Raw genomic sequence first — 56,267 nt, forward strand, 5'->3', positions numbered from 1 at the left:
GAATACGTCAAATGCCCTTATGTTTAATTTGCCACCTGCAAAAACGGATATTCCTAAGAGTATCAAAAGTGGAGATGCTAAGACTGAAATAAAGAATGTGGATGTAGGGGCTAAGGGTACGGTAAGGCAGATAGACTATACTAGAGGTTTTGACGTGGCGCCTAAATATAGTTCTTATGAGCAAAGGGTAAAAACTACACCCGTTAATAAAGGTGAATGGAGTAGCGAACGAGCAGAATCGTTATTTATCTCTGATAAGACCGGAGAAATTAAAAAATATCTTGATGAGGCTGGTGTTGACTGATTTGAGTACAAAAACGGAATGCCAGACTTCTCTTCATTTTCCAAAGGTGAAATTAAATTAGAAAACATGACTAATGATAGAAAATCAAATTTTTCGATTGCTAATGAAGAATTGGCGAAAAAGTGGAGTACACCAGATCAAAAATGGACAACAGAAGATATAGCTGATTGGCGAGAAGATAATAAATATACTTGGCACGAACTTAATGACTTGGAAACAATACAATTGGTACCAAGTAAAATCAATAGTGTTTTTAAACATTTGGGTGGAGTTGGCGAATATAATATAAAAGTTAAGTTAGGAGAGTAATAAGAAATGACAATTATTAATGATGATTTATTTGGAAAACTTGAATATAAAAACGACTTTTGGAGAGGAAAAACAACTATTAGAATGTTCGATTTGGAAAAAGAAATAATATTAAGCGTTGATGCACAAGAAAGTGCTGATTTTTCAAATGTACAAAGAGAAGCATTTCTTAATTTTATTCAAGATATGAAAAATATAATAAATGAGGCAGAAAAGCAAGTATATGATTACTATATTGAGAACTATGAAGAGTACAGAGAGATGTTAGGGAATAATTCAGAAGCAGACAATTTTGCTCCAAAAATTGATTCTATTTCAGATTTAAAAAGATTAGTGAAGCCAACTGAATTAATTGTAAGAAGAGTAAGGAAGAATGGAAAAAGAAGACTGGGTTTGCTTTGCGATGTCTCTTGGGATATTGAAAATGGTTTAGGAATAAAAATTGAAGACGAAATTGTAGAAGAAGTAGGTTATCAAGATATTGTACTTTAAATCAGCAAATATAACTGATGCTAAGATTGACCTTGAATGGCTAACAGCTTATTCAAGGTTTTTTTGATGTCGTCAACAGTCCACTGGGCAGAACTCAATATCAACTAGATACCTTTTATAAAACTCATTCCCAATTGAATACTCCATATACCCTTATGTTTAATTTGTCATCTGCAAAAACGGATATCCCTACGAGTATCAAAAGTGGAGATGCGGATATTGGGGATAAGGGTACGGGTAATAAAACTAATGCGTGAAGGCGTGGATCACCAGTATTAATTATGAAACATGACAAGTTGTCGCTAATAGGAGTAGTAAGAAGTGGTGACGAGGAAGAAAGCCATACGGAGTGTTTAAAGACTGATTTCTTTAATCGTATTAATAAGGAATTTAAATTTGTGCCAGAGAATACGTGGTAGGTTAGTTATCTAAGTTGAATTAAACAATAAATAGTTAGTTAGATTTGAGCAAACTCATTTGTTGTTGATGAGTTCGCTTCTCCTTATAAATCTTATTAATAAATTTCATTTATGCTCTTCTTTTTCCAAACCCAATATTACTACTTTAAAACTAAAAAGTATGCGTAAGTCCAAAATGAGGAACTATTTTATTAATCAATTTGAATAGCAAAGTGAGATCCATGATTGTGGGAGAAAGTTAGCTGTTTTACCTGGTTCATATATTTTCTCCCTAACAATTTTTCTTTGTTTTTCTTATAATTTCAGAAGTTTTACTATTCATATGTTTTTTTAGATTTTCTTCTAATTTTATAATTTTCTAATTTTTTGATTAACATTTGTAAATTCACTTTCCATAGAATTAATCTTTTCCAAATGTTCAACCCTTTGTTTTTGGTATTTAATTTCTAGTTCTTTTTTTTGAATCTCTTTATTATCTAAATTTTGATTTTTCTTTCTGTTATTAAGTTCTGATACATAGAATAATACAAATGCAAAAGCAAAAGAGAGCATGGTTGCTTGGGGTCCATATTTATCAATCATCGGAATTATAGCTGGGTTAACATTTATATTCAATATGGACAATTTTGTTGTGCAATTATTCATCTTCCTTTTATGTATCATAACATTTTTAATTATTGATTTAAGAATTTTTGGTATTAAGTTTGGACATGAGGATATTACGCATTTCGAAAGAATTTTAATATGGCTAGTAATACTTATTATTGCTGTCTCTTTTTTATCATTTTTTTGGGAAAGTCTGTACAAATTGATGGTTTATTTTTTTGGATATTATCACTTCTCCCTTTACCTCCTCGCGTATAAATGGAATATTATAACTATTAATAGTTTGCTAGAGGGGGAGAAGCATGTTCACCTGTGGGGTATTATTGTATAATAAAGAAAATTGGGAAGTATTTATTTCTAAGAAGAGGCAAAGCCTATGAAATTATTGGATGTAGATTTATTTCAAGATGGGCTACACCGCAACCTAACTATGTTAGACAGGCTAAGCAGTGAAATGAAATCAATTCACCAGGCGGTGGAGGGTCTAGTCCAGATGGAGGATCAGTTAAAGGGAGCGGGAGGAAATGCGATACGCTCTTTTTACCAGGAATGTCATTTGCCGTTTCTTCATTTTTTTCAGTTGTTTTCTGAACAGTTTAAACAAGTGCTTAACCAGATGGAGGCAGCACTTTATTCATTGGAACCTGATTCCTCCGGTTACATACTCGAAACTTTCCTAGATGGGGAGCTAGAGCAGGGACTTACACTTATTGGCGAACTAACGGCTAGCTTGACGGATGAGGCAAATAGTAACATGGATCAAGTGAGCGATATTGTTGCCCTTCCCCATCTAGACGACAGTGGAGTGCAGGAGGGAGTCATTAGTTCTAAGAGAAAACGGGATGATATGTTAAACCAACTCTATGAATTTGATGCTACCCAGACGTATGCACTGAGTCCGATTGAACAAGGTTTACAGACGATGGACAAGTGGTTGACGGATATGGAAGGACTGTTCCAAGCTGGGGTGAAGGATATAAACTTTTTACCGAGTCAGTGGGATGTCCTTACGTTTAGAAGCGACATTAGAACAGAATTGTTTCCGAAGGTATACTTAAATCCAAATGACTTATGGGTAAAAGAACAGGAACAGTTGATCGGTACGATGATTACCGCAGCGACTTTCCAAACGTTGGAAGGAAAGAAACTGAAGACTATGGAAGAAAACGTAGCGGAAAATATAAAATATCATGCGTATGATAATGGTTTACTCATTAAAGAGTATGTGGTAAACGAAACTGTTTTCTACGAAGTTGTTTCTAAGGTTGAATATAAAGAAGAAGCCGTTACAGTCGACAAACCGAAAGAAAACAAATTCCTAGATTCTTTACAGTTGGGTTTGGATATAGCGGGATTTATACCAGTTGCAGGTGAAATTGCAGATGCGGCAAATGGTCTTATCTATTCAGCTAGAGGGGATGCATTAAATGAGACACTTTCTTTTTCAGCGATGATTCCGATTATAGGTTCAGTTAGTACGGGTGGGAAGCTTGCGGTAAAAGGAAGTAAGGCAATAGAGGAAGCTCAGGATGCGATACTTCTGAGATACGCTCAGGGTTAGTGGAAGTAATAAGATTAAATAAATCGAAATATCCGGATATGTTTAATAGATAACAGGGGGTAGACTCAATTGGAAATTCTATTTGAACTTACTGAATTAAAGAATAATCGATTGTTAAGAGATGAGAATGAAGTAGAAAAATTTGAGAAATCTATAGAAAATATTTTAGAGATGAAAGATGTTAGTCATATAGAAGTATTGTGTCAAGGGTTTGATGATTTAAATGAAAACGACGAAGTAATGTTTGGATTGATTCATGCGATTGAATCTTATGATAACATTGTTGATTCTGAAGCATCTCTAAAAGTATTAGCAAACTCTATTCCTAAAATGCTTCCTCATGCTAAAGAATGGTTAAAGATACTTCAAAAGAGGATCTTAAATCATGAGCCATCGTTGAATATTTATAAGGAAATTATACCTACCTTGAATAAAGATGTTCAAGCATATATTATTTCTCAATTAATTGTTATTAAAGAAAAGAACACAAGTAAATTTGAAAAAAGTGTAAATTTAATATTGGAATACTTAAAATAATATTACAACCTTGAATGGATACAACCTTTCAAGGTTTCTTTTTGCTCTTTTTACCAGGAATGTCATTTACCGTTTCTTCATTTTTTCCAGTTGTTTTCTGAACAGTTTAAACAAGTGCTTAACCAGATGGAGGCAGCACTTCATTCACTGGACCCTGATTCCTCCGGTTACATACTCGAAACATTCCTAGAAGGAGACAAGAACAGGGACTTATACTTATCGGTGATCTCACCGCTAGCTTGACGGATGAGGCAAACAGCATTATGGATCAGGTGAGCGATATTGTCGGCCTTCCCCACTTAGAATAGCGGAGTGCAGGAGGGAGTCATTAGTTCTAAAAGAAAACGTGATGATACTTTAACGCAACTTTATGAATTTGATGCTACCCAGACTTACGCACTGAGTGAGTGGCACTTAGTTTCAAGGGCTCCACAATTTAAGTATTGGAATATTGGTGCTGAAGAGATTAAAGATTTAAGAACAGCTATAACCGATGTCAAATTTGTCAATCCAAACGGTGTTCATGGAGGATTAGGCTCAACTAAAGCACATAATGAATTGTTAGCAATAATAGATACTTCTAGCGACTATAATACATTTGTTAGACGACTTAATAATTGGGCTAATTAAGATTAGAGGGTGGAGTTTCGTCTTTACCACAAGGTCTAAGATTAAAGTAGGAGGATACTATAATGGAAAAACAAGGATGGGTTTCAATTTGGTTAGGGAATATTAACGATGAGGACTCAATAGGAGAGTATGTTGATTTAACGTATGATGAGGAGGGCGAGTCTGTCCCTTCCCAATTCTTTATCGATTTTAATATTGATATGGATGAAACAGATGAGGATACTATAGAAAAAGCGGTCTATAAGAATAGTAGTAGTGATATTTCAGCATTATTAGATGGCTGTTCGTATGAAGAAATTGTCATCCCAAAAATCCAGAAAAGTATAAACCTAAAGAAATCATATAATGCAGTAATTTTAATATATAATTTTGAATATAAAAATGAAATTAGTTCAACAGGTACTTTTGACTTTATTGCTACTACAAATTATGAATAAGATAACTTTAAAAGGTTCTAATTAGTAAGTCTCCAGGCAAAGAGATTGATATACCTGAGATATAATGTAATTTATGTGAAACCTTGATTGGCAAAGTGCCTTTCAAGGTTTCTTTGTTGAAGAGATACCTAGTGACGAATGAACTATTTATTACTTACAGAATAGAGATAAACCTTGCAATCCCAATCTGATGTTTTAACAAATTTTTTAGTACGTACAACACCTTTAAATTGTATGCCCTATTTAATGAATTTCATTTTGTGTAAATAACTGTTCAACTAGAAAAGCAGAACAGAACAGATACTATCACACGTTTAAGCAGATGGTGAAATAAAGCGAGAATATCAGACATCTAGAGATTTTATCATTCAAAGCATAGTTCGAGATATTATTTTTAAGAAACAGGAAATCAAGAAGGTGGATAAAGAGTTAAAGGTAACTATTCAGACATTAGGTATGCAGCTTGAAACTATGCCAGGAATTGATACGGTTACTTCGTCCGCTTTAATTGCAGAAATCGGTGATATTCATCGGTTCGTAAACTCTGATAAACTTGCAAGATATGCAGTAATAGCCCCTATCAAAATGGGTTCGGGCGGTAAGGAAACGATGAAGAAAACGAAACAAGGTAATCGAAAGCTATATGACATCTTTTACTACCTAGCTGTCCAACAAGTTCAAGTATGTAAAGGGAGTAAAATTCCTCGTAATCCTGTCTTTTACGCTTACTATAATCAAAAGTTAAGTGAAGGGAAATCTAAGTCTCAAGCCCTTCTTTGCATTATCAGAAGATTAGTCAGAATAATCTATTGTATGATGAAAAATAAGACGGCTTATATCATGCCAGATCAACCTGAAACTATAGCTAGTTAATCATATGGATGGTGGTTGAATAGACTGCCATCCTTTTATTAAGTACTTTTTTGAAATTCCTAAGGGTACGGATAATGCTAAAAGGCCAGGGGGATATCTAAAGGGAGATGTTGATGAACATGGCTATTTAAGTCCTGGGGTTAATCGCGCAACAGGAAATAAAAATATTGCTTCAGATAATCGAATACAGTCTCACCATCCAATACAAAATGAATGGGCGAATAGATGGGCTAGAGAGGGAGGATTTGATTATAACGAAAAGAAAGCTTCCGCAATACTTCTCCCTTCAAGCTCGGGCCAATCCCATGCAATAATTTCTTCTATGCAGAGGAAACGGAGAAAAACTGAGGGCTTTAATTCAGATATACGTTATGAATTTAATGAGAGCTATAGGGAAATGATTGAGGCAGGAGTTGATCCAAAAACTGCCCGTAAAGCAATGGGAGATGCATATAAATATTTTGATAGTTTAGGAGGATTTGTCAAATGATTAAATTATCCAAGGTTTCAGACTTGGCAAAAAATACAGCAGCAAGTGATATTGAAATCCAAGAAGTAGAAAATCTATTGAAATTAGAATTACCAAATGTATACAAGGATTTATTAAGATATACAAATGGCTTTTCAATAGGTGGTGGGTTGGTTATTTATGGTACGGAAGATCTAGTGGAAAGAAATGAAACTTGGGAAGTAGATGAGTATGCAAGTGGGTTTGTTGCTATCGGTGACGATGGTGGAGGAAATGTTTTTCTAATGTTTCAAGATGCGGATGAAAAAGAGGTATTAGTTATTGATTCTGGGGATATGAATCCAAGCCATTCTAATTTAGTTACCTCGGATTTTAACAAATGGGTGAATAGTGGTTGTTTAAATGAAATAGATCAGAAAACAAGTATTGAGATCCCTGATACTTGTAATATTTTGTTAGTAAAACCTCCTAATGAAGGCTTAAAAGATTTAATAAAAATAAAGAACGTATTAGGAATTGAAATTTCAACAGCAGATTTGCTTAAGGGTTCAAAAAACCCTCCATTTATATTAGTAGAAAGATTTCCATATGGTAAGGCGAAAAAACTAATGGAAAAATTAGGTTCAACTAGTACGGTGCTGAGTATAGAACCTATTCGGCACTGACTGTCCTTTTTGGGGCCGAAATAAAACATAAAACACCCTATTATGCAGCCAATTGACGGTATTGAACCGGCGATTGGCTGTTTAGTTTCGTATGTATTATGGATCAAATGAGCAATATTGTTGCCCTGCCTCATTTAGACGATAGCGGAGTGCAGGAGGAAACGGTGATACAACAGGGTTTCTTATATGTACTATCCAAAGGATGGTCTCGACTGGTCTCGAACCAGCGACCCCCACCTTGTCAAATTTGTTCCCTTAAATAACCGGTTAAACTGAATTCAATATAGTTAAATAAGTCTGATTTAATAAGGTTTTCATGACTGTTAAAGTCATTCCAGTAAAATAAGTTCGGTACAAAAAAATAATTATGCGGACAAATTGCAGACAAAAGAGTAAACAGGTGGTCTGTATTACTCATTTAATGAAAACAGATTGATGAATCTACAATAGTGAAAGATATGGAACTAAAGGAAGCAAGAGCAGACTACCAAGCAAGGTGAGAAAAGGAGAAATTGAAAAAGGTCATCATAAGCAAGGTTTATCTTTTGGTGGTGAAAATGTAAATTCTAACATAAAGAAAACAGGAGAGTCATCTAATCGCCGTGAGCAAATTGATGATTTGGATTTGGATTTTTATCGTGAGTTGGGTTATGGTAAAAAGGATGCTAAGGTATTAAAAATACATGAGAATGAAGATAGTATTATTTTATTTAGTAATAATCCACAACATACAGAGTTACTACCTTTCAAAATTAAGTTTTGAAATTGCAACGAGAAAATGGAAGTAGATAATTCGTAGGGTGAAAGTAGGTGTATTTATGAATGGATCACAAAATCTTATGAACAGTATATGGTTTGGAGAAAAACCAACTCTTTCCCAATCTCAAATCAAAGAAAATTTATTGAAGGCCGTTACAGAAACGGAAGTTATACTTAACTTAATAGAATTATATAAAATAGGGGATTTTACTCAAACACCATTATTAATACAATTAATGAATCATACTAAAGATGAGGCAGTTTTGAACTTATGTATTAGAGTATTTTTAGTTATCGCAACGCATGATGACATAAGGGAATCAAATAATCTTCGCTTTCTTGGTGAGGGAACAGAAGAAACAATAAACACTTTTGCATCAGCAGCCACTACATCACTCTCTCTTCATATAATTCCATACTTATTAGCATTACTTGAAGAATGGGATGAAATTAGTGATACATCTCTTATTATTAAAGATTCTATTGGTTCTTTCCTTAACTTTGAAGAACAAATTGGGGAAGAGGCAACTGTAGATGAAATAGGGGATTTTTATTATAAATATTGTGAGAAGCATGAGACGGGAAATTATTACTTTCAAGAAAATTTAGCTTTTCCTGGAGACTTGGCAAAAAAGTTAGTACAGAGAGTTATGATTGCAGCAAATAATGAAGAACCATTAAGTATGGAGTTAATCCCATCTTTATTATCAATTTGGAGTGGTGAAAAGGCGCCTGGGGATTTTAGCACTATCATTAGTGCAAGCAATTATAAAGATTTTATTGAATATATAAATGGACTTTCCATGAAAAACTGGGAAAAGGGTAAAAAATATTTTTACGGATACAAGCTTTAAACAATAAAAGCCTGGTAAATGGTATTTAAAGTTATTGATATATATTTTATATTGCAGTAACATTCTAGAGATTTTTAGATAAGTTACATGACTAAGATATGATTTACCAATACGACATTTTAAATCTATGAAGTTTTTTTAAGAAAAAACTCCAAAATTTATGAAATTACACAGGCTCATTGGTTTAAAGATAGAAAAAGTACAGAATTACTTTATATAGCTAACTATAAAGCACTTGATTGCACTGCATTTTAGGTAACAAGTGTTTTTGTTTTACATAAGATATTTAAGTTATGAACGACATTATTGATACTTTACTGAAATTCATAGCCCATGAAGGTAGTACATCATGGAGTACGGGGAAGATTTAAAAATACGCCAACAAGATTTTAGAGATGGAAGAATAGGTAATGGGTTCAATTCAAAAATTAAATGTTTTTTTTACAATTGTATTCATAAAATAAAAGAAAACTTTGAGAATAGGGATGATGTGGATGAAACAACCTTAGATCTTATTTCAAACCTAGAAGAAGTTAAAACGATTTACTTCATAAATTCAGATAAATTCGGAGCACGTAAAAATGTGTCCCTGTGTTAGAAACATTCGGGTTTATTTAAACAAACATGAATACTTAAATATTCATGTTTGTTTCAAACACAGGGACAAAATTGAATTGGAGTATATAATTAAAGGAGTAGAAGGACTTGATAATGAATGAGATTTTTGTTAAATCACTTTATGAGTCTATAGTTAAAGAGAATCTGAAAATATACAAAAACTTGTATGAAACTACGAATGTGACTCCTAAAACGGATGAAGAGAGTTTAACTGATGAAAATAAAGATATATTAATGAGGATAATTGAACAAACCATGATTGATACTATTTCAAACATGCTAGGAGTAATTGATGGAAGTTCAACTTTAAAAGATTGTTCGTTTGAACCTAAATTACTGCTTGATTCTATTGATACTGAAGGAGAACTGCAAGATTCGTTTTTAGAATTCATAGAAGAAAGTGATAGTATCAGCTAATTGAATTTATTATTACAGAGTTTTTCATTTAGAGCACAATTAAGATAAATTTCTATTACCTTGATTGGCTAAATGCCTCTCAAGGTTTTTTTCTATGATTTATATTAAATCAGCTGATATTTGAATGAGACAATTAGAAAATAATTTGTTTGAGAATCGAGAAAACACGAAAATTTTTTGTGAAAAGCATTGTGCGCTACACTTTATAAAGCAGGAAATAGGCATGGTGGAAACCGAAAGAAAACAAATTCCTAGATTCTTTACAGTTTGTATTAGATATTGCAGGGCTTATACCTGGTGTTGGTAAAATAGCAACTGGCATAAATGGTGTTATCTATTCAACAAGAGGGGATGCATTAAATGCGACACTTTCTTTTTCGGCGAGGATTCCCTTTGCAGGCTGGGCGAGTACGGCTGGAAAATTCGTAAATAAAGGAAGCGATTTATATTCATTAAGAAATGTTTTGAGTACGGAGAAGGTGGAGTCCATCTATTCGCCAATGTATCAAGATGTCGTCAACAGTCCATTAGGCAAAACTCAAAATCAACTAGATATCTTATCTAACACTCATTCCCAATTAGGTACGCCAAATGCCCTAATGTTTAATTTGCCATCAGCAAAAACGGATATCCCTACGAGTATTAAAAGTATAGATGCCGATGTTAAAACTGAAATTAAGAATCTTGATGTTGGGGCTAATGGTACGGATAATGTTAAACCTACTAGTAATAGACTAAAATATATGGGGAGAACACCAAGTAAGTTATCAAAAACTGAAAGAGAAGTTATTGAAAGAATGTCTCAAGAAGATAAGATACAAAAAGTACGTGGCAAAACTCAATTCTTAGACGGTGAAAATAAATGGCGTCCCTTAAATGAAGCGGACATGGCACACAAACGGATGCCGTTACTTGGTGGAATGAAGTTGGAAGGGATTTATGGTCCTAAGTCTAAGGAGGTAAGAGAATGGATGCTTGATTCCAATAATTATTATCTGGAACATTATAGTATAAACCGTTCTCAAGGTGCTAGTTTAGGTCGGAAATATTTACCATCGGAAAATTAGGGGGAGTTTATATTGGAATTACAAGATGAACTTTATGAAAGAATAGTTAGTTTATGTTCACAAGGTGATGACTTAGTTAATAATTTTGAATTTGAGAATGCAATAATAATGTACTTGAAAGCTTTAGATTTAGTTCCTGAACCTAAACATAATTGGGCAGCAAGTACCTGGATTTACACAGCATTAGGTGATACATGTTATATAAATAAAGATTTTGATGCTTCTAAAGACTTCTTATTTAATGCGATTAATTGCCCTAATGGAATAGAAAACCCTTTTATATTGTTACGTCTCGGTGAAGATTGGTATGAATTAGGAGATGTTAATAAAGCGAAAGAATATTTACTAAGAGCATATATTCTTGAAAGATACTCAATTTTTGAAAACGAAGATGATAAATACTTTGATGTTATTAAAGGTGAAATTTAGGAGATGATTAATAATGGCTTATGTAACAGGTGAAAAAGGTGCTCACATACAGGGATTGATGGATCAGAGCAATGAAGAATTTGATAAAGGAAATTTAGAAGAGTCTGTTTCTTTATTAGAACAAGCATGGGGAGAACTTCCGGCTGACAAAATAATTTTTGATGAAAGTTTTTTAATAATATGGGGTATTTTAGATATATCTATTATATTAAACGATACTGTAAGGATGAAAAAATGGGTTGATAATATATTTGTCGCTGATCCCGCAAGAGGAGATACAGGAGAAAGAGAATTGTGGGCTGGAAAGGTGGCTTTTGAGTTAGGTGATTTATCAGTAGCAAAAGAGTATCTTGATACAGCAAATCAGAAATCAAGAGGTAGGTGCTTTGGTGTAGAAGATGCGAAGTATTTGAAATTTCTAAAAAACAATAAATAGTATGGAACATATATGAACTTAAAGCACTTGTCTACTGTAAGCGACAAGTGCTTTTTTACATTTTTACTTACATGGGTCTAAAGATTACGATTATTTATAGGTTAAATGACTGGAGATTATAGTGATCAGAAGGATTTTTTGGGTCCGGTATCAGAGAAACATATTTGTAATGCAGAAGAAAACCTTGGGTTGAAGTTTCCACAAAGCTATCTTGGAGATGCTGGTATTTCAGAAGATACTGTAAACGATATTACAAATAAAGCGTTAAATCATATGAAAAATACTCTATAATAAGGAATGATAAGATGCAAAATGAATTAAACCAATTAATGATGAAGTTAGAAAAATCAATTATGAATGAGAATTTTATTGATGTTACTTATGATGTTGTTGAAGAAATAGAAGAAAGGGAGGATGCTTTTGAAGCCATTTTGCCCATTTTTAAGTTGATGGAAAAATATCCAAATATAAATTTTGGTAGACCTGGGCCTCTTGTGCATTTTGTTGAAAAGTTTTATAAAAATGGATATGAAGAAAAGCTTGTTGAATCACTTAAAAGGGAACCTACACAACATACTGTTTGGATGTTAAATAGAGTTATCAATGGTTCTCAAGGGGACAGAAAAGCATATTTTATAAATGTATTGGATAATATTATTGCGTTTCCTAATCTTGATGAAGAAATTGTATCACTTGCTAGACATTTTAAGTCTTTACATGAATAAGTATTAAGTTAAAAGAATTTCAATATAATCCTGATAACTATAGATTAGAGACGCCTCTACAAATCGAAGTCATGAATTTGAATAAATAAAAGGGGGTAGAGAAATAAAAATATTAAATATTTTTGATGCTGCTAGAGATGGAACGCTTGATGACTTAAAGAGGTTTTACGATGGTAACATTAACCAAGTTGATGAGGAATTAGATATTAATTTACTGTATAGCATTGGCAAATGATAAAAATTCAAATGAAAAAATTAAAATTATTAATTTTTTAATAGAAGAAGGAATAGATTTAAATTATTCTACGTGAAAAAATAATAGATATACTTTGCATATGTTTTATTTCAATGTCCTTCGTCCTAGTCCTGATTATAGTTTAGAGGTTACTAAAATCTTTATTGATAATGGCTTAAATATAAATGCCGTAGACAGATATAATGCAATTCCTTTTAAATATGCAATTACAATAAATAAATTACCAACTAACGATAATAAAACATTATATAAATTACTTTTGGATCATGGCTCAAATTATAAATTAGAGGATGTATTTAATAAATCTTGTTTAGATTATTGTAAAGAATATTCTTGGAGAAATGATTTAGTAGATATTATTAAGGAGTATGAACATGGAAAAAATTAATTTGGATTATGGTGGATTTGTTGTTTCAAATAACGTAATCGAAGGGAAACCGATAAGGTATACGTTCCGAGAAAAGTCAGATATTCCAAAATTGAATGGATGGACAATTTATTCCATCGAAGATAATGATGATTATGTTAATAATCCTGATAACTTTAAAATAATGGGGGCGACTTCAATAATAAAAATTGCCCCAGTTATGTTAGAAATTTTTGATGCTCCATATGGAACAGATATATGTTGGCTATATGAAGAAGGAGTTCATATTGGATTTTATGATTTAGTAAATGAGAAAGAAATTAGTATTAGTGAAATTTTAAGTGATAAATAATTTATTAAATGTTAACACTGGCTATGAATTAGGAGACGTTAATAAAGCGAAAGAATATGCACTAAAAGCATATATTCTTGTGACTTGAAGCATAAACTTTCCGTGTGGAAGGTTTATGCTTTATTTAGTTCTACAACAGAATTTATCAATTAAGTAATCACTTCTGCATCTAGGGAAGAAGTTTTGACATTGACAGTCTAAGGGTACGGATAATCTCGGAATTATCTCAGCTAACTCAATGTTCGCCTGGAAATGTTATTTTTGGTCAATTAGATAACTTAGGACGACCAACTGGAGTAATAGCTGCAATTACACAGGATGTGATTGTGACTGGTAGTAAGGCTAGTCAATCAATTTTGCCACATGGATTCTTAGGTGGTGGACCAGGGAGTCTGGGTCATGCGCGGGGACATTTATTGAGTAACCAATTGGGTGGTTCAGGGAAAGATGCAAGAAATTTAGTCACTCTTTACCAGTTACCTGTAAACTCTCCAGTTATGAGAGATTTTGAGACTTCTGTTCGATCAGCTGTTGATAGAGGTGAAGATATAAGATATCTATCAATTCTAATTTGGCTTTTCTTTAGATGTAACAATATTAAATAAAAAATAGGAGTGTATATATTTGGATAAATTAATTAAAATTCTTCCTCCACCAGAATTTCCACAAAAAACTGAAGATAAAGAACAATGGCGAATTTTTTTTGATACACTTGGTTCGGAATTGCCTTCAGATTATGTGAAATTTATCGAAACTTATGGTACTGGTGGCGTTGACAATTTTTTGTGGATATTAACTCCATTTGTAAATGATGATAATGTAAATTATCTTGTGAAACAGAAGGAAATGACGAATGCTTATATTCAATCTAAGAAAAGTTTTCCACAGTATTATAAACATGATGTTTACCCTTCAAACGGTGGATTACTTCCATGGGGATACACAGATAACGGTGATGAATTATACTGGTTAACCGAGGGAGGGCCTGACGAGTGGAAAATTGTGGTGTACGAGTCGAGGGCACCGGAGAATTATACTTATTTACTTACAATGGTAGAGTTTTTATATCGAATAATAACTAAAGAATTAGTATGCAATGCGTTCCCAGATGACTTTCCAAGTGATGAAACTGCATTTGTTTCAGTAAATGTTGAGTAGTTTACTTAACCTTGATTGGCTTAATGCCTCTCAAGGCATTTTATTTAAAACAAAGCTGCAGCGACTTTTCTAGCGATGCATGGAAAGAAAGTTAAGACTATTGAAGAAAACGTAGCGGAAAATATAAAATATCATGCGTATGATAATGGTTTACTCATTAAAGAGTATGTAGTAGATCAAACTGTTTCTACAAAGTTGTTTCCAAGGTTGAATATAAAGAAGAGTCCGTTACTGTAGACAGACCGTAAGAAAACAAATTACTAGATTCTTTACAGTTTGGATTAGATATAGCAGGCTTTATACCTGTTTTTGGTGAAATAGCGGATGGCGTAAATGGAGTTATCTATACGGCAAGAGGGGATGCATTAAATGCAAGCCTTTCTTTTTCCGCGATGATTCCCGTTGCTGGCTGGGTAAGTACGGGTGGAAAATTCGTAAATAAAGGAAGCGATTTATATTCATCAAGAGATGTTTTGAGTACGGAGAAGGTGGAGTCCATCTATTCGCCAATTTATCAAGATGTCGTCAACAGTCCACTGGGTAAACTCAATATCAATTAGATGATACCTTATATAAAACTCATTCCCAATTGAATACGCCAAATGCCCTTATTTTGCCACCTGCCAAAACGGATATCCCTACGAGCATCAAAAGTGGAGATGCTGATGTTAAGACTGAAATAAAGAATGTGGATGTTGGTGCTAAGGGTACGGATAATCCTAGAACAAGGTTACCAAGAAATAATGGTCATTGGGGAGGTGAACCAGGTAATGGAAAATGGTATTCTGATAAGCCAGAAGTTATAAGTATAACGAATGGTGAAGGGGTGGAATTTGCAAAGAGTAGACCTAACTTCACACCTTGGTCAGAGGGTAATATTGTATTTGAAAAAGGAAAGTTAACTGGTTCGAATGATGACTTTTCAATAGTATATGAAAAAATACAACATGGGAATGTTCCGCATATTGGTTCTGCATCTGATTTAAGAGGAGGATATTAAATGGAACAATTAAAAAAGAAGCTAGAGGAAGTAATTGACTTTGATATAAAAGAGATAGATAAAATTTGGGGTGAAGATGACATAAAAACACTTGAAGAAAATTATAAGTTAAAGTTACCTCAAGATTATGAATTTTATTTGCAACATTATGGTAATGATTATATTAAAGAAGATTATCGTTTTATTCCTTCATTAGATTTGCCGAAAAAAATTAAGCAAACTCAATTCGAGATAGACTCTATTTACGGATTATATAATGACGAGAATAAAATTGATAACAAAGCAAACTATTATAAAAGTATATTACCAACTGATTTATTTCCAATTGCAGATTTACCAGGCAAAGATTTAATTTGCATAGGAAAGTCAGATGATAAAAAAAATAAAATATATATTTGGTTTCACGAAATGGAAGGAGAGAATGTTTTCTTGGTTTCTGACTCTTTTGAAGGTTTTATACAAGACTTTAAAAGTATAAAAGTAACTAAAAACAATCTCGATAACGTTAAATTAAATTTGGGTGATAAATTAAATGCACTTCTAAATAATGCTTCTAAAAAAATATAAATGAATTAAGTTAAACTAACGAAAATTTACAAATAATTAGAGTTGCGGAGGAGAAATAGAAATATTTGAGAATTTTAATGAGTGCTTTAAAGCGAAAAAAACCTTGATTGGAAAAATGCCTTTCAAGGTTTTTAAATTCTAATTTCTTTCCTTGTAGTAAAAGAATCATGGTCTATTTTTTGTTTATTAATTCGTAGGTGTTAGCGGAGTACAGGAGGGAGTTATTAGTTCAAAATGAAAATGTGATGATATTTTAACGCAAATTTTTTGAATTTGCTGGGTGGGCAAGTACGGGTGGTAAACTTGCTGTAAAAGGAAGTAAGGCAATAGAGGAAGCTCAGGATGCGAGCGAAGCAGTGGATAATGGTACTAATGGAGATAGAGGTATAGATACAACTGTTAAACCAAATGATGTAGTGCCATATCGACCTAGTAATTCAAAAATCATCATGGTGTTATGGATGTAAGGGCTAAATATAATGTTCCAAACTATGTAAGTAGGGGTGGGAATACCCCAACAGTAGCACTTTTAAAAGAACAATATGCTGCTACAAAAGCTATTTATTGGCAATCAGTCTCTCCAAGGGAGATACAAGAACTAACAGAAAGAATGTTTGATGCTGCAAATGTTCCCAAATCAGCCAGACAAGAATATTATAGTTCCATTAATAAATATAATTCGGGAGTGAAGCTAATGGAAAAGATAAAGCAGTTGCTCACGCACATAAACACGTTACCACATTGTCGTATCTTTGAGCCTTCTGGATTACCCATTATTGACGAAGAAAAACATATTTTATCTAATGATTTAAAAGAGTTTTATAGTCTTTGTGGGGGATTAGTTCTATTTGAAAATGAAGAGTATCCAATTTATCTTGTGTCTCCTGATAAGTTTGTACTGGCAAATCCAATAATTGTAGGAGAATTATGTGAAGAAGATATTTCATCTAACTGGTATATTATTGGTAATGATGGAACGGATGAATACTTAACGATTGACCTCAATGAAAATAGACTAGGTAGATGCTACGATAGTTTTTATGACCGTCATGGGCTTGTAGGGGAATCCCAGATTATAGCTACTTCGTTTACTGATTTACTTGACGCACTTATAAAAAATAAAGGGCAATATTGGTATTGGCTAAGAAGTGATTTTATCTCCCTAGGTGATGCATATGATGATATTGAATAGCTAATCATTTGTATAAAGAAAAAAGTCGACCTTGATTGGCTATTTGCCTTTCAGGGTTTCTTTTTTTGTTGGGGACTATCCAGTGACGAATAGTTCATTGGTGCAATTACCAAAAGGATGATAAGCAGGTTAAGAAGTTTCATTAGAACAGAGCTGTTCCCAAAAGTATACTTAAATCCGAATGACTTATGGGTAAAAGAACAGGAGCAACTAATCGGTGCGATGATTACCGAAGCGACTTTCCAAACGTTGGAAGGAAAGAAACTAAAGACTATAGAAGAAAACGTAGCGGAAAATATTAAATATCCGTATGAAGTTTTTAGGAGAAATGATATAGACTGGAATCATCTAAGAACTTCTGGAGATAAGAGATTTATTGGTAAAACAAATGCTGAAGCATTTGGTAGTGGGTTAGCGCCGCAATTACCTGATGGAGGATTTGCAACTCTACTCTCATATTGGACAAGATTCAAGAGGTCCTTTAGCTGAAGCAAGTACAAGATATCATGGAGTTGGAAAATATGGTCGAGATATTTTACACAGCCAATTTGTTAAAAGTAAACCTAATCCTAGTTTTCCTATAGATCGAAAAAAACTCAATGCAGATACAAGAGAATATTGGGAATTTAGAGTAGAAAATAAATAAATTGTAGAGAGGGATTGTAGTATGGATAAAAAAATTTTTGAAATGAAAAAAAGTTACGAAACTCTTTTTCCTGAAGATGGAATTAACAATGCAGAGTTAATAGAAATAGAAAAAAAATTAGAAATAGAATTGCCAGAATCTTTTTGCGAAATATCAACATTTTTTAGTGGCAGATATTTGGGTAGTATAAGTAATTATTCTTTTACCAGGGTGGATAGTAGCTTAAATATCATCGATGAAACAATTAGATTGAGAGAGACTGTAAATTTGCCAACCAGATTTGTCGTTCTAGCTGAGCCATCAGAAAGTCTTATAGTCATGGATACAAAAAGTACTCCCTCAGTTATTTGGTTTGATGCAGTGGAAATTTCTGAATTAGAAAAAAACTCTTTTACCTCAAAACCAGATGAATGGGATACCTATGCTGATTATTTTAAAGTATTTCTTGAGGAAGAAAAGGAAGAGCGAGGGTTATAGGTTTCACAACTCCTTATAAGATATTGTGATAGTAGGTGATACATGTTAGTGAATAAAGAATTGGTGCTTTTAAAGACATCTTAGTTTATGCGATTAATTGCCCTGATGGCATCGAAAACCATTTATTATGTGTCCACTTGGCAGAACTCAATATCAACTAGATACCTTATATAACACTCATTCCCAATTGAATACGCCAAAAGCCCTTATTTTGCCACCTGCCAAAACGGATATCCCTACGAGCATCAAAAGTGGAGATGCCGATGTTAAGACTGAAATAAAGAATGTGGATGTTGGTGGTAAGGGTACGGATAATGTCGTCACTACGGATAGTCGTCCTGATTTCGTCGGTAAATTAAAAGGTGAGGAAGTCATACTTCCTAATGTTAAAATAGAAAAGGTTACGTTTAATAAAAGAAATCCAAATGACACAGCTCATTTGCGAAAGGATTTTACTAAGTTCAGGAAAGATATGTTGAAATCTATGGCTAATAATCCTGAAAAAATAAAAGAACTAAAAAAGGCTGGAATTTCAGATAATGATATTGAAGATATGAATGAATACGGACTAGTTCCTGACGGTTGGCACGTCCATCATAAAATCCCTTTGGATCAAAGTGGTACCAATGATGTGGAAAACTTAGTTCTAATAAAAAACGATCCCTATGACAAGGTTATTACAAATGAGCAAAATTCATTAACAAAGGGTATGAAACCTGGGGACAGTAAAATAGTTGATTTTCCTATTCCAGAAGGAGACATTTATCCTCCTAATAAGGAATAAATAATTTTAGAAGGTGATTATATCTGGAGAGAGCAAGTTAGTCAGATTTCCAAAATAAGAGAGAAACGAAATCGAAAACTCAATTTACCTACCAATGAAAACGAGTTATCAAGATTTCGTAAATCTGTAGTAGAAAAATTTGGTGAAGATGTACTGCCACAGCAATACTATGAATATCTACAAACAGTTAATGGGATTGAATTTAATGGACTCATAATTTATGGAATTGACCAAATTTTTTTGGAGTCGAAGCCAATAAATCATGTGGATAGTTTTTTTGATGCGAATGAGACATGGGAGTCAATTAAAGACGAAGATGAACTGATTTTTTTTGGAGATTCAGATATAGCTTGGTATTGTTATAATGTTTCTAAAAAAAGTTTTGTTGAACTAGATAAGCCTTCAGGTGAGCTTATGGAAAATTTTTGCGATTTTGACACTATGCTTGAATCTGCTTTCTCTTCAGCACTTAGTTAAATGTATAATCCGCAGCCAATTTTTGGAGGATGGACAGTGTAGTGTAGCACACAGAACCATACCAACAACTAACTGTTTAAAGGTATGAGATAATAGCAAATGATTCTGGCTATTTGTTATTGGAATTCGTAAAGAAAGAAATTGAAGATTATTATTCACTATTTCTGACCTTGATTGGCTTATGCCTTTCAAGGTTTCTTTGGTTAAAACTGAAATTAAGTTATCAAAAACTGGAAGAGAAGTTATTGAAAGAATGTCTCAAGAAAATAAGATACAAGACGGTGAAATTAAATGGCGTCCCTTAAATGAAGCGGACATGGCACACAAAACGGATGCCGCTACTTGGTGGAATGAAGTTCGAAGGGATTATGGTCCTAAGTCTAAAGAGGTAAGAGAATGGATGCTTGATTCCAATAATTATTATCTGGAACATTATAGTAGTTACGACACTCAAAGGCATAAAAAAAGACCGTCTATTGACAGTCATGTTCTGAAGTTAAACTACTCATTATTTAACATTAAGTAACTTCTGTTTAAACTCACTCAACACTCTTTTTCGTTCTTCATAATCATCTTCACCGGCTTCTTCCCAAAGCTCAAGGTCTGCACCACGTTTAATCAATTCAATAGCATTCTTACGCACTTGTTCTTGAAGACACTTTTTATCTAACTGTATTGCTGAAAGACCAATATATACTAAAGACAGTACTTCCAAATTATCATCAATATTATATTTACCTAAATATTCCTCTAATATTATTTGAGTTGCTAATTCTACAGATTTACCTTCTTCCAAGTAATCAATAAAATCACCCCTTACATCACAAGTAGTATCATCATCAAATATTCCTGTTCCCCAAGCACCCATTATTAACACTCCTCAATCTTTTACCTTTAGTTTAACTGAAAACAGTTTTTATAAATAGAATTTCATAAGATTATTTTCTTCAATTACGAAGATATAGGGAACTATCAATATTCAACACATTCAAGAGAGTACTCATATTCACGAAACAATGCACCACCACACCACTCAAAAGGCACCCTCAATAGTCGCTACTAAAAAGAGGTGTCTAGGGAAATAATGAATAGGTTATATAAACACCCTCACAGCGTCTACAATGAGATATGAGAGGTCTAAAGAAGAAGAGGGATAAAAAAGGGGGAGGGGTGAAGGATAGAACTAGCCTCATGTGGACCGTGTAGAGAGGGTAAAGAGAGTAGAGAAAGAAGAAAAGAATAGGTAATGTATGACAAAGGAAAGGAGAGAGAGAGAACGGCAACCAACAACAAGACAACAGAAAAAGAGAGAAAGGAATAACTGAAAAAGGGTAATTAAGTACAGATGACGCTATTAGTTCTGCTTATTGGAATTGGTATAGATTCACATAATAGGAAGGGTATATTGGGAGTCTTAAGGCCTATAACGCCCTCGACAGATGCCCAAACTAGATTAACACCATTTTTAAAACTGTTTTGTCACAAACCTTGTTGTAGAAGGCAATTCTAAGCCTTTTAACTTTCATTCAGTGGGTAGTTATCCATCTCGAATTGTCTAAAAGGCAATGTAATAAAGGGATGGTTAGAGATTTAGCTAATATTTAAGCAGCTACTTTAAAAAATAAATTTTGTGGAATTTTATAGAAAGTATTTCTCTGTTTTGGCGATAATCATCAACACAACAAACTGAATTTATGATAGTAGAGTGAAATAGCCGTTTTGGAGATATTACTTTGCCCCTACATGAAATTTCACTATATACCACTTCACTATGTGAATAGAAACACCGGTTATCTGTTGTATTACGCACGGAAACAGGGTCAAAACAAGATCCTCGAAATGTGTTACGTGCGTTGAAAAGACTGATTACCACTTCAAACGTAACCCGTATTCGATTCCATGATTTCGGTCATACACACGCCATCTATTTTAATTTCTAAGGGTGTTGATGTTGTGAAGGTGTCAAAACGTTTGGGACACGCGAATCTAAAATTACCTTAGAAACATATGCTCACCTCGTACCAGATGAAAATTACGATTTAGCAGATGTTTTTGAAAAAGCACTGGAAAAAATCTCGTGAGCAATCCGTGAGCATTTGTAAAATCCGAGGTTTAGTATAGGAAGTGTTCCGAAAGAAAAAAGCCCTGTAAACGTTGTTATATCAACGTTTACAGGCTATAGAAAATGATGGTCCCGACTGGTCTCGAACCAGCGACCCCCACCTTGTCGAATTTGTAACCCCTGAAGTTTGTCAACGGTGACCGCTTCTTCTTTATATTCAACCCTTCGTTCCGCACAAATATTTCCAACTAGCCATGAATTTTCCACTGAAACTCAGATTAATTAAACGGTTGCCTCGACTAAATGTGCTGTTTTTAGGCGGCGGCGTACTACAACACCAAACCATGCAGCTAGTACTGCTTTTATTACACCTACTATAATAAACGGTGCCACGCCACCCATAAATGCTGCTGTCCACGTCAAGTCAGCAATGATTTTTAACCAAACTGTCCCGAATAACAGTGTGACAACCATACCAATTAAATTTGCCACAATTGCATGTGAAATTGTGACACTAAATTTTCTCAAGTAAAGTCCCATAAGTATCGCTGATGGCAAGAATCCAATAATATAGCCACCTGTTGGCCCAACTACAATCCCTAATCCTCCTGAAAACCCACTGAATACTGGCATCCCTACTGCGCCAATTAATATATACACTATTACCGATAATACACCTAATCTCATTCCTAAAATGGTAACGACTAAACCGATTGCTAAAGTTTGCCCAGTAATTGGTACGAGTGGAAGAGGAATCGTCACCTGCGCGAGTATAGAAATAATTGCTGCGCCAATTGCTGCTAATACATATTGATAAGTACCACCCTTTTTCAAAATAAACTGCCCCCTTTAATGTGTTAACCTGTTTTTTTTATTTTGGTTAACACAAAGGTAAAACACTTCACTTATATTGTCAATGAAAATTTTTAAAAAAAATTTCAGATGATATCTATTCGAATGCATAGTCGGTAGAAAAAAGCAGTAGCCGTCCCTCGATTAAAAAAAATGGTGTAACAGTAAACGAAGACTATTAATTAAAAACTTGCAGTGACCTAAACAAACGAGACAAATAAAAACACCTTTCGTTGAAAAACGGGTATACAAAACCTAAATTCAATGCGGAGATGTTTTTTCTATGGGTACAAGAGTCAGTTATCCAGTAGAAGTAAAAATGAAGGCTATTGAAATGCGATTGGCTAAGGTACCTGTAAAAGAAGTAATGGAAGAATTAAATATTCGAAACTATACGCAGTTGAAAACATGGATGAGATGGTATCGAAATGGAGAAATCCACCGTGTTTACCAACGAGTTGGCAAACAATATACCTTCGGCAAAGGACCGGAATATGAAAGTGAAACAGCCAAACTACAGGCCGAGAATCGGTATTTAAAACAGCAGATTGAAGTCTTAAAAAAGTACGAGGAATTGGAAAGGAAGTGGCGCCAAAAGTAGTGATTCAATTAGTAGAAGAGTTAAAGGGTGTAATGCAGGTTGGAGAGATCTGTCCTCACCTTGGCGTAGGTTGCTCATCCTACTTAGGTATGGTTTTTACTCTTTAGACCTAGATAATATAATAGGAAATTGTGTGTTGTTATAATTTCAAAAAAAACGTTTTTAAATTCGTCACACATCGGTCACGTAACACTAATTTTCACTTATTTTAAAGGTTATAAATGAAATTGAAAAAAGCCTGAAACCGTTGAGGTTAAAGGCTTTTGAATAGATGGTCCCGACTGGTATCGAACCAGCGACCCCCTACCTTGTCGAATTTGTAACCCTTATATAACCTGGTTAAATTGAATTCGATTAGGTTAAATAAGTCTGGTTTAATAAGGTTGTAGAGACAGTGAAAATCATTTCAGTAAAATAAGATCGGTACAAAAAATTAATTATGCGGACAAATTGCGGACAAAAGAGTAAACAGGTGGTCTGTATTACTCATTTAATGAAAACAGGTTACGACAGTTTTAATAATAGCTAATCGGTAAAATGTCTTAATTACAGTATTGCCTTTGTCGTATATGTCTTATAGACTTTTTAAAATAGAATCCCCTTTAATCCATTGCTAACATCCTTTAGATTCTCGCGTTTTAAATAACAACTTTTACAATCCCATAGTAAGATTCCTCATCAAAGATGATTTTATTAATGATGATAGTACTAAATAAAACTCCGTATTCACTTCTATCTATACAACCACTGTTTTAATTTGGTAGTAGTTTAATAGTCACGGTTAAAAAAATTATATTAATCCCTAAGAATTGTTTTATTGGAAATGGTAACTTCTCTCTTTACCTTCTTGTTTAAAAATGGAATATTATAACTATTGGTAGTTTACTAGAGGGGGAGAAGAATGTTCACCTGTGGGGTATTATTGTACAATAAAGAATATTGCGAAGTAGTTATTTCCAAAAGCTTAATGGGGAAAAGTCTATGAAAGTATTAGATGTAGATTTATTTCAAGAAGGGCTACAACGAAACATTACTATGTTAACCAGGTTAAGTACTGAAATAGAAGAAATCCACCGTGCAGTGGAGGAGTTAGTTCAGATGGAGGATCAATTAAAAGGAGAAGGAGGAAATGCCATTCGCTCCTTTTATGAGGAATGTCATTTACCATTTCTCCAATTTTTCCAGTTGTTTTCCGTACACTATCAACAAGTCCTTCACCAAATGGAAGCAGCACTTTACTCACTAGAACCTGATTCTTTCGGTTATATACTCGAAACATTTCTAGAGGGAGAACTGGAACAGGGGCTTACAGAAATTGGCCAACTGACGGCTAGTTTGACGGATGAGACAAACGGTATTATGGACCAGGTGAGCGATATTGTCGGCCTGCCGCATTTAGATGATAGCGGAGTGCAGGAAGGAGTCATTAGTTCTAAGAGAAAACGTGACGATACTATCTCGCAACTTTATGAATTTGATGCAACTCAAACGAATGCATTACAAACCATTGAACAGGATATGCAGACAATGGAAACTTGGCTCTCGGATTTAGAGGGGATGTTTGAATCTGGACTAACAGATATTCATTTCCAAACAGAAAATTGGGGAGTTTTGACTTCTAAAAATAATTTGAAGACAGAATTGGCGTATCGTACATCTCCGATAGCTGGACTTTCCAACTTATCAAATAGAGAAAATCAGTTGACGACTATGCTCCAGGCATTTACAACTGGTAGTGGTCCAATACGATTTGGCTATGGGGGGTTAATTAGCATACACCATCCTTTTGTTGGTACAGATATGATTGCCTTATCTTGTCCTAGACCAGAGGTCAATGGAATGGAACAAGAAGATATTAATCAAAACCCATTCGTCAAATCCTTCCATAGTTTCAAGGGCATTGCTCAAGACTTTTGGAATGGGGTAGGTATACGCCGTGAAAATGCACTAGATTCTCCATATGATTTTGTAAACTATTGGACTTTCGGAGCTACAGATGGGATTTTGTCTGGAGCCAAAGAAAGAAAAGACAAGATGTTCGAATCGAAAAGCGATTTTGCTAATTATGCTACATTCGGTTTTAGTGGCATGGTTAAAGAAGCAGTCTCCCCGGAAGAATCTTTTTCAAAGGAGCATTGGCTAAATAGCTTTGGATTAGCTGGGAGTATTTTTGGAGTTGGAAAATTGGTGCCATCGCCAGGTAAGAAATCTGGAACTGCTGCAGTGGACAGTAAAGTGATAGATGTGACTGACAGTACAATTGAAAATGGTATTGGTAAAACTGGAGAAGGAATTTCTAAGGGTACGGGTAATATTGGTAAGGAAGCTAGTGAAGCTGGCAAACATGTAGTGGACGTGAAAATCCCTGAAAATATGAAGAAATGGGATTATCCACCTAGTGACGAATTATATAAAAAATATGAGAATGTATATAAGAATCCAAAATATTATAATCAAAAAACAGGAGAAATTCATTGGCCACCTAATGATGGATTTGTTTCGGGAACTCAAAAAGTGGAAACATTACAACCTGGAACGGGATTGGATAGATATGGTAACCCGGCAGGTTCCTTTTTAGCTCCTGAAAGCGATTCGTTCCCAAGTAGAGCTTTGGCTCCGCATAGTGAACAAGCGCCTTATTATGTTTATGAGGTTATAGATGATTTTGAAGTAACTTTAGGGAAAATTGCTCCTTGGTTCGATCAGCCAGGTGGAGGAACACAAATTATTAAATATAAATCTAATGGTCGACCATACTCTATAGAAGAATTAATTGAGCTTGAAGTTATTAAACAAATAAACTCATAATGGAGTGGTAAATATGGACTTAATTGGTATATACAATTTAGTAGAAACCGAATTTAAAGTGATTAAAGGGGAAAAAGATATTATTTATGTTGCACCAGTAAGTGGAGAAGATTATCCTGAAGCTATTGTTAAGTTAACTTTCAATGAAGTAAATAATCAGTATGAGCTTTTTGAAATTGTTAGAGGAAAAGAATACAAAGTAGATGTATTTTCAGATAAATATAAATCAGCATTGGCTTTATATATTTTTTCGAAAAGTAAGTTAGAAGTAAGAAAATATGATGAAAATGTTCAAAATGAGATTAAAAATGCAACATCATTAACCGATATTCAAAAGGTATTCAAAACTTTTTCAGATGAACAGTATTATTCTTTTTATGCACTTAAGCCAGACCGAATAATTTTAGAAAAAAGCACAAATGATAGATATAATGTATTATTTTTAGGAAAAGGTGATTCTAAGATTTATATAGATAAATCTAGGAAGTTAAATAGTGCCGCTGTTGTTCTATATAATTTTTCTTTTAAACTAAGCCAATTTTATGATCTAATTAATATGATTGAAGTAACAACGGATTCTGATTTTATGGCAACTCTAAAAGAATTATATCTTTTGGGGTGAAAAATGCAAATATATATTTTTTAAATTGTTGAAAAAGCAGGTTGATGCCATTACATAGATAGAGCCAGCTCTGAGAGAGCTAGTTATATTTCAGGTTTTCTTGCATTTCGTGAGTTGCCTTTGATTAAGGAGGCCGCAAAAGAACTCAATAAGCAACCAGATATTTATTTGTTTGATGGGAATGGATACTTACATTATCGACACATGGGTATTGCCACACATGCTTCTTTTTATTTAGATAAACCAACAATTGGTGTAGCAAAAAGTTATTTGAAGATTAATGATGTAGATTTTACTATGCTGATAATCAAGAGGGATCCTATACAGATATAATTATAAATAATGAAATATTTGGTCGAACTTTAAGAACAACGAAAAATGTAAAACCTATTTCATGTGGTAATTGGATTGATTTAGAGACAAGTACTGAAATTGTCATGAGATTGATTAATAAAGAAAGTCGGTTACCTATACCTGTTAGATTAGCAGATCTGGAGACGCATATAGTGAGGAAAAAACTACAAGATCACTTATAAGTTACATTAAAACTTAGTCAAGGTTTTAATGTAACTATAGAGTCATGGGGAGAATTTTAATAGGGAGATATTAAATGGGTAAATATTCCACTTACAATAATAAAAATTATCCAGTAAATATTCGTAATGATAAGTTCAGATTAAAGAGTAAAGAGCATGAAAGTGGATTTAAAGAGCTAATTGATCTAGGTGGAATTATTCACTCTGATATCTTTATTAAAGAAGTAACCTTAGATGAGATTGATTTATTATTTGAATTGAAATATAAGATAATTTACAAAGGAAAAGAATATGATCCTTTTTCGACTGGAGAACTGGTGATTAATAGTGGGGAACTTACTTTGTTTAGTAGTGATTACGAAGATTATGAAAGTAACGGTTTTATAAAAGTAGAACAGTTTGTTTTTAAGAAACAAGTTAGTATTGATGAGATTGATGCATTAGTAGAGGTTATAGAGCCAGTATTGGAATTCAACAAATTTCCGAAAGAAAGAAAAGTAGTACCGAGTAATCAAATTGAAATGTATTTTAGACAATTTTAGTTCAAACATGAACATTCCTATTTTCCCATTTGGTTACTGTAATTGATGATAAAGTAATAAGGTGATTTCTAGATATGAAATTTGATTTAAGCTTCAATAAAATCTACTTACAATTTTGTCTAACTAGAAGAAAAAACCTAGAAACATTGATATGTCAATGTTTCTAGGTTTTTTGATCCAACCACTATTGAACAGGATATACAGACTATGGAAACTTGCCTTAACAATCTAGAGGGAATGTTTAAGTCTGGAGTATCAGATATCCATTTTAAACAGACCATAGCTCAACCTTGACTTCTAAATTGGTTATTTAAAAAAACAACTTCAAGGTATGAAGGAATTTTTGATAATGAATCCTATTTTAATGCTATTGATACCAAAAAAAGTGGAAGTATTGAAGAGTTGAATAAAATTGTAAGGACTAATGCGCAGAATCCAATTTCTAACTTGGATTTTATTGATTTTCAGGCCATTACCACGATTTTCAAGATAATGTGAAAAAAGTAATTGGAAATACTGATGCCACATATGGTTTGAAAGATACTGCTGTTCCGTGGAAGTAGGGTTTTTCAGGAGAAAGATATTAATGGATGGAGAGCAGAGTAGAGTAGAGTAAATTGTAACACCATTAAATGCTGAAATGTTAGAAAAAATCGGAAGCATTCCGAAATACTAGGGGATAATAACGTGACAAAGCAAGAGTTTCTAAATAAATTTGAATCTGAAAAACTAAAATTAGGTGAATACATTATTATACTGGATAAGATATCAAATGCTCCGCTTGTAATTGGATGTGCATTTGATCAAGGTATGTGGAAAGTTTATAAAACAAAAGAACGTGGAGGTCACTATATAATTAAAGAAACTGGTAGTGAGAATGAGGCGTTTGATTTTTTTTATGAATTAGTATTAAGTGCACATAATAGACTTCTGAATTAATGTTTTTAAAGGTGGCTATTAAGCATGGTTGTGTTCATTACCTTACCACCAGCTGAAGTCTAAATCTCACTAAACCTCAACCATTAAAAATATGGAAATCCTTGTGAGAATAATCTTAGTAGTTGTTATGACAGGGATTTATTCCTGGACCACTTGCTGAACTAGGCAATAATCCTGCTTCTAACTTTACAAGTGTATTTTATAGAGCTGGTACAAATGATAACCCTTATGGATAGTGGTTTACTGAAGAAGCTCCTGTTTCTGTAGCACAGGTCAGAATTGATTCTTCTGTTAAACTACAATGGATAAATCTTAAAACGGGTGTTTTGGAAGTGACTTCTCCTCTTGAAGCGGTTTATGAAATAAAAATACTAGAAGGTACAACTGTTTATACTGGTCCAGTTGGGTATCAAGGTGGTATTTATTTGGGAGGACAAAATAATATCCAAACGTTTGTTCAAAAACCCTGGGATATAGATAATTTAGAAATATTAAATAAGTTACCTTTGAAATGAGGGAAATAAATGAAAGAAACAGTTCAGCTCAACAAAATATCATTATTATTGAAATAATTATTAGAAGTTTTAATGAAATATGGACATAGTAACAGTCATCTTCATAGCAATCAAATAATAAATATTCTATCAATCATCGATGATAAAGAATATGATATAAATAATAAAGTGGAAGATATACACTATTTTATAAATAGGTTATATATGCCAAAATCTGGATTAGATTAGTTTTACGTTAGACCTGATTAAACGAGCGATTCCAAAAATATAAATAAAAGACTTAGTAAAATTAAAGAAGAACTTTATATTCTTATATAGATGTTAGAGTCTTGTTTGATCCAAGCGAAACTAATGCACACTATATTATTGAAAAAGGTAATAAGGTTATATCAATATTTAACGGTAGAGAATTTATTTCAGAAGATTAATGAGGTGAATAATATGTTGAAAAAGGGTTTATATGGAATTTATAAGGGAGTAGAGTTTAGAATAACTGTTGATATGGATAATAATTTAAAAATCATGACTGACAAGAAAGAAAAAACAGATTCAACATTTGAAGATACTTACCAAAGTGGAGTTTACACTAAGATAGTGAAACCGAACGAATTAGTGGATTGTGTAAGTGTTACTCCTTTTGGAATTATTAAAGGGGAGAAAGTCCAAATTCTACAAGAAAAAGAAAACAAATATCAAGTTGCCACTGGTGCTTTACTAGTGGGAAGTAATCTAAATCTGCCAAGAATAGATAGAGATTCCTGGCTTGGTTGGGTATCAAAAGGTGAGGTTAAGCTATTTGAAGAGATAACTCCTATAAATCCGGAAGACTTATAATGAGTGTTTAAAATCTAGAAATACTACAGTGGATGGTACAGAAATAGATGAAATGAAAATGTGACTAAAGTAAAAGAAATATTGGTATTGGTAAGACTGGTGAAGGAATCTCTAATCGTACTGATAAAGTTCAAACTGGGGGCAGGGAACTTTCAGTTGATGAATATCTAAAGCAACTTGATAAAGCAGAATAGATGTATGAATCCTTTAGAAAATCCAAAACTGATGTCCAGTCTATTGCTAAGAGTACTAGAATGACCGAACAGCGAGTACAAAGTATAAAAGAGCATTTATTTATAAAAGAGCACATAAAAGAACATGGAATCGGACGCTTTGAATCAGATTCTCAAATTGAACAAGCATGGGATAGGTTTCAAAAAGGTACTTATAACAAGAATGATATTGATTTACTGAATCATGAACTTTTTGAATCAAAATTTGAAGGAATATTCAAAACAGATTACTGTACCGCACACGATAAAACAGTTGAATCTGGGCTTCCGTGGTATCCAGCAGAGGAGGAGTAAAAATGGCTTCGTATGTTTTACTATTAAAGGAATATGAAGATGATGAAACTGTAGTTTACAAATTTGGACCTAATGAAGAGATTATGGGTAAAATTGAGTTAAATAAAATAACCAGAAAGTTTTCAGAGTTAGAAAGTTTACCTGATCAAAATATTCCCTCTAAGTTTTATTTTGATCGAGCTGCTCAAAGATTGGCAGTTTGCCTTGTAAGAGAAAATGGTATATTTCCAGATAAAACAGCTTTTGAGTCATAATATAAAAAAACCTTGTTGGGTGGAGGGCACTGACTATAATTTTTGAGACAGGAATAAAACACCCTATCATGCAGCCAATTGACGGTATTGAACCCGCGATCGATTGGCGCCAAAACCTGAATGAAATAATATTCATTTTTAAATAATGGTATAAGAAAATCTAGTGGTCATATTTAATAATAGATTATTTTTCAAAAAGCTCTAAACAAATATAGAAAATAGCTTGATCGAATATGGGATTGTGACTTACAATTGTCCACCTAATGAATCTTAACTTTAAACGAAAACAGTCAATAAAAATCCCATCTATTTAAATTTAGATGGGATTTTAATGATGGATGTACTTTTAATCAACATGCACTAATCGCCTTTGAAGAACTTAATTATATCATAGTAAACATTTTAAGAACATACGTATGGAATTGTACAATTTTAGTGTATCCAAGGTATTATTTAATAATGTAAGAAATTAGATAGTTGAGCGGGTTAAGGTCATTTTCTTCAGCTGTCTCTACAATGGTCATGAACCATTCCTACAGAATATCGCAATACCTAAAAATATTAATTATAAGATAGGAAAATGCCCACATGTTTGACTAGTTGATCATTATTTTGTGCTTACGATTTTAACAAAGTAACTAATTACTCCCCTTCTGATTTACAGGCGGGGAGTATTTGTTGCTTACGATTAAATTAAATTAATGCAAGAAAAAAGTGAAAAATATAATAAAGGACGTTAATGGAGTGTTTTAATTGAATAATTATTTTCATTACCCTAAACTTTTTGATCTATATCGTTTTTGAAGTGAAATTGCAAACATCTACTTTTGAAAAACATCTTTTCTTTAAAAAAGTGCAATTTTCAGAAGAATAAGAATATTGTATACTCGTAAAAAACGAGGAGGTAATTAGTATGCAAACAAATGGAAAAGTAAAAATCCCGGAAGGAAAAAGTGTAGCTGTAAATATTGGGGTAGACTTTGATGCTGCTTCGGTATGGTATGGAACATTTAATAAAATATCACCTGCATATTTAGCTAGAGGGGAATTTGGAGCTGAAGTAGGTGTACCAAGACTTCTAAATCTTTTTAAAAAGTATGATATCCAAACTACATTTTGTATCCCTGGCCATACTGTAGATACTCATACAGAAGTGGTTAAAAGAATAATTAGTGATAAACATGAAATCTGTCATCATGGGTATGCACACGAAAACCCAACAGACATGTCATTTGAAGAAGAAGAAGCTATTTTATTAAAGGGACTAGAGGCATTAAAAAGAGTAGGTGTAACTCCGGTGGGTTATCGCTCACCAGCTTGGGATTACAGTCCAAATACTTTGAAACTATTAGAAAAGCACAATTTTAAATATGATAGTAGTTTAATGGGGAATGACTTACATCCTTATCGCCCACGTGAAGTGGAAGTGGATTTTGATAAAGGGAATAAATTTGGGGACCCAAGTGATGTTATTGAAATCCCAGTTTCATGGTATCTAGATGATTTCCCTACACAAGAATACGTTATTGGTGGCGGAGAAGGTATGAGATCTAATACAGAAGTATACGAGCGTTGGAAATCCATTTTTGATTACGCTGTAAATAATTTAGAAGGTTCTTGTTACGCATTAACGGTTCATCCACAGACAATAGGGCGAGCACATAATATTCAAATGCTTGAAAACTTAATCATTTACATGAAAGAAAAAGGCGCATGGTTTACGACTTTAGAAAATATCAGCAAAGCTTACTACGAAAATTAATTCGGAGGTGAATTAGATGGATGTAAAAATTGCAAATGTTCAATTTCCGTTTAAAAAGTATGAGAGTTTTATTGATTTTGAGAATCAAATTCTAGGAATCTTTGAAAATGTACCAAAAGATTGTGATTATGTATTGTTTCCGGAATTAATGACAATTGGATTGTTAACAACATTTGATGGGTACGAAAACTTTACGAGTGCAGATAATGATAAATTGCACATATATCTTGAAGATTACATTACATTATTTAATTCTATTTCAACTGAAAGAAAACAAGTAATTATTGCTGGATCGACGGTTGAAAAAGAGGGCGAACAATACTATAACACTGCCTACATTTTTAATGGGAAAGGAAGTTATGTTAAACATAGAAAGACACATATTTTCCCTGCTGAAGCAGAATGGAACGCGAAAGAAGGCGATGTGTTAGAAGTGTTTGGTATCGGACCAGCAAAAATTGCAGTGGCGACATGTTATGAAATTGAAATCCCAGAGATTTCCACTATTTATAGTAGAAAAGGTGCTGAAATTATTTTCTGTCCTTCTTATACGTTTACGGAACATGGTTTCTGGAGAGTTCGACATTGTGCGGAATCGAGAGCTATCGAAAATCAAGTTTACGTAGTTCATTCCCCGATTATTGGAAGTATAGAAGGGCCGGTAGAGCCGGGGTTCGGTAAATGTTCTATTATTACGCCATGTGAGCCGCCATGGGTAGCCGATGGAATAGTTATTGAAAGCCAACTGGATAAGGAAGATGTACTAGTTACGACATTAAACATTGATACACTTTATGATAGAAGAAAGAACGGGGTAGCCACTACTTATAATGATCGATTAAGAAGAAAAACATTATTCCAAAAATATGAAGAGGTGATGAAATGAGAAAACCCTTATTATTTTTTCTAACAATGGTACTTTTAGCATTGGCTGCTTGTAGCAATACCGGTGAAACTGTAAACACTTCTGGACCTGCAAAAAACGATGACCAAGAAGAGTCTACTGATGAGGGTAAAGGAGATATCACAGTTGCTTACTTCTCAGCCGGAGCAAGTAACAATTATTTACAAACAGGAATTCAAGAAGTAGAAAAAGTAGCTACTGATTATGGATGGAAAGTTGATGTTTATGATGGGGGATTTGATCCATTAACACAATTAAATCAAGTTCAAAATGCTGTAGCACAAGATAAATATGATGCCTTTTTAATCGAAGCGGTAGATGGAAATCAACTATGTGATATCGTACAAAGCCAAGTACTACCAAAGGGCATAGCGGTATCTGCTATCAATATTGAACTATGTGGAGCAATTGATGAAGCAGCAGAAGGAACACTAACTTTCGTAGGTGGTCAAGGTGTAAATATATATGAAGACATCTATAAAAATATTGATGAAAACAATCCTGATGGAGGAAAAATTGCTGTTATCGGTGGTCCATCTACAGGTACACCATACCTAAATAACATTAGAGGGATGGAATCAGTTATTGCTAATAATGATAAATGGGAAATTGTTGGCCCATTCTCTACAGACTACACAGCTAACCAAGCATTTCAAGTAGCTCAAAATACGGTTCAAGCGAATCCGGATTTAAAAGTTATTTTTTCAAACTATTCAGGGATGACAAATGGAGTTGTAGAAGCAGTGAATGCGGCTGGTAAAAAAGGAAAAATCAAAATTTATGACTTCGGTGGCGATGAATGGTCGTTTAATGCAATTAGAAATGGTGATATTCAACAAACAGTAATCATGCTACCGAAAGAAGAAGTTCAACGTGGTATGGAAGCAATAAAGTTACATTTTGAAGACAAAGAAGTACCAACATTCTACGATTTAACAACAGAAGATATTCTTCCAGGTACACCTTATGTAAATCTGGAGAATATTAAAGATTTTGAAGCAAAAGGATTACCTGAATACTAATGTGAGGTGGATATTATGAGTAGAGATTCAAACTTTATCCTCATTAAGAACTTGTCAAAGAAGTTTGGGGATTTTTACGCAAATAAAAACATTAATATCTCTATTCCCCAAGGCGATTGTCATGCATTTATTGGACAAAACGGTTCAGGGAAATCTACACTCATAGGTATGCTTTCTGGCAGGATCGCTCCATCAGAAGGGCAAATTTTCATAGACAATGGGGAACTTCATTATGGAGAACCTCATATGTCTAGGGAAATAGGGATAGCTACAATTTTTCAAGAGTTAACGATAATACCAGAAATGACAGCGTTAGATAATGTATTTCTTGGCTTTAAAAAAGATTCTAAACTTTTTGTAAATAAAAAGCTTAGAATCCATCGATTTAACGAACTTGCTGAAATGTTAAATACAAAAATTTCCCCTAATACACTGGCTAGCAGCCTATCAATTGCAGAGCAACAAACGCTCGAAATTATGCGTTGCTTAAATTTAAACTCGAAAATTTTAATTTTAGATGAACCAACATCATCTTTGGCACAGTCTGAAAGGGATGCACTTTTAGAAACATTGTTAGGTTTGAAAGAAAGGGGCATAACAATTATTTATGTCAGTCATCATCTTAATGAAATCATGCATATTTGTGATTCATTCACAATTCTAAACAGTGGGAATGTAATTGAACATACAACAATTGAAGGCTGGACGAAAGAAAGCATCGTTCATAGCATGCTTGGTGAAGAAGTAGACAGCGATTTTAAAAAACTATTAGATTACGAATATCCTCATCAAAAACCTTTTGACGAAGTGTTATTTGCGGTTGAAAATTTGTATAGCTTTGATTTTCTAAAGAATATTTCATTTCATATTAAAAAAGGTGAAATTTTAGGATTAGGTGGGTTAGTTGGATCCGGGAGATCTGCCATAGCAAGCACTTTATATGGATTAGGAATGAAAGTGCAAGGTAAAATGATTTTGGAGAACAAAGAGTTTAATTTACCCAAATCACCTAGAGAAGCAATTAAACGAGGAATTTTGTTAGCTCCGGAGGATCGAAAGAAGATTGGTCTCCATTTAGACTTAGAAGTCCATGAGAATGTAAATATGATTGATCTTCCAAGAACGGGGAAGGCTATATTCTTCTCCAAAAAGAAATCTAAACAGTTAGCAAGAGAGTTTATAGAAGATTATAAAATTACAAGACCCATTGAATCACGTGTGAAAAACCTTTCAGGTGGAAATCAACAGAAAGTTTTATTATCCAAAGTGACAAGTGTGAGTCCAAAAATATTAATCGTAGATGAGCCGACAAGAGGAATTGACTTAGGTGTAAAACTTGATGTGCTAAGAAAATTAAAGGAATTAGCATTAAAGGGCGTTAGTATTATTGTCATTTCATCCGAATTGGAAGAAGTCGTAGCGGTAAGTAACCGGATACTAGTTATCTCTCAAGGAGAGATTGTGAATGAGTTAGAAGGAAAGGATATTTCTGTTAATAAAATCATCGAATCTGCATTTTTAGAAAGGAGTGAAGTACATGGCTAATAATATCCTACAACCCGAATCAGTCAAACTATCCCAATTGAAACAATTAAACTTCAAAACGTTATCTTTAAAATATGGGGTAGTCGTGGCTTTTCTTGTTTTAATGTTAACATCGTCCTTTTTATATTCGGGCTTTCTAAATCCAACAAATATTTTCAATATGCTTAGCCAGCTTGCAATTATAGGAATTATGGCTGCAGGTATGACCTACGTCATGATTACAGGTGGTTTAGACATGTCAGTTGGTGGTATTTATGCCGCTACAGCAGTTGTAGCTGCTAGTTTAGTTGATACTTCATCTATCTTAGTAGCAGTCTTAGTAGGATTATGTGTTGGTTTAGTGTCAGGTTTAATTAATGGGATTCTAGTGACAAAATTTAAGGTTCCACCATTTGTTGCAACGTTAGGAACAGGTTCTGTTTTCACAGGATTTGCATTAGTTTATTCCAATGCTCAACCATTTTTTGTGAAGAATCAAGATTATAAATTTTTTGGATCAAATTATATAGGTGTTATCCCCGTATCTGTCATAATAATGTTCGTAATATTCGTAATCCTAGGTGTTGCGTTAGCTTATACATTATACGGTAAATCCCTTTATGCGGTTGGAGGAAACAAAGAAGCAAGTCATCTAGCAGGTTTAAAAACAAATCGACTAATTTTAAGTACTTATATGGTTTCAGGTTTATGCGCATCGGTTAGTGCAATTATTTTATCTTCCAGATTAGCTCAAGGGCAAGCCAATGTTGGTGCCTCTATCACTCTGGATGTTATTGCAGCGGTTGTTATTGGAGGAACTTCTTTATCGGGGGGGCAAGGGGCAATTTGGAGAACGTTTATCGGTGGCAGTATATTAATTATGATTTCAAACGTACTTGATAGTCTTTCTATCAGTAGTTATTGGCAACAAATCTTTAAGGGTTCCATTATCATCATTGCAGTTATGATCGATTTTTATGGTAGAAATTATCTTCAGAATAAAGGGGGATCCTAATGAGATTAAAAGACAAGGTTGCAATTATTACAGGTGCAGGGAATGGGCAAGGTTTGGCTGAAGCTAATTTATTTTTGGATGAAGGTGCTAAGGTAGTAGCTACAGACATTAACCTAGAAAATTTAAAAGCTTTGGAAAAAGAATATAAAGGCAATTTAATTGTTCTTAATCATGATATTTCTAAAGAAAATGACTGGGAAAACGTAATTAGTAAAACTGTCGAACAGTTCGGAAGTATTGACATTCTGGTTAATAATGCAGGTGTTCCATCTAGAGCTTCTGTGCAGGACGAAACTTTACAGGGCTGGGAACTAGTAATGGATGTTAATTCAACTGGAACTTTCCTTGGTATTAATAAATGTTCAAAAATCATGATTAAACAAAGGTCTGGAAGCATTGTTAACATATCTTCTGTATATGGAATTATTGGAGAAAAGGGTTACGCATCCTATCATGCCTCAAAAGGTGCTATTCGAAGTCTAACAAAGGCGTCCGCTCTAGATTTAGCTGAATATGGAATTCGGGTAAACTCGGTACATCCTGGAATGATAGAGACTGAAATGACGAGAGACTTGTTTGAAAATGAAGAAAAATCAGTTTGGATGAAGGATATCACACCGTTACCTGCATTAGGAAAACCTAAAGATGTTGCTTATGGTGTACTTTATTTAGCCAGCGATGAAGCTAAATTTGTTACCGGTAGTGAATTAGTTATTGATGGTGGTTGGATTGCTAAGTAGAGCCAAATAAAAATTAACTTATAAGGTGGGATTGAATGCAAGAATGCGTGATTATTACAGGAGCTGCAACTGGAATCGGAAAGGCAACTTTAAACAAATTTCAAAGTGAAGGTTATATGGTAATTGGATGTGATATAAACGTCGAAATAGGTAGAAAATTAGAATTTGAATTTGGGGAAAAAGTTATTTTCTTTGAATTGGATGTAACAAAAGAAGAAATGTGGGATAATCTTAAAAAATATATATTAGAAAAAAACTATCAAATTAAAGCATTATTTAATAATGCTGGTATATTTATAATGAATAGTATAGGAGATACTACTGAGAAAGAATTCAATGATATGTTTGATATTAATGTCAAAGGTTGTTTTTTTGGTCTGAAATATATTGCCCCTATTTTATATGAACAAAAATCTGGATCTATTATCAATGCATCCTCTAATGCGGCTTTATTTGGTGCCAAAGGATTAGGTATATATGGTGCAACTAAAGGTGCTGTAAGGACACTTACAAAGAATGCAGCTATGGAATATGCCCCTTACGTTAGAGTGAATTCCATACATCCCGGGTATATTCATACTCAAATGATTGAATATGCAGCGAAACTATCAAATAAAGAGCCAATTGATCAAGCAAAATATGTTCCGCTTAAAAGACTGGGTAATACAGAAGAAATTGCAGAATTAGTATACTACTTAAGTAGTGATAAAGCTTCCTACATTACAGGAAGCGAATTAGTAATTGATGGTGGTGTTGCAGCTGGTCAATCAATCTGGGAAGAAGAAACTTAAAATAATATTAGGTGGTGAGAATATATATTTACCAATTAAATATAAATATATAATCTTAACCACCTTAGTTTTTATAATACCTTATATTATTTTCATGTATGGTTATATTGTTCAGACGGAAACTCAACAAAAGGAATTATACATTAGAAATAAATTGGAAACGTTGGAGAAAACAGATTATTTATACTCAAGTTTAAGTTTATCTAAAGGTAGCTTTAACGAAAAAGTGTATCATGAGTTTTTAACATCAAGTTTAGATGGATATTCAGACATAATTATCTTGGGTGAAAATAGAGAAGAAATTCATTTCACTAATAATAGTCATATTGTAAATAATCCCGAGTACTTTAATGGTTTAGATAAATCTCGATTTAATTCATATGAAATTGAATATCTCAATGTTCATAGAGTGTTGATGTATTCTTATAATGTCAATGCAAAAAAATATTACATAATCGTTGAGCCTACTAAAAACGCATTAAATGGAATTAAAAAGAACACTAAAAACATTATAATAGTCATTGTTTTATCTGTACTTTTATTATTAGCAGTAATGTATTTGTATTCTAATAAAATCAGTTCAACGCTATATTTATTAACCGAAATAATAAAAAACTATCGAAGTAAAAATATTCTTTTAAAATCAGATATTAAATCAAATAGAATTTTCTATGATGAGCTTTATAAAATTGAAAATGAGATATATGAAACTATAAATTATTTAATCGAAAGAGATAATAAACAAACAATGGTGTATTATAAATCAAAGCTTGAAAATCTACAAAATCAAATTAACCCCCACTTTTTATATAACACATTGGAAAACATTAATCAGTTAGCAATGATGAATGACATAGAAGAGATCTCGAAATTGAGTAGAGGTCTGGCAAGTTTATTTAGATATAATACCGAAGATCGAAAAAATATCACTACGGTAAATAAAGAACTTTATATTATTTCAGAATATATCAATATTATGAAAATAAGATTTCCGAATATTTTATATAATGTTCATATAGAAGACGAGTATATAGTAGATTCGGAAATGTTAAAGTTTACATTGCAGCCATTGGTAGAAAATATCTTTAAACATCAATCAATAAGTAAAGATTTTGAAATAAATATATCTGTTGTAGAAAAAAATCCCCATAGAATTATTGAAATCTACACTAACCAGACCATTAATAATGTATTAGATATTAGTAAAATCAATAGTTCTATAAATAGTGAAAAAGAAGATGATGGGGCTGGGATAGGTTTGTATAACGTTAATAAAAGGATCCAACTACATTATGGAGAGGATTATGGAATCTACCTGAAATTCAGGGATAAAGGAATCCTTGTCACTACGGTATTATTACCAATTTAATTAATCTAAAACTTCAAGACCAAGGGGCTAAACTAATTATGAATTTATTTATACTAGAAGATGAAGCTTTTATACGTGATGGTCTTGTGTTTTATTTTAAAAAGAACTTCGGTGAAGAATTGAATATATTCTCTTTTTCAAATGGAGAAGAATTGATTAATACTACTAAAGATTTTGCGCCTGATATAATTATATCTGATATAAACCTTCCAGGAATAAATGGTATTGATACAGTACGTTCTATTCAGGAACAATTCGATTTCAAAACTATATTTCTCTCTGGATATAATGACTATAATTATTTAAGATCTGCTATCCATTTAGGAGTAGAGGATTATCTTTTAAAACCTGTTGATTACCTTTCTTTAAGGAAAATAGTTTTATCTTATATAAATGATAAGCATAGTAGTATATATGAGGAAAATAAGTGTTTCTTAATGAAAATGATTAACAACACCTATTTTAAGGATGACATAACAGGAAATTTAAAAGATCTAGAATATAAGAATTTTCACGTGTCACTACACTCATTTTATTCTGATTCTAAGTTACCTAATAATTCAATTTCTTACTCTATCCCTTTATTTGATGAAGAGATCATCATTGTAAATTCTATTAATAAGTTAAATTGCTCTTGTAGATATTGCTTTTCTTTAAATAAGGAAAATATTAAATCTATATCGAAAATTGTTAAGGATTTAATTCTGCTTAAAGATATTCACACGAAGCAAAATGGATTATATAAAAAATTTAATGATTTATTTATTAATTTTAATAATCCTAATGAAATAAGGATGTTGCTCTCTAAAATAAAGAATTCAACGGATATGAAACAAAAGTCAGATATTATTCTTGTATTTCTTATTCAATATATGAGTAATTTCAAAGATTTAAGTAACTTTGACCTTTTAAAGAAGATCGCAAATCTATCTTCTCAAAACTATTTAAATAACGAAGATATAGAGACGATTATTAATAATTATGTAACACCTTTAATTTTAAATCTGTCAAAAGATTCTTCGATAGATAGTTTGTTTATAAAGGAAGTAATTCAATTTATTGAATTAAATTTTACAAATCCAGAATTAGACTTGAATTATCTATCTTCAATATTCAATAAAAGTAGTGCCAATCTGAGTATTATAATAAAAAAAGCACTGCAGAAAAACTTTGTTTACTATTTAAATGAGTTGAGGATTGACAAAGCGAAGCATTTGTTAGCAGAAACCAAAGTTAAAATAAATGATGTAGGGCGAGAAGTTGGTTTTAACAACGACGAATATTTCTCAAAGGTTTTCAAAAAATACACTGGAGTAACACCTCTAAAATTTAGAAACATTCATATTATCTAATATAATAGAGTATTAAAATTGTTTCAGACTATCATTGAAATCCAATTAAGATACATCTGGGATACAAGGAAGCGTAATGATGTAATGGATCAACTCACAGCTTATCGAGATAATTTTTATTCGCAACACATCTATGCGATTTCGTTTCCAGGTATTTGGCGGTCATTTAGAGCAATTCAAGAAGTTTGGGCGGTCTATCCGCAGCACGAAAATAACAGGAAAATAGTAAAACCACGCAATATGCGATTAGTAGAATTAACCCAAAATATCGATAAAGAGCCTTTTGTGACTCAGTTAAAAGAATCCTTTGAAGATATACAGCGCACTTGGAGAACGTTAAGAGAGGTCAATAGTAAATAAGGAAAGCAGAAGTTAAATTCGAGTAACCAGTTCAGTTGTCTGAAGAAACTTTTTAAAAATATTGAAATTAAATGAAAATTATTGGTTCCAACTTTATTTTTATTTATGCAAAACTTCATAGCCCTTGAACCCGCAATTTAAAAGAAGTAGAGGTTTCAACTTTTTTTGTACTATACAATTTTTGTTAAATGACAACAAAGTAAGGTACTGACATTTTCAATAGAATAATTCAAATCAAAGCACGACCCAAGTTTTATTGGGTCGTGCTTTTTAATATATGGGCTATCATTTAATATACTTATTATAGCAACCTAAAGGAGACAGTTGTTTTGATGTCTAAACGGAAGAAAAACAAAGAAAATGAAAGTGAAAATGGTCGTTATTGTATATAAACTTGTTCGTTACCTTTCAATTTATTAACTACTCCGCCATTAAACTCCAACCACTTTTCCTTTTCTCGCTCCACTGCTCGATTTTGCCATTCAAACCAAACGTATGAACATTCACTACAATGACTCTCTACACCACTATTATTGTGCAGATCTCTACGTATAAATAAAGTCCTTTTGCGACAGCAGTAGCAATAAATTATTTTATCTTCACTTTTTTTAATTATCATGAATATTACCTCCAATATACTATATTTATTGTCTATTATTTGGTTATTTATTCTATAACAAATAAATTTATTAAATAAATTGGTTATGTTAAAGGTAAGGGTTGATTTTTCATGAGGAGGTATTGTTTGTGAAATGTTACACTTAAACTAACGAAGCAGTTGTGCGGCCGAGCCTAGGTCGTATCATATAGCGGGTGGGATTCCCGTCGAGAAAGAACTAGCCATTCACTCGTAGCGAGTCTTGGGGGGCTAATGGTAACATTAGCCTTTAAGCGTAGACAGTTAGGTGGCGGGCCGAAAGCCAACTGGTTGAAGGGATTGAGCTCCATAATGTTAGTAAATCGAGAGGGCTGATGCCTTAACTGCGGTAGAAAGCTACATTTTATCCTTCGCTAATGGCAAAAAGGATAAAACCTCTCTGGGGTCAGAGACCTTGGCACGTTACACATGGATATGATACGGCAACTCGGGAGACCCTACCGGTCTTTTCTTTTTTTTTAGAAGAGTATGGTGTACAAGCGATAATAAGCAAGGAAGCCAAATGCCGTTGTAGGGAGTCGGATAGCAGCGTAGTACCAATGAAGTTGGGTAATGCCGATGGAGGAAAGGCTGCTACCAAGTTATCACCCTTACTAGGGACACATTTACTACACGCGGAGGTAGGGATAATAAATGGAAACAAAACTATTAAGGATAGCAGAATTAGCAAAATCTGAACCGAGAATGAAATTTACATCACTTGCACATTTACTAAATAAGCAATCTCTAGTTCAATGCCATCATGAATTACTTAATAAGAAGGCAACTGGGATTAATGGCACAACTAAAGAGCAATACAGTGAAACACTAGAGGAAAATATAGTGGACTTAGTAAGTAGGCTCAAAAGTAAAAGTTATCATCCTGTTCCCGTAAGGAGAATGTACATTCCTAAGCTTAACTCCAGCAAGAAAAGACCGTTGGGGATACCGGAACATGAAGATAAGATTGTACAGAAAGGCGTTACAAAAATACTAAATGCCATCTATGAAAATGATTTTCTAGACTGCTCTTTTGGGTTCCGCCCAAATCGTAATTGCCACGATGCTTTGAAGATTTTAAACCATTATATTGAAAAGAAATCAGTAAGTTATGTAGTAGATGTAGATATCAAAGGATTCTTTGACAACGTTGATCACATATGGATGATGGAGTTCTTAAAACTGCGAATTGCTGACCCTAACCTACTAAGAATAATAGGTAGGTTTCTTAAAGGTGGATACATGGAGGAAGGCAAGAAATATAAGACAGATAAAGGCACACCGCAAGGTGGAGTCATATCTCCGATACTTGCCAATCTGTACCTCCATTATGTTCTGGACCTATGGTTTGAGAAGAAGGTCAGGAAAGAGTGTAAAGGCCACGCATATATAGTTAGATATGCAGATGATTTTGTGTGTTGCTTCCAATATAAGAGCGAAGCTGAGGTGTTCTTTCAATCATTAAAGGTAAGATTACAGAAGTTTAACTTAGAAATAGCGGAGGATAAAACCAAAATTATTCCCTTCGGGAGGTTTGCGGAGAAAGATACAAAAAAAACGGGGAATAGAAAACCTGCGACCTTCGATTTTCTCGGTTTCACACACTATTGTGGGAAGAGTAAACAGGGAAATTTTCGTGTGAAACGGAAAACAAGTAGGAAGAAGCTACAAGCTAAACTGAAGGAATCGAAAGAATGGATAAAGAGTAACCGAAATAATGATATTCATATGATTATGGATAGATTTAAACGCTCGCTTGTAGGTTACTACAACTACTATTGCATAACGGATAACACTCAAAGTGTTTACCAATTTAGAGACAAAATTCAATATTTACTCTTTAAATGGCTCAACAGAAGAAGTCAAAGAAAATCCTTTACTTGGGATAAATTCAATCTCTTTCTTCATAAATACCCGTTACCTTCACCAAGAATTAAAGTGAATATATACGATTTAAGAAAGAAGATTGGCTACATTTTGTGAATGATGACTAGGAGGAGCCGTGTGCGTGAATAGCGCAAGCACGGTTCTGTGAGGGGGGAGGAACACAATCTACCGTAAGGTAGAGAGGTTCCCTTCTACTCGACTAGTTGAAGAAGAAAATGGGAGTTTTTATGTCGCATTTGACACAAACTGCGAAGTAAAAGTAGAGAGTGTCCTAAAAGTAATTAGAATATAACCATAAAGATATATGGTATTGCGTAAACAATACACATTATGGCAAATACGGTTAGAAAGGTAATGATTGGGTGAGGTAATTTATTATAACGACTGATCAGAAGAATACCAACTAAGATAATAATAAAGACAAACAATAACTGTGACATGTTATGACCTCTCTTTCATGCATTAAGTTTACCATAAGAAGGAAGTTTCTTCTTAAGTTACATCAAGACTACTTTTATAAGTTTAAGTCACAGTTCGACCATAATGTGTAATAAATGGGCAGGTGCTTCTTATTCAACTAACGGGTGCTTTACTTCAAGAAGGAGTGAAGCCTATTTTTTTATTGAACTAACGCCACAGTTTAGTTGAAGTGAAGAACTAAAAGGAGTTGTTAAAATGGGAGAGAAATATAGAAATATATTAACTAACGTATTAGGTTATATAGGGGTTATTTTAATCTCAGTAGTTATTTACAAACTATTTTTTGACTATAATAATCAGTTTTACTCTGGAATTTTATTTATTGGAGTATTACTTCTGATTTATAACGCTCAGTTATTAAAAAAGAAATAGCTGTATTTATTAGTGTTAAATTATGTGTACCTTATTTAACTAACGTCGTGCTTTACTTCAAGAAGGAGTAAAGCCTTTTATTATTGAACTAAAGTAAGCAGGTTACTTGAAGAAGGGATTTAAGTTGGAATCGTAGAATAAGTTACCTAATGATGTTTCGCTTACTTATACAAAATATATTAAATGAGGTGAATTTAATTGAGGATAGGTAATCAATTAGTTATTGAATGGACCATTGCGAGAGTTTACGAGGATTTTTCTTTTTCAAAGGCACTAGATAATGCCATAAAGCACGCAAGTTTAAATGAAGGGGAATCGGTCGAACTTCACCAATTAGTAAACGTTGGTGAATTTAATAATGAAAAAGTATTTTTGATTATTTTAAATGTTATTTCCAGTAAAGACTAGAAGTTATTAAACTAAACCAGCTAATAGTTTGTCAATATTTTCACTAAAAAAATTATTAACCTCATGATATACTAAAAAAATACATGCCAAATAACCTTCCTCTAAATCACTTTTGGAAGGTTTTGGTGAATTAATATAAATACAGTTTCTATGCTATATCCTGGAAAGTAGTTCGGTTTTTTAGTAAGGCATAAATCCAGTGTAAGAGCTTATTTACACAGGCAATAATGGCTACCCTAAAGGGTTTTCCTTCTTCTCGTTTCTTGTCGTAAAACTCTCTCAGTCTTTTATTGCGAGGAATGATTTCATCCGTTGTCTTCTTTTTACGGGCATCTCGGATGCCACTTTGAATAGCCATATACAGGGCATGACGAAGTCTGCTGGAACCCCGTTTGGTAATTCTGTTAATGGATGCAGTAAATTTACCCGAAGAGTAAACGCTAGGATCGACTCCTGCGAATGCAACGAGTTTTTTGGCGGCGTCAAACCGATCTATCTCTCCTATCTCCGAAATAATCGTTGCAGCGATTTTTTCACCGATTCCGGGGATAGATTGGAGTATTTTATATTCTTCTATCTCTTTTGCGATTGAATCTATTTCATTTGCTAGCTTTGATAGATGCTCTTGATATTGCAGAACAATATTTATTAACATCTCCAGATTAAAAATATGGCTTTGATACTGGTTATGTTGAAACGGGTTTCGAAGAGCGGCCTCTCTTAATTTCTGTGCTCTTTCGTTTGCCCATTTCTCCGATCGGCTGTTACAGAGGGAAGATATCTTCTCCGTCAATTCTTTTTCATCGACACTTAATACGCTTTCGGATGTTGGAAATGCGAGTAAGGTAAGTAGTGATACCTTAGAGTAGAGACTTCCAAATACACCTCTAAATTCAGGGAATACCTGATCTATTAAGGAATGTAGCTGTAACTTAGTTTTAGCTGCCATTTCCGCAATACTTTCTTGTTGTCTTGTTAAATTACGAAGGTTTAATAGTTGTATTCCTCTCTTTTTATATGGTTCTAATTCTTCTTTATAATAAAGTTCACAAAGATGATAAGCATCGATCGCATCCGTTTTCACCTTACGTAAACTAGAGCTTTTGGCTCTATGGGAAATAAGGGGATTGATCACTATATAAACATAGTTTTGTTCCTCTAAAAACTGGACAACTGGAGTATGGTAGTGTCCAGTTGACTCTAATACGACCGAAGGTTGATAACCGCCAGCTGATTTTTCTATTTCTTGAAGAAAATCAAGAAATCTCTTCAATCCTTCCAAGTTATGTTGAATACTAAAGCTCTTTCTATAGGGTTTGCCTTTATCTAAAAATGCTTGAACCTGACTCTCTCCTTTAGCTACATCAAGACCCACCACTGGGTTCATACGTAAATTCCCTCCTAGTAATATAAAATTAGTCGGTATCCCCTAAGGCTTCTTGTAATGTCATAGGTTCGCTTGTTAAACGGGATCAATGTCCCAACCAGCCTGAAACATGCTTATACAAGTAGGGGGTGAACAGTTTAGCTGACGGGATCGAAGAAATTAACGACAATGGGATATGATATCAACGAAAACGCAGCGTAAGCTAGCGTTATTTTTTATATCTTATAGAAGAAAATAAGGATCTCAAAAATCATTTGAGATCCTTATTAGATATTAAATTTATTGGAAATAGAGTGATATTGTTAATAGGTGTTTCTATTTTATTAGAACTATTTTGATGGTGGGTTTCCAAAATTTTCTCGATCTGTTCATTTTGTTGCTTGATACTCTTTAATAAATCACTATTATCTAGTAATTCTTTTCTAATAATATCAAGGCCCTTTTTGTTATCGGCACTATCTTTCAGAGACATTGAGATTGCGAATAAAGATAATCCCAATGCTATTAATCCGAAAAAATAGCTTCCATCAAAAACTTCGTAAAATGAATAGAACAGGATATAAGCTAACACAAGATACCCTACAATAGTAAGAAAGTTTGAAAGGTAATAAGGTATTTTAATCATTTTGCACTACCTCCTTTTTATTAGCTTATAACGGTATTGATTAGGAGTCAAATGCCCTTAGAATAGCTGACTTATCTGATAAACTAAGGAGATAGTGGGTGTATTAAGCAATGGATTTTTAAATTCAAAGAGAACTCAAAGATACTGTGGAGAAGAGTTATAAAAACATTCATAAAATCGAGTGATATTTATAAAATTTATTTTTAATATACACTAGGAACATTATGTGTCGTAATGAATGTTAGTGATTAAGAAGGATTCTTCCTCTTTTTATCGAAATAGGGATAAGAGGTGAATACTTATTGAGTTATCCAGTTGACAGAAAAGTTATTGATTTTAATGGACAGACATTCATTGTTGATTTGTGGGTTGTCGATGGTAAATATAACGCACATGCGCAAGAAATTTATGTGAAAAAATACCACTCTTCTCATGGTGAGGGGTTTCCATCAGCTTCAATTGCAGAGTTTACAGTTATTAATGAATTAATGAAAAAACAAAAGTGAGAGCATCCACAATGGGTGCTCTTTTAATTTTGGAAAAGAGGTGATTAAATGTCGTTGCCAATAAGAGTTATGACGAGACATTTTCAACTAATTAATGAAGTTAATCTCTACTCGTCATTACAAATTACACGATCTTGGCATGGTATAGGAGCCTTAGAGTTAAGGATCAATCGATACCTACCAGGAGCAAGCAAATTAATAAAAGGAAGAATTATCTTCCCACACAACAAGCTTAACAAAGCTTATGTTATTAAGCATTGTGAAATTGAATTAGATGCAAGTGGTAAAGCATCGGAAAATTGGATTATTAGAGCATTACGATTGAAATCATGGACAAATCAACGAATAACCTATCCGCCCTCCACAACTGCATATGACAATAAACAAGATAATGCAGAGAATGTCATGCGACATTATGTGACAAACAACATTATCAATCCTGTGGACGACAACAGACGAATGAAAGATATTATCCTCAGTGTTAATCAGATGAATGGAGAGAATATTAGTTGGCAATCCAGATATAAGAATCTTGCTGAAGAACTGGCTGAAATAAGTTTATTGAGCGGTCTTGGTTGGAATATAGAGATTGACATTGAGACAGAGAAATATGTTTTTAAAGTGCTTAAAGGTCGCAATTTATCAACAGAACAATCTATACTAACACCTGCTATTTTTAGTCCAGAGTTTAATACACTTGGACAAATTAGCTATGCGGAATCAGAATTAAACTTTCGTAATTATGCAGTCGTCGCCGGACAAGGTGAAGGTATAGAAAGACGTATCGTAGAAGTTGGAGAATCATCTGGTCATGATCGCTATGAGTTATTTGTGGATGCTAGGGACGTATTAGAGGTAACAGATGATCAATACCCAGCTCTTCGTACTCCAGAAGAAATTGAAGCCGATTTAATCAATCGAGGAAATCAAACGTTAACCGAGTATGTACAGGAAGTTTACTTAGAAGGACAGGCTCTTACTAAATCTAGATTAGAATACGAAAAAGATTATGATCTAGGTGATATTGTCACGTTACAAAATCGTGAATGGGGAATTACCCGTGATGCTCGAATCACAGAGGTAAAAGAAATCTATGAGCCTAGTGGAAAACAAATTGAACTCGTTTTCGATAATAGTAGACCTACTTTAATCAGTAAAATAAAGCAGCAAATGAGCGGTATTAAAGCAGAAATAACGAAATAGAATGTCCACATGGGCGTTGTTTTTATGTAAGGAACGTTATACGCAGCATAAGCTAGCGTTTATTTTTTTTATGTCATTTATAATCCTTTATCACCATATAATTGTTAAGGTATTATTTCATAAACAGGGAGGATTATATTGTCAGAATTATTACATTGGGGAAATGCTGAGTGGGAAATTAAACACAATGAGGTATTGTCGGACTATATTGAAACTTATAGAGCATGGTATAAGGTTCTTGGAACATGGGATTTGGCCGCTGATCAAGTCATAATTTTGATTAGAAAAAACCATGAAGATTTTTTCTCAAACAGAACTGATAATGGGTTAGTTCAAAGAATCAGAAAGTTAGAAAGAGTAATGGCCGATGTTGAGGTATCAGATAAATATTACGATAAACCTTTTCAAGGTACTTCATTAAGAAAAGATTGGTTTGACAAGTGAATGATTAGAATTTAAGCACTCACATTAGAGGGTGCTTTTTCTTATGCCCTCCACAGTTTTTTGAACGACTATATTAAATATTGAAAGTGAACGCTTTGGTCGAAAAAATAAACAATAAGAACATAAAGCATTTTAACAATAAATAATAGTCTAGAAGGATTCCCCTCCTCTTTTGTCGAATTGTGGATGAAAGAGGGAGGGATTTGTTTGAATAAATTTATCGAGTGTTCAGATGAAATAGATGCGGTTGTAGGGGAAGGTCTTTATGCTGAAAACGGTCAGTTTTTCCATGTAGCCACGTCCGACAGTTCGGTTGCTGAATCTTTTTGAAAAACGTCAACAAGATGCATTGATGGTCAAGAAACTCACTTTTAAAAAAGAAAAAGGAAAAACGGTTTTTTCAGGTCCATTTATGGTGAAAGATTTTAATGGACCAGATGAAGGTGAATGGAATATTAAACTGAAGAAATCATTACGAAGATAAAATAATCAAAAGTAGGGGCATCCAATTGGGTGCTCTTTTTATTTATCCATATATCTAAAGTGGGACTAAGGATGATGGAAGGAGAGAAAGCAGGTGACACGTTTGCAAATAACTGGGTTTAAATCGATTGGAGCATTAATAGCAAGCTTCGGTATGTATATGCTACAGATAATCAACGAGGCGATAGTGGTACTCGTTTTTTTAATGTTATTAGATATGGTAACAGGTGTCATGAGGTCGTTTATGACCAAGAGTTGGAACAGTACGGTGGGAATGTCGGGTGTCATAAAAAAAGTGGCCATCTTTGTATTGATAGGCATGGCTGGTGCCGTAGAATATGTTGCTTTATCTGCAGGACAAGACAGTAAGGGTCTTGTGATACTTGGAGTAACGAGCTTTTTTATTGTTAACGAGTGTATTTCAATTTTAGAGAATACAGCACAAATAGGGTTACCAATTCCACCTATTCTTTATAATGCTTTAGAAAAACTTCACAAAGCACCTAGTGGAAAAGAGATGAGTATAGAGAGACATCCCGAAATGGCACGTTTGGATAAACTTACTTTACTGAAGGAAAATGAGATTTTACAGAGTGAAATATTAAAAAAGGAAGAAACCAAGGAGGAAAATACACAATGAAAATCAACTGGAAAGTACGATTCAAAAATCCATTATTTTATGCTGCTTTAATCTTGGCAATTGTTGCACCCATCGGGGGTGTTTTTGGAGTTCATCTGGAGGATTTAACAACTTGGCCAATGGTTTGGGATATTGCTAAGAAATCTATTTTAGCACCTCATTTAGTCATTACAGTATTTATTGCTGTAGTGGCTTTTTTAATTGACCCAACAACAAAAGGTCTAAAGGATAGCCCACAAGCGATGAAATACCAGAAACCAAAATAAGCTGCCATCTGGCGGTTTTTTTATTTTGAAAGAGGTGGTTGTCATTTGAAATTTAATCAGTTGTACAAGCGTTTGTAATTAACAATACAAAAAACTAAAATGGAGTGATTATTAATGGTAAAATTATTTATCGATGCAGAACATGGTGGGACAGATCCAGGTGCAGTAGGAAATGGGTTACAAGAAAAGAATTTAACTCTACAAATCTCTACAAGGATTCGAGATATCTTATTAGCCGAATACAATAACGTATCAGTTTTAATGAGTAGAACAGGTGATACATTCCCATCACTAGCAGCTCGTACAAACCAAGCTAACTCATGGGGCGCTGATTTCTTCCTATCTGTTCATATTAATACAGGTGGTGGAACTGGTTATGAAGATTTCATTTACCCAGGTTCAGGAGTCCCAACAACGACATATCAGAGTAATATCCATTCAGAAATCTTGAAGCTTGTGAACTTTACTGATCGTGGCAAGAAACAACAAAACTTTCATGTGCTCCGTGAATCCAATATGCCAGCTCTTTTGACTGAAAATGGATTTATCGATAATACAAATGATGCTGCAAAATTGAAAACAACTTCCTTCATTGAATCTCTAGCTCGAGGTCATGTAAAGGGAATTGTTAAGTGTTTCAATCTTCCAAATAAAAACACTGCCATATATCACACTGTTGTTTCTGGTGATACAGTCTATTCTTTAAGTCAAAGGTATGGTAGCACAGCACAACAGATTAAAGATTGGAACGGTCTTGATTCCAATTATACAATTCGTATTGGACAAGCTTTGAGAGTGAAATAAAAATAGTTTACCCATCCCAGCCCTGCTCATTCGAGTAGGGCTTTTTTAATTTACCTTTTCACGTACAATACAATAGTCTTGCTCAACTAACGTAGAATAAGCCAGTTAATTAACTTTATTGGTTTGATACAAATCTAAGTATGATATATTAGTTGAAAAAGAAACGGAAGGAATTGGATAAAAATGAAAAAATGGTTCATGGCTATACTATTCATAGGAGTAGCTTACTTCTCAATTGAAGCACCAGCACAGGCACAAGAAAAAGTAATATGGGATGGGGCAGAAATTGTAAAAGACCAATCCGGTAAAATGACTTTTAAGAAGGACGTAAAAGTCTATAAGAAAGATAGTTCTGGTAAATTTGTATCGATGGTAGTAAAGAAAGGTAATTATTTACGAGTTTATGATGTTGAAAATTATGATGGTAAAGTTTATTACTGGATGAGTGGTGGCTATCGAGTACATTCAACAAACTTAGTAGTATTTAAAGATGTACCAATGAACTTGAGAATATCATTCTTTAAAGACCCTGTTTGGATTGTAACAAGTGAAAAAGGAATATTGCACAGACAGAACAATCCTTTAAGAACGCGCGGCATGCTTCTAAAAGACTTTAGTGAAGATGTTGGTTACTTTGCTGCTTTTCAGAAATACACAATTGTTAATGGTAAGCTACATGGTGAATTATATCATTCTGGTGAAGGTGAATATGCTGGATATACTATAAAAGAATTTATTTCTGGCTCTGATGTTAAAGTAGTTGAAGATATATATAATTGAAAGTTGAAAGTTGAAAGTCGATTCTTTATGAGTCGGCTTTTTTTATTTGCCCAGAAATTTCTAGTTATAAATTAGAACGATTGTTCTTATAGTAATTACAAGAAGGAGGGAACGGATGTGCGTATAAATATTTTAAAGTCCATGCAGCTTAATCAAATAGTCGAAATGATTTACATGAATAACCATGGTGAAATCAGTAAACGAAGAGTAAAGGTATTAATTGTGGAGGGCAATGTCTTTAGAGCTTATTGTTTTTTTGCGAAATACCAAAAGGACTTTTAAGGTAGATAATGTACTCGCATTTGTTCCCATAATACATAGGGAGCCTGAAGTTGTATGAATAATGAATTTTACGAACCAGTAGAAGTTTTTGATATTTCCAAGTTGAAAGACAGAGGTAATAAAAAGTGGGTAGCTATGATGCTTACCGAACACGTATCTTTACTGAGACAATACGGCGAAGAAATTAAAAGAGAACCTAAACCAGATTTAGATGAATGGGACTATGATGCTATTCAACATACTTTAGATATGGCTATTAAGACTAAAGTCGATACTAAAGTAAAGTTGTGGAGGGATGGAGCATTTATTTACAAAAGAGGCATTATAGAAAGTGTGGATCTAAGAAGAAGAGTTATTGAACTAGAAGATCCATTTTCTTTACTAAATTTGAAACTAGATGAAATTGTGGATGTTACGATAATGGATTAAGGTTGTGGTTTTATTGGTTAGAACAGAAGAATTATTTAAGGAAATGCTTGATAAATATGATCCAGAATTAATACTAAATGCATTGGATGAAATGTCGAGGATGGGTAAAAAAGAGTTGATTGCTTTAGGTAAGTCATGTGAAATTATAAATAGAGCTGAAGAAGATAAAAACCACCAACCATAAAAGGTAGGCGGTTTTCCAAATGATTTTTTCTAAACTTTGCGATTAGGAGCTTTTTAAAATTAATTGACAGAAAGTCTTCCGAAACCACTTGCTTTTCCTATTGCAGATTCAATAACTAAATAGTATTCGCCAGCAGGGTCCCAACTATTTAAAGTTCGTGAATATGCAGCTCTATTATTACCAACTACACTACCAGATGTTAGAGATTGTTCTGCTTCTGATGCACCTTTACGTTTTACAGAATATTTAAGAGTAGCTGAAGTTGTATTAACTACTTCTAAATGAATTGTGCCTCCCGCACCTACCACGATAGGTCTAGTTGTTTTGATATATTCACCAACACCAATATTTACCGTAGATGAGTCAGCAGCAGATGCTGAACCCATAAATAGCAATGAAACTAGTAACATTAATAAAAAGCTAACCCCTGTTCTCTTTGTAACCTTCAACATTTTACCATTCCTCTCTAAACTCAATTTTATATGTAAAAATTCAAATAAATATAAAATTATATCTACTTAAATCTAAACAAAAATTTAAATGACAGCTTTTTCGACTTAATGATCTCCAATTATAGGGTCACTATTTAATGATGCTCCTTGCGGTATGGAGGGGGTATTAAATTCGGCCTGTATATCACTTGAAAAATTAATGAATAATCCGAATGCTAAAACCACCGTAATGACTAACTTTCTATATTTTTTTCTCATTATTTCCTCCTAATCTATGTCTTATTTATAAATATAAGCTACAATAAAAATTAAATATATAGGATGTTATGCAAGATTACGACAATCGGGGTGTTAAAGTGGAGGATTTAGGAAGAAAAGTGTCATATTATAGAAGGTCTAAAGGTCTTTCTATTAAAGCTTTGGCGGAAAATGTATGCAATGAATCTACAATACATAGATTGGAAAAAGGAAAACAATTACCGAGATTAGAGATATTAAATGATATCTGTTTAAAATTAGAAATATCATTTAAAGCACTGTTTCCTTTGAATGAAGAAGTAGAGGAATTAAAAAGTCTTTGCAGAGAGTTTACTTATAGAAATGATTATTTGTCATTAGAATTAACGTTAAATAAGTGTAAAGAAGTTTTAGAAGGAATTTCCTCCATCTATTTAAAAGAAGAATTTAGAAAATTTATTCAATGGCACAGAGCGGTACTTCTTCATAAAACAGAGAATAAAATAGATGATGCACTATGTATCTTAAATAAACTTGTCAGTATAAAAAACTTTGGTTCTGAACTGGATATAAGTATTTTAAATTCTATTGGTCTCATATATCTATCTTCTAATAATGTAGAAGCAGCACTCAAAATATACAGTGTAATTAACGAAAAATTGATGAATCAAAGAATTTATGAAGATTTCACGCTTATACCAAGAGTGAGATATAATTATGCTTACACTTTATACAAGTTAGATTGCTTTGAGGAAGCATTAGAGGTAACCTATGAAATTCTACATTATATGAAAGCCCGTCAATTGATGTATTCATTAGGTAAGGTATACCACATGATAGGAATACTGTCTAAAAAATGCGGTCTTTTAGATGAAGCAGAAGAAGCTTTTAACAATGCGATTCTCGTATTTACCTTAACTAAAGATCAACAGAATTTAAATGTTGCGAAAATAGATTTATCAAATCTTTAAGCTTATATATAAAATAGAAGGACTTCCACTTTTAATGTTGAATATATGTTACAAAAGGGGGAATGTGTAATGTTAAATATAAATTTGCCAGTAGAGCTTGAATCAATGGAACTAATTCAATTTATTGAAAGTCCCATGGTTAAAGATTTAGGGATATTAATCATGGGAGAAAATATGCATGCAACACCTAACATTAGATTTTATCAATTAGAGAAAATTAAGGAACTATTTGAAGTGAAAAAGGAACTGCAAAAATTTACTTTTCATAGTTCGTCAGAGGCGATTGTATTTTTGGAACATTTACCTAATATGTCAGCACTAGAATTACTAGTAATGATGGGTACAGTTGATGAAGAAACAATAATAGTACACTAAAGTTTAAATTTGTTATGGAGTGAATTTGGAAAAAACAAAAGAAATAGAACTAGATAATAAAATTGATGCGATGATTGAAAAATACTCGAAAGAATCAGTTATGGGGTTCTTGGATTGGTTACTAAACATGTCAGAGACAGAGCTAAAAGCAACAGTTGAATTATGTGAAATAATTGATCGTGTTGAATTAAATAAGCAACAAGAAAACCACCAACCAGATTAATGGAAGGTGGTTTAATGTTATAAAAGTATCTATTGATAATATTCCAAAAAACACGTTTTTAATAAATTCGTCACATATCGGTCACGTAAGAAGAATTTCTACTTGTTATGTAGGTAATAAATTAAATTAAAAAAAGCCTGAAACCATTGAGGTTAAAGGCTTTTGGAAATATGGTCCCGACTGGTCTCGAACCAGCGACCCCCACCTTGTCGAGGTGGTGCTCTCCCAACTGAGCTACAAGACCGATTTAATGTAAAGAACTCTTTAAACATTAATGTTTCTAGATATAAATATACTATAATGTAGGGCACTAGTATATACCTAAAAAAATCCTGAAGTGCAAAGATCAACATTCAAGATTACAACCAAATAAAAAAT

Annotated in this window: 73 protein-coding genes, 1 tRNA gene and 6 pseudogenes; 71 read left to right on the plus strand and 9 right to left on the minus strand. The window is 33.3% G+C overall.

What is annotated here, in order from left to right; genetic code table 11:
- The first annotated feature begins 19 nt into the window (after nt 1-19).
- The 3 genes and pseudogenes from MKX39_RS06620 to MKX39_RS06630 all read left to right on the plus strand — a co-directional run bounded on the left by MKX39_RS06620 (nt 20) and on the right by MKX39_RS06630 (nt 1,105).
- Nucleotides 20-304 carry a hypothetical protein gene (locus MKX39_RS06620; RefSeq protein ID WP_340768835.1) on the plus strand — a complete coding sequence of 95 codons (285 nt, stop codon included), beginning with the start codon at nt 20-22 and terminating at the stop codon, nt 302-304.
- Between the two features lie 15 nt (nt 305-319).
- A pseudogene (locus MKX39_RS06625) lies at nt 320-613 on the plus strand (HNH endonuclease); the annotation flags it as partial.
- A gap of 6 nt (nt 614-619) precedes the next feature.
- Entirely contained in the window at nt 620-1,105 is a 486-nt protein-coding gene (locus MKX39_RS06630) for a DUF6985 domain-containing protein (protein ID WP_340768837.1), read from the plus strand.
- A gap of 767 nt (nt 1,106-1,872) precedes the next feature.
- On the opposite strand, the gene MKX39_RS06635 is transcribed toward MKX39_RS06630, so the two are convergent.
- Entirely contained in the window at nt 1,873-2,169 is a 297-nt protein-coding gene (locus MKX39_RS06635; RefSeq protein ID WP_340768838.1) for a hypothetical protein, read from the minus strand.
- 337 nt (nt 2,170-2,506) lie between these two features.
- Here MKX39_RS06635 and MKX39_RS06640 point away from each other — a divergent pair, with 337 nt between their 5' ends.
- The 30 genes and pseudogenes from MKX39_RS06640 to MKX39_RS06775 all read left to right on the plus strand — a co-directional run bounded on the left by MKX39_RS06640 (nt 2,507) and on the right by MKX39_RS06775 (nt 20,409).
- Nucleotides 2,507-3,691 carry a T7SS effector LXG polymorphic toxin gene (locus MKX39_RS06640; protein WP_340768839.1) on the plus strand — a complete coding sequence of 395 codons (1,185 nt, stop codon included), beginning with the start codon at nt 2,507-2,509 and terminating at the stop codon, nt 3,689-3,691.
- 69 nt (nt 3,692-3,760) lie between these two features.
- On the plus strand, nt 3,761-4,228 hold the full coding sequence (locus MKX39_RS06645; protein WP_340768840.1) for an Imm30 family immunity protein: 468 nt from the start codon (nt 3,761-3,763) through the stop codon (nt 4,226-4,228).
- Between the two features lie 18 nt (nt 4,229-4,246).
- Nucleotides 4,247-4,471, plus strand: a complete 225-nt coding sequence (locus tag MKX39_RS22320) for a T7SS effector LXG polymorphic toxin (RefSeq protein WP_350474549.1) — start codon at nt 4,247-4,249, stop codon at nt 4,469-4,471.
- A gap of 156 nt (nt 4,472-4,627) precedes the next feature.
- Nucleotides 4,628-4,908: pseudogene (locus tag MKX39_RS06650) on the plus strand (T7SS effector LXG polymorphic toxin); the annotation flags it as partial.
- A 12-nt stretch (nt 4,909-4,920) separates the two neighbouring features.
- Nucleotides 4,921-5,295: an immunity 22 family protein gene (locus tag MKX39_RS06655; RefSeq protein ID WP_340768841.1), complete on the plus strand. Its 375-nt coding sequence runs from the start codon at nt 4,921-4,923 to the stop codon at nt 5,293-5,295.
- A gap of 321 nt (nt 5,296-5,616) precedes the next feature.
- A pseudogene (locus tag MKX39_RS06660) lies at nt 5,617-6,168 on the plus strand (transposase); the annotation flags it as partial.
- 202 nt (nt 6,169-6,370) lie between these two features.
- A complete protein-coding gene (locus MKX39_RS06665) occupies nt 6,371-6,658 on the plus strand; it encodes a hypothetical protein (protein ID WP_340771358.1) in 288 nt (95 codons plus the stop codon).
- Nucleotides 6,655-7,302 (plus strand): SMI1/KNR4 family protein, encoded by a 648-nt coding sequence (locus MKX39_RS06670; RefSeq protein ID WP_340768842.1) that lies wholly within the window; start codon nt 6,655-6,657, stop codon nt 7,300-7,302. Before MKX39_RS06665 ends, MKX39_RS06670 begins: the two co-directional genes overlap by 4 nt.
- Before the next feature lie 496 nt (nt 7,303-7,798).
- Nucleotides 7,799-8,065, plus strand: a complete 267-nt coding sequence (locus MKX39_RS06675) for a hypothetical protein (RefSeq protein ID WP_340768843.1) — start codon at nt 7,799-7,801, stop codon at nt 8,063-8,065.
- A 55-nt stretch (nt 8,066-8,120) separates the two neighbouring features.
- Nucleotides 8,121-8,915, plus strand: a complete 795-nt coding sequence (imm47, locus tag MKX39_RS06680) for an Imm47 family immunity protein (protein ID WP_340768844.1) — start codon at nt 8,121-8,123, stop codon at nt 8,913-8,915.
- A gap of 711 nt (nt 8,916-9,626) precedes the next feature.
- On the plus strand, nt 9,627-9,950 hold the full coding sequence (locus MKX39_RS06685) for a transposase (RefSeq protein ID WP_340768845.1): 324 nt from the start codon (nt 9,627-9,629) through the stop codon (nt 9,948-9,950).
- 500 nt (nt 9,951-10,450) lie between these two features.
- Nucleotides 10,451-11,017, plus strand: a complete 567-nt coding sequence (locus tag MKX39_RS06690; protein WP_340768847.1) for a hypothetical protein — start codon at nt 10,451-10,453, stop codon at nt 11,015-11,017.
- Nucleotides 11,018-11,029: 12 nt separating this feature from the next.
- Nucleotides 11,030-11,446 carry a tetratricopeptide repeat protein gene (locus MKX39_RS06695; protein ID WP_340768849.1) on the plus strand — a complete coding sequence of 139 codons (417 nt, stop codon included), beginning with the start codon at nt 11,030-11,032 and terminating at the stop codon, nt 11,444-11,446.
- Nucleotides 11,447-11,459: 13 nt separating this feature from the next.
- A complete protein-coding gene (locus MKX39_RS06700; protein ID WP_340768851.1) occupies nt 11,460-11,882 on the plus strand; it encodes a hypothetical protein in 423 nt (140 codons plus the stop codon).
- Nucleotides 11,883-12,020: 138 nt separating this feature from the next.
- On the plus strand, nt 12,021-12,173 hold the full coding sequence (locus MKX39_RS06705) for a hypothetical protein (RefSeq protein ID WP_340768853.1): 153 nt from the start codon (nt 12,021-12,023) through the stop codon (nt 12,171-12,173).
- Nucleotides 12,174-12,187: 14 nt separating this feature from the next.
- Nucleotides 12,188-12,607 carry a hypothetical protein gene (locus tag MKX39_RS06710; RefSeq protein ID WP_340768854.1) on the plus strand — a complete coding sequence of 140 codons (420 nt, stop codon included), beginning with the start codon at nt 12,188-12,190 and terminating at the stop codon, nt 12,605-12,607.
- A 335-nt stretch (nt 12,608-12,942) separates the two neighbouring features.
- Nucleotides 12,943-13,251 carry a hypothetical protein gene (locus MKX39_RS06715; protein ID WP_340768855.1) on the plus strand — a complete coding sequence of 103 codons (309 nt, stop codon included), beginning with the start codon at nt 12,943-12,945 and terminating at the stop codon, nt 13,249-13,251.
- Nucleotides 13,238-13,582: a DUF2185 domain-containing protein gene (locus MKX39_RS06720; RefSeq protein ID WP_093534943.1), complete on the plus strand. Its 345-nt coding sequence runs from the start codon at nt 13,238-13,240 to the stop codon at nt 13,580-13,582. Before MKX39_RS06715 ends, MKX39_RS06720 begins: the two co-directional genes overlap by 14 nt.
- Nucleotides 13,583-13,902: 320 nt before the next feature.
- Nucleotides 13,903-14,187 (plus strand): DNA/RNA non-specific endonuclease, encoded by a 285-nt coding sequence (locus MKX39_RS06725; RefSeq protein ID WP_340768857.1) that lies wholly within the window; start codon nt 13,903-13,905, stop codon nt 14,185-14,187.
- 19 nt (nt 14,188-14,206) lie between these two features.
- A complete protein-coding gene (locus MKX39_RS06730; RefSeq protein WP_093534939.1) occupies nt 14,207-14,740 on the plus strand; it encodes an SMI1/KNR4 family protein in 534 nt (177 codons plus the stop codon).
- Between the two features lie 589 nt (nt 14,741-15,329).
- Nucleotides 15,330-15,740, plus strand: a complete 411-nt coding sequence (locus tag MKX39_RS06735; protein WP_340768858.1) for a hypothetical protein — start codon at nt 15,330-15,332, stop codon at nt 15,738-15,740.
- Entirely contained in the window at nt 15,741-16,307 is a 567-nt protein-coding gene (locus tag MKX39_RS06740) for an SMI1/KNR4 family protein (RefSeq protein WP_093534935.1), read from the plus strand.
- A gap of 380 nt (nt 16,308-16,687) precedes the next feature.
- Nucleotides 16,688-16,986, plus strand: a pseudogene (locus MKX39_RS06745) (sugar-binding protein); the annotation flags it as partial.
- A 15-nt stretch (nt 16,987-17,001) separates the two neighbouring features.
- Nucleotides 17,002-17,499, plus strand: coding sequence for an SMI1/KNR4 family protein (locus tag MKX39_RS06750; protein WP_340771361.1), 498 nt, complete (start codon nt 17,002-17,004; stop codon nt 17,497-17,499).
- 117 nt (nt 17,500-17,616) lie between these two features.
- On the plus strand, nt 17,617-17,988 hold the full coding sequence (locus MKX39_RS06755; protein ID WP_340768859.1) for a hypothetical protein: 372 nt from the start codon (nt 17,617-17,619) through the stop codon (nt 17,986-17,988).
- Nucleotides 17,930-18,145 carry an HNH/ENDO VII family nuclease gene (locus MKX39_RS22325; RefSeq protein WP_445678018.1) on the plus strand — a complete coding sequence of 72 codons (216 nt, stop codon included), beginning with the start codon at nt 17,930-17,932 and terminating at the stop codon, nt 18,143-18,145. The genes MKX39_RS06755 and MKX39_RS22325 overlap by 59 nt, the downstream gene beginning before the upstream one ends.
- Before the next feature lie 21 nt (nt 18,146-18,166).
- Nucleotides 18,167-18,622, plus strand: a complete 456-nt coding sequence (locus MKX39_RS06760) for an SMI1/KNR4 family protein (protein ID WP_340768860.1) — start codon at nt 18,167-18,169, stop codon at nt 18,620-18,622.
- A 187-nt stretch (nt 18,623-18,809) separates the two neighbouring features.
- Entirely contained in the window at nt 18,810-19,406 is a 597-nt protein-coding gene (locus MKX39_RS06765) for an HNH endonuclease (RefSeq protein ID WP_340768861.1), read from the plus strand.
- A gap of 21 nt (nt 19,407-19,427) precedes the next feature.
- Nucleotides 19,428-19,883 carry a YrhA family protein gene (locus MKX39_RS06770; protein WP_340771362.1) on the plus strand — a complete coding sequence of 152 codons (456 nt, stop codon included), beginning with the start codon at nt 19,428-19,430 and terminating at the stop codon, nt 19,881-19,883.
- A gap of 253 nt (nt 19,884-20,136) precedes the next feature.
- The gene (locus MKX39_RS06775; protein WP_340768862.1) at nt 20,137-20,409 is read left to right on the plus strand and encodes a GH-E family nuclease; all 273 of its coding nucleotides are present in this window, start codon (nt 20,137-20,139) and stop codon (nt 20,407-20,409) included.
- Here the strand turns inward: MKX39_RS06775 and MKX39_RS06780 are convergent.
- Nucleotides 20,392-20,751, minus strand: coding sequence for a MarR family transcriptional regulator (locus tag MKX39_RS06780; RefSeq protein WP_340768864.1), 360 nt, complete (start codon nt 20,749-20,751; stop codon nt 20,392-20,394). The two genes, MKX39_RS06775 and MKX39_RS06780, sit on opposite strands and share 18 nt — an antisense overlap.
- A gap of 1,476 nt (nt 20,752-22,227) precedes the next feature.
- On the minus strand, nt 22,228-22,779 hold the full coding sequence (locus MKX39_RS06785; RefSeq protein WP_340768865.1) for a biotin transporter BioY: 552 nt from the start codon (nt 22,777-22,779) through the stop codon (nt 22,228-22,230).
- Between the two features lie 301 nt (nt 22,780-23,080).
- Here MKX39_RS06785 and MKX39_RS06790 point away from each other — a divergent pair.
- The 20 genes and pseudogenes from MKX39_RS06790 to MKX39_RS06885 all read left to right on the plus strand — a co-directional run.
- A pseudogene (locus MKX39_RS06790) lies at nt 23,081-23,481 on the plus strand (IS3 family transposase); the annotation flags it as partial.
- 898 nt (nt 23,482-24,379) lie between these two features.
- Complete coding sequence (locus MKX39_RS06795; RefSeq protein WP_340768867.1) at nt 24,380-26,206, plus strand: T7SS effector LXG polymorphic toxin; 1,827 nt, start codon at nt 24,380-24,382, stop codon at nt 26,204-26,206.
- A gap of 13 nt (nt 26,207-26,219) precedes the next feature.
- Nucleotides 26,220-26,828 (plus strand): hypothetical protein, encoded by a 609-nt coding sequence (locus MKX39_RS06800; RefSeq protein ID WP_340768868.1) that lies wholly within the window; start codon nt 26,220-26,222, stop codon nt 26,826-26,828.
- A gap of 84 nt (nt 26,829-26,912) precedes the next feature.
- Nucleotides 26,913-27,364 (plus strand): annotated as a pseudogene (locus MKX39_RS06805) (endonuclease V); the annotation flags it as partial.
- A 74-nt stretch (nt 27,365-27,438) separates the two neighbouring features.
- A complete protein-coding gene (locus MKX39_RS06810; RefSeq protein ID WP_340768869.1) occupies nt 27,439-27,906 on the plus strand; it encodes a hypothetical protein in 468 nt (155 codons plus the stop codon).
- Nucleotides 27,907-28,593: 687 nt separating this feature from the next.
- Nucleotides 28,594-28,845: a hypothetical protein gene (locus MKX39_RS06815; protein WP_340768870.1), complete on the plus strand. Its 252-nt coding sequence runs from the start codon at nt 28,594-28,596 to the stop codon at nt 28,843-28,845.
- 332 nt (nt 28,846-29,177) lie between these two features.
- Nucleotides 29,178-29,360: a hypothetical protein gene (locus MKX39_RS06820; RefSeq protein WP_340768871.1), complete on the plus strand. Its 183-nt coding sequence runs from the start codon at nt 29,178-29,180 to the stop codon at nt 29,358-29,360.
- A gap of 441 nt (nt 29,361-29,801) precedes the next feature.
- Nucleotides 29,802-30,194 carry a hypothetical protein gene (locus MKX39_RS06825; RefSeq protein WP_340768872.1) on the plus strand — a complete coding sequence of 131 codons (393 nt, stop codon included), beginning with the start codon at nt 29,802-29,804 and terminating at the stop codon, nt 30,192-30,194.
- 254 nt (nt 30,195-30,448) lie between these two features.
- Nucleotides 30,449-30,721 carry a hypothetical protein gene (locus tag MKX39_RS06830; RefSeq protein ID WP_340768873.1) on the plus strand — a complete coding sequence of 91 codons (273 nt, stop codon included), beginning with the start codon at nt 30,449-30,451 and terminating at the stop codon, nt 30,719-30,721.
- 2 nt (nt 30,722-30,723) lie between these two features.
- On the plus strand, nt 30,724-30,975 hold the full coding sequence (locus MKX39_RS06835; protein ID WP_251553862.1) for a hypothetical protein: 252 nt from the start codon (nt 30,724-30,726) through the stop codon (nt 30,973-30,975).
- 913 nt (nt 30,976-31,888) lie between these two features.
- Nucleotides 31,889-32,737 carry a polysaccharide deacetylase family protein gene (locus MKX39_RS06840; RefSeq protein WP_340768875.1) on the plus strand — a complete coding sequence of 283 codons (849 nt, stop codon included), beginning with the start codon at nt 31,889-31,891 and terminating at the stop codon, nt 32,735-32,737.
- Between the two features lie 16 nt (nt 32,738-32,753).
- Entirely contained in the window at nt 32,754-33,623 is an 870-nt protein-coding gene (locus tag MKX39_RS06845) for a nitrilase-related carbon-nitrogen hydrolase (RefSeq protein WP_340768877.1), read from the plus strand.
- Nucleotides 33,620-34,663 carry a sugar ABC transporter substrate-binding protein gene (locus MKX39_RS06850; RefSeq protein ID WP_340768879.1) on the plus strand — a complete coding sequence of 348 codons (1,044 nt, stop codon included), beginning with the start codon at nt 33,620-33,622 and terminating at the stop codon, nt 34,661-34,663. Before MKX39_RS06845 ends, MKX39_RS06850 begins: the two co-directional genes overlap by 4 nt.
- Nucleotides 34,664-34,678: 15 nt before the next feature.
- Nucleotides 34,679-36,208, plus strand: coding sequence for a sugar ABC transporter ATP-binding protein (locus tag MKX39_RS06855; RefSeq protein WP_340768880.1), 1,530 nt, complete (start codon nt 34,679-34,681; stop codon nt 36,206-36,208).
- Entirely contained in the window at nt 36,201-37,202 is a 1,002-nt protein-coding gene (locus tag MKX39_RS06860; protein WP_340768881.1) for an ABC transporter permease, read from the plus strand. Before MKX39_RS06855 ends, MKX39_RS06860 begins: the two co-directional genes overlap by 8 nt.
- Nucleotides 37,202-37,942, plus strand: coding sequence for an SDR family NAD(P)-dependent oxidoreductase (locus MKX39_RS06865; RefSeq protein WP_340768882.1), 741 nt, complete (start codon nt 37,202-37,204; stop codon nt 37,940-37,942). The genes MKX39_RS06860 and MKX39_RS06865 overlap by 1 nt, the downstream gene beginning before the upstream one ends.
- A 35-nt stretch (nt 37,943-37,977) precedes the next feature.
- Nucleotides 37,978-38,733 carry an SDR family NAD(P)-dependent oxidoreductase gene (locus MKX39_RS06870; RefSeq protein ID WP_340768883.1) on the plus strand — a complete coding sequence of 252 codons (756 nt, stop codon included), beginning with the start codon at nt 37,978-37,980 and terminating at the stop codon, nt 38,731-38,733.
- Complete coding sequence (locus MKX39_RS06875) at nt 38,687-40,102, plus strand: sensor histidine kinase (RefSeq protein WP_340771364.1); 1,416 nt, start codon at nt 38,687-38,689, stop codon at nt 40,100-40,102. Before MKX39_RS06870 ends, MKX39_RS06875 begins: the two co-directional genes overlap by 47 nt.
- A 38-nt stretch (nt 40,103-40,140) precedes the next feature.
- Nucleotides 40,141-41,454, plus strand: a complete 1,314-nt coding sequence (locus MKX39_RS06880) for a response regulator transcription factor (RefSeq protein WP_340768885.1) — start codon at nt 40,141-40,143, stop codon at nt 41,452-41,454.
- Between the two features lie 18 nt (nt 41,455-41,472).
- A complete protein-coding gene (locus MKX39_RS06885; RefSeq protein ID WP_340768886.1) occupies nt 41,473-41,814 on the plus strand; it encodes a hypothetical protein in 342 nt (113 codons plus the stop codon).
- Between the two features lie 379 nt (nt 41,815-42,193).
- Here the strand turns inward: MKX39_RS06885 and MKX39_RS06890 are convergent, their stop codons facing one another.
- Nucleotides 42,194-42,433, minus strand: coding sequence for a hypothetical protein (locus MKX39_RS06890; protein WP_340768887.1), 240 nt, complete (start codon nt 42,431-42,433; stop codon nt 42,194-42,196).
- Nucleotides 42,434-43,105: 672 nt separating this feature from the next.
- On the opposite strand from MKX39_RS06890, the gene ltrA reads away from it, so the two are divergent.
- From ltrA to MKX39_RS06905, 3 genes are all read left to right on the plus strand, one after another.
- Entirely contained in the window at nt 43,106-44,434 is a 1,329-nt protein-coding gene (gene ltrA, locus MKX39_RS06895) for a group II intron reverse transcriptase/maturase (RefSeq protein WP_340768888.1), read from the plus strand.
- 579 nt (nt 44,435-45,013) lie between these two features.
- Nucleotides 45,014-45,190 carry a hypothetical protein gene (locus tag MKX39_RS06900; protein WP_340768889.1) on the plus strand — a complete coding sequence of 59 codons (177 nt, stop codon included), beginning with the start codon at nt 45,014-45,016 and terminating at the stop codon, nt 45,188-45,190.
- Nucleotides 45,191-45,388: 198 nt separating this feature from the next.
- Nucleotides 45,389-45,598: a hypothetical protein gene (locus tag MKX39_RS06905; RefSeq protein ID WP_093496779.1), complete on the plus strand. Its 210-nt coding sequence runs from the start codon at nt 45,389-45,391 to the stop codon at nt 45,596-45,598.
- Nucleotides 45,599-45,746: 148 nt separating this feature from the next.
- On the opposite strand, the gene MKX39_RS06910 is transcribed toward MKX39_RS06905, so the two are convergent.
- Together MKX39_RS06910 and MKX39_RS06915 are read right to left on the minus strand one after the other, a co-directional pair.
- Entirely contained in the window at nt 45,747-46,985 is a 1,239-nt protein-coding gene (locus MKX39_RS06910) for an IS110 family transposase (RefSeq protein ID WP_340768892.1), read from the minus strand.
- Between the two features lie 250 nt (nt 46,986-47,235).
- Entirely contained in the window at nt 47,236-47,610 is a 375-nt protein-coding gene (locus MKX39_RS06915; protein WP_340768894.1) for a hypothetical protein, read from the minus strand.
- A gap of 302 nt (nt 47,611-47,912) precedes the next feature.
- Between MKX39_RS06915 and MKX39_RS06920 the strand changes: the two genes are divergently transcribed.
- The 12 genes from MKX39_RS06920 to MKX39_RS06975 all read left to right on the plus strand — a co-directional run bounded on the left by MKX39_RS06920 (nt 47,913) and on the right by MKX39_RS06975 (nt 53,631).
- On the plus strand, nt 47,913-48,116 hold the full coding sequence (locus MKX39_RS06920) for a hypothetical protein (RefSeq protein ID WP_340768895.1): 204 nt from the start codon (nt 47,913-47,915) through the stop codon (nt 48,114-48,116).
- Between the two features lie 48 nt (nt 48,117-48,164).
- A complete protein-coding gene (locus tag MKX39_RS06925; protein WP_340768896.1) occupies nt 48,165-49,319 on the plus strand; it encodes a siphovirus ReqiPepy6 Gp37-like family protein in 1,155 nt (384 codons plus the stop codon).
- 138 nt (nt 49,320-49,457) lie between these two features.
- A complete protein-coding gene (locus tag MKX39_RS06930; protein ID WP_340768898.1) occupies nt 49,458-49,763 on the plus strand; it encodes a hypothetical protein in 306 nt (101 codons plus the stop codon).
- A gap of 207 nt (nt 49,764-49,970) precedes the next feature.
- Nucleotides 49,971-50,093 (plus strand): hypothetical protein, encoded by a 123-nt coding sequence (locus MKX39_RS06935; RefSeq protein ID WP_340768899.1) that lies wholly within the window; start codon nt 49,971-49,973, stop codon nt 50,091-50,093.
- A gap of 22 nt (nt 50,094-50,115) precedes the next feature.
- A complete protein-coding gene (locus MKX39_RS06940; protein ID WP_340768900.1) occupies nt 50,116-50,247 on the plus strand; it encodes a hypothetical protein in 132 nt (43 codons plus the stop codon).
- 93 nt (nt 50,248-50,340) lie between these two features.
- Entirely contained in the window at nt 50,341-50,886 is a 546-nt protein-coding gene (locus tag MKX39_RS06945) for a phage holin family protein (RefSeq protein WP_340768902.1), read from the plus strand.
- The gene (locus MKX39_RS06950) at nt 50,883-51,152 is read left to right on the plus strand and encodes a phage holin (RefSeq protein WP_340768903.1); all 270 of its coding nucleotides are present in this window, start codon (nt 50,883-50,885) and stop codon (nt 51,150-51,152) included. Before MKX39_RS06945 ends, MKX39_RS06950 begins: the two co-directional genes overlap by 4 nt.
- A gap of 114 nt (nt 51,153-51,266) precedes the next feature.
- Nucleotides 51,267-51,956, plus strand: coding sequence for an N-acetylmuramoyl-L-alanine amidase family protein (locus MKX39_RS06955; RefSeq protein ID WP_340768905.1), 690 nt, complete (start codon nt 51,267-51,269; stop codon nt 51,954-51,956).
- A 183-nt stretch (nt 51,957-52,139) separates the two neighbouring features.
- Complete coding sequence (locus MKX39_RS06960; protein WP_340768906.1) at nt 52,140-52,736, plus strand: hypothetical protein; 597 nt, start codon at nt 52,140-52,142, stop codon at nt 52,734-52,736.
- A 117-nt stretch (nt 52,737-52,853) separates the two neighbouring features.
- On the plus strand, nt 52,854-53,018 hold the full coding sequence (locus tag MKX39_RS06965; RefSeq protein WP_340768907.1) for a transcriptional regulator: 165 nt from the start codon (nt 52,854-52,856) through the stop codon (nt 53,016-53,018).
- A gap of 54 nt (nt 53,019-53,072) precedes the next feature.
- Nucleotides 53,073-53,447 carry a YolD-like family protein gene (locus tag MKX39_RS06970; protein ID WP_340768908.1) on the plus strand — a complete coding sequence of 125 codons (375 nt, stop codon included), beginning with the start codon at nt 53,073-53,075 and terminating at the stop codon, nt 53,445-53,447.
- A 13-nt stretch (nt 53,448-53,460) separates the two neighbouring features.
- Nucleotides 53,461-53,631, plus strand: coding sequence for a hypothetical protein (locus MKX39_RS06975; RefSeq protein WP_340768909.1), 171 nt, complete (start codon nt 53,461-53,463; stop codon nt 53,629-53,631).
- Nucleotides 53,632-53,690: 59 nt separating this feature from the next.
- On the opposite strand, the gene MKX39_RS06980 is transcribed toward MKX39_RS06975, so the two are convergent.
- A complete protein-coding gene (locus tag MKX39_RS06980; protein ID WP_340768910.1) occupies nt 53,691-54,083 on the minus strand; it encodes a hypothetical protein in 393 nt (130 codons plus the stop codon).
- Nucleotides 54,084-54,188: 105 nt separating this feature from the next.
- Nucleotides 54,189-54,341 carry a hypothetical protein gene (locus tag MKX39_RS06985; RefSeq protein ID WP_340768911.1) on the minus strand — a complete coding sequence of 51 codons (153 nt, stop codon included), beginning with the start codon at nt 54,339-54,341 and terminating at the stop codon, nt 54,189-54,191.
- 68 nt (nt 54,342-54,409) lie between these two features.
- Between MKX39_RS06985 and MKX39_RS06990 the strand changes: the two genes are divergently transcribed.
- The 3 genes from MKX39_RS06990 to MKX39_RS07000 all read left to right on the plus strand — a co-directional run bounded on the left by MKX39_RS06990 (nt 54,410) and on the right by MKX39_RS07000 (nt 55,889).
- On the plus strand, nt 54,410-55,291 hold the full coding sequence (locus MKX39_RS06990; protein ID WP_340768912.1) for a helix-turn-helix domain-containing protein: 882 nt from the start codon (nt 54,410-54,412) through the stop codon (nt 55,289-55,291).
- 69 nt (nt 55,292-55,360) lie between these two features.
- Nucleotides 55,361-55,666, plus strand: a complete 306-nt coding sequence (locus MKX39_RS06995) for a hypothetical protein (protein ID WP_340768913.1) — start codon at nt 55,361-55,363, stop codon at nt 55,664-55,666.
- Between the two features lie 25 nt (nt 55,667-55,691).
- A complete protein-coding gene (locus MKX39_RS07000) occupies nt 55,692-55,889 on the plus strand; it encodes a hypothetical protein (RefSeq protein WP_340768914.1) in 198 nt (65 codons plus the stop codon).
- A gap of 171 nt (nt 55,890-56,060) precedes the next feature.
- Here MKX39_RS07000 and MKX39_RS07005 read toward each other — a convergent pair.
- Nucleotides 56,061-56,133, minus strand: a tRNA-Val gene (locus MKX39_RS07005).
- Nucleotides 56,134-56,267 lie beyond the last annotated feature (134 nt).

The organism is Psychrobacillus sp. FSL K6-1464 (assembly GCF_038003145.1).
GTDB lineage: Bacteria > Bacillota > Bacilli > Bacillales_A > Planococcaceae > Psychrobacillus > Psychrobacillus psychrotolerans.

What these genes read in the sequence shown, in the direction of transcription:
- MKX39_RS06620 (WP_340768835.1), top strand. Translation starts at nt 20, where the DNA reads ATGTTTAATTTGCCACCTGCAAAAACGGATATTCCTAAGAGTATCAAA.
- MKX39_RS06630 (WP_340768837.1), top strand. Translation starts at nt 620, where the DNA reads ATGACAATTATTAATGATGATTTATTTGGAAAACTTGAATATAAAAAC.
- MKX39_RS06635 (WP_340768838.1), bottom strand. Translation starts at nt 2,169, where the DNA reads ATGAATAATTGCACAACAAAATTGTCCATATTGAATATAAATGTTAAC.
- MKX39_RS06640 (WP_340768839.1), top strand. Translation starts at nt 2,507, where the DNA reads ATGAAATTATTGGATGTAGATTTATTTCAAGATGGGCTACACCGCAAC.
- MKX39_RS06655 (WP_340768841.1), top strand. Translation starts at nt 4,921, where the DNA reads ATGGAAAAACAAGGATGGGTTTCAATTTGGTTAGGGAATATTAACGAT.
- MKX39_RS06670 (WP_340768842.1), top strand. Translation starts at nt 6,655, where the DNA reads ATGATTAAATTATCCAAGGTTTCAGACTTGGCAAAAAATACAGCAGCA.
- imm47 (WP_340768844.1), top strand. Translation starts at nt 8,121, where the DNA reads ATGAATGGATCACAAAATCTTATGAACAGTATATGGTTTGGAGAAAAA.
- MKX39_RS06685 (WP_340768845.1), top strand. Translation starts at nt 9,627, where the DNA reads ATGAATGAGATTTTTGTTAAATCACTTTATGAGTCTATAGTTAAAGAG.
- MKX39_RS06690 (WP_340768847.1), top strand. Translation starts at nt 10,451, where the DNA reads ATGTATCAAGATGTCGTCAACAGTCCATTAGGCAAAACTCAAAATCAA.
- MKX39_RS06700 (WP_340768851.1), top strand. Translation starts at nt 11,460, where the DNA reads ATGGCTTATGTAACAGGTGAAAAAGGTGCTCACATACAGGGATTGATG.
- MKX39_RS06710 (WP_340768854.1), top strand. Translation starts at nt 12,188, where the DNA reads ATGCAAAATGAATTAAACCAATTAATGATGAAGTTAGAAAAATCAATT.
- MKX39_RS06715 (WP_340768855.1), top strand. Translation starts at nt 12,943, where the DNA reads ATGTTTTATTTCAATGTCCTTCGTCCTAGTCCTGATTATAGTTTAGAG.
- MKX39_RS06720 (WP_093534943.1), top strand. Translation starts at nt 13,238, where the DNA reads ATGGAAAAAATTAATTTGGATTATGGTGGATTTGTTGTTTCAAATAAC.
- MKX39_RS06740 (WP_093534935.1), top strand. Translation starts at nt 15,741, where the DNA reads ATGGAACAATTAAAAAAGAAGCTAGAGGAAGTAATTGACTTTGATATA.
- MKX39_RS06750 (WP_340771361.1), top strand. Translation starts at nt 17,002, where the DNA reads ATGGAAAAGATAAAGCAGTTGCTCACGCACATAAACACGTTACCACAT.
- MKX39_RS06755 (WP_340768859.1), top strand. Translation starts at nt 17,617, where the DNA reads ATGATAAGCAGGTTAAGAAGTTTCATTAGAACAGAGCTGTTCCCAAAA.
- MKX39_RS22325 (WP_445678018.1), top strand. Translation starts at nt 17,930, where the DNA reads ATGGAGGATTTGCAACTCTACTCTCATATTGGACAAGATTCAAGAGGT.
- MKX39_RS06760 (WP_340768860.1), top strand. Translation starts at nt 18,167, where the DNA reads ATGGATAAAAAAATTTTTGAAATGAAAAAAAGTTACGAAACTCTTTTT.
- MKX39_RS06775 (WP_340768862.1), top strand. Translation starts at nt 20,137, where the DNA reads ATGTCTCAAGAAAATAAGATACAAGACGGTGAAATTAAATGGCGTCCC.
- MKX39_RS06780 (WP_340768864.1), bottom strand. Translation starts at nt 20,751, where the DNA reads ATGGGTGCTTGGGGAACAGGAATATTTGATGATGATACTACTTGTGAT.
- MKX39_RS06795 (WP_340768867.1), top strand. Translation starts at nt 24,380, where the DNA reads ATGAAAGTATTAGATGTAGATTTATTTCAAGAAGGGCTACAACGAAAC.
- MKX39_RS06800 (WP_340768868.1), top strand. Translation starts at nt 26,220, where the DNA reads ATGGACTTAATTGGTATATACAATTTAGTAGAAACCGAATTTAAAGTG.
- MKX39_RS06810 (WP_340768869.1), top strand. Translation starts at nt 27,439, where the DNA reads ATGGGTAAATATTCCACTTACAATAATAAAAATTATCCAGTAAATATT.
- MKX39_RS06825 (WP_340768872.1), top strand. Translation starts at nt 29,802, where the DNA reads ATGTTGAAAAAGGGTTTATATGGAATTTATAAGGGAGTAGAGTTTAGA.
- MKX39_RS06830 (WP_340768873.1), top strand. Translation starts at nt 30,449, where the DNA reads ATGACCGAACAGCGAGTACAAAGTATAAAAGAGCATTTATTTATAAAA.
- MKX39_RS06835 (WP_251553862.1), top strand. Translation starts at nt 30,724, where the DNA reads ATGGCTTCGTATGTTTTACTATTAAAGGAATATGAAGATGATGAAACT.
- MKX39_RS06840 (WP_340768875.1), top strand. Translation starts at nt 31,889, where the DNA reads ATGCAAACAAATGGAAAAGTAAAAATCCCGGAAGGAAAAAGTGTAGCT.
- MKX39_RS06845 (WP_340768877.1), top strand. Translation starts at nt 32,754, where the DNA reads ATGGATGTAAAAATTGCAAATGTTCAATTTCCGTTTAAAAAGTATGAG.
- MKX39_RS06850 (WP_340768879.1), top strand. Translation starts at nt 33,620, where the DNA reads ATGAGAAAACCCTTATTATTTTTTCTAACAATGGTACTTTTAGCATTG.
- MKX39_RS06855 (WP_340768880.1), top strand. Translation starts at nt 34,679, where the DNA reads ATGAGTAGAGATTCAAACTTTATCCTCATTAAGAACTTGTCAAAGAAG.
- MKX39_RS06860 (WP_340768881.1), top strand. Translation starts at nt 36,201, where the DNA reads ATGGCTAATAATATCCTACAACCCGAATCAGTCAAACTATCCCAATTG.
- MKX39_RS06865 (WP_340768882.1), top strand. Translation starts at nt 37,202, where the DNA reads ATGAGATTAAAAGACAAGGTTGCAATTATTACAGGTGCAGGGAATGGG.
- MKX39_RS06870 (WP_340768883.1), top strand. Translation starts at nt 37,978, where the DNA reads ATGCAAGAATGCGTGATTATTACAGGAGCTGCAACTGGAATCGGAAAG.
- MKX39_RS06875 (WP_340771364.1), top strand. Translation starts at nt 38,687, where the DNA reads ATGGTGGTGTTGCAGCTGGTCAATCAATCTGGGAAGAAGAAACTTAAA.
- MKX39_RS06880 (WP_340768885.1), top strand. Translation starts at nt 40,141, where the DNA reads ATGAATTTATTTATACTAGAAGATGAAGCTTTTATACGTGATGGTCTT.
- MKX39_RS06890 (WP_340768887.1), bottom strand. Translation starts at nt 42,433, where the DNA reads ATGATAATTAAAAAAAGTGAAGATAAAATAATTTATTGCTACTGCTGT.
- ltrA (WP_340768888.1), top strand. Translation starts at nt 43,106, where the DNA reads ATGGAAACAAAACTATTAAGGATAGCAGAATTAGCAAAATCTGAACCG.
- MKX39_RS06900 (WP_340768889.1), top strand. Translation starts at nt 45,014, where the DNA reads ATGGGAGAGAAATATAGAAATATATTAACTAACGTATTAGGTTATATA.
- MKX39_RS06910 (WP_340768892.1), bottom strand. Translation starts at nt 46,985, where the DNA reads ATGAACCCAGTGGTGGGTCTTGATGTAGCTAAAGGAGAGAGTCAGGTT.
- MKX39_RS06915 (WP_340768894.1), bottom strand. Translation starts at nt 47,610, where the DNA reads ATGATTAAAATACCTTATTACCTTTCAAACTTTCTTACTATTGTAGGG.
- MKX39_RS06925 (WP_340768896.1), top strand. Translation starts at nt 48,165, where the DNA reads ATGTCGTTGCCAATAAGAGTTATGACGAGACATTTTCAACTAATTAAT.
- MKX39_RS06940 (WP_340768900.1), top strand. Translation starts at nt 50,116, where the DNA reads ATGGTCAAGAAACTCACTTTTAAAAAAGAAAAAGGAAAAACGGTTTTT.
- MKX39_RS06950 (WP_340768903.1), top strand. Translation starts at nt 50,883, where the DNA reads ATGAAAATCAACTGGAAAGTACGATTCAAAAATCCATTATTTTATGCT.
- MKX39_RS06955 (WP_340768905.1), top strand. Translation starts at nt 51,267, where the DNA reads ATGGTAAAATTATTTATCGATGCAGAACATGGTGGGACAGATCCAGGT.
- MKX39_RS06960 (WP_340768906.1), top strand. Translation starts at nt 52,140, where the DNA reads ATGAAAAAATGGTTCATGGCTATACTATTCATAGGAGTAGCTTACTTC.
- MKX39_RS06970 (WP_340768908.1), top strand. Translation starts at nt 53,073, where the DNA reads ATGAATAATGAATTTTACGAACCAGTAGAAGTTTTTGATATTTCCAAG.
- MKX39_RS06980 (WP_340768910.1), bottom strand. Translation starts at nt 54,083, where the DNA reads ATGTTGAAGGTTACAAAGAGAACAGGGGTTAGCTTTTTATTAATGTTA.
- MKX39_RS06985 (WP_340768911.1), bottom strand. Translation starts at nt 54,341, where the DNA reads ATGAGAAAAAAATATAGAAAGTTAGTCATTACGGTGGTTTTAGCATTC.
- MKX39_RS06990 (WP_340768912.1), top strand. Translation starts at nt 54,410, where the DNA reads ATGCAAGATTACGACAATCGGGGTGTTAAAGTGGAGGATTTAGGAAGA.
- MKX39_RS06995 (WP_340768913.1), top strand. Translation starts at nt 55,361, where the DNA reads ATGTTAAATATAAATTTGCCAGTAGAGCTTGAATCAATGGAACTAATT.